Source organism: Streptomyces thermoalcalitolerans (assembly GCF_039525155.1).
GTDB classification, from domain to species: Bacteria; Actinomycetota; Actinomycetes; order Streptomycetales; family Streptomycetaceae; genus Streptomyces; species Streptomyces thermovulgaris.
Map to the genome: position 1 here is coordinate 114,673 of NZ_BAAAHG010000008.1, position 46,065 is coordinate 160,737.

Consider the following 46,065-nt stretch of genomic DNA (forward strand, 5'->3'; position numbering starts at 1 on the left):
TGTCGGGTGGTACGAGCGACTACCAGGAAGAGGTGGAGCGCCTGATGCGCCCCCACCTCGACTGGGCCGACACGGTCTTCCTGGAGTGGGCGGTGGGCCCTGCCGCCATGCTCACCACCATCGACCCGGGCGACACGCGGATCGTCGTACGGCTGCACAGCTACGAGGCGTTCACGCGCTGGCCGCACATGACGGATTTCTCCCGGGTCGACGACCTGGTCTTCATCGCCCCGCACGTACGGGACCTGACCAGGTCGCTCGTCCCGCAGTTGCGCGGCGAGCACGCCCCGCGTCTCCATGTCCTGCACAACGCCATGGCGCTGTCGGGCTTCAACCGTCCCAAGCCCGCCGAGGCCCGGTTCAATCTGGGGCTGATCGGCATCAGCCAGGTCGCCAAGGACCCCAAGTGGGCCGTTCGGGTGCTGGAACTGGTACGCAAGCACGACGAGCGCTACCGGCTGATCCTGGTGGGCGGTGACATGGATCCCAAAACGAGCCAGGCGACGCGCGAGTACCGCCGCGAGTTCGACAAGGAACTGGCCCCGCTCGAGGAATCCGGCGCGGTGGTGCGTCTGGGACCGACGGACGACGTCCCCTCGAAGCTCGTCGAGATCGGCACCATTCTCAGCTCCTCGGTGCGCGAGGGCTGCCACGTCGGTGTGATGGAGGGTGCCGCGAGCGGAGCCGTTCCGGTCGTACGGGACTGGCCGTTCTACGCGGGCAAGCCCAACAGCGCCCGCACCCTCTACCCCGAGGACTGGGTCGTCGGCTCTCCGGAGGAGGCGGCGGAGCGGATCCTGAAGACCACGGCCACCGAGCAGTCCTGGCGGAGCGCCGGCGAGCTCGCCGCCGAGCACGCGCTGGCCACGTGGGACTGGCCCGTGGTCCAAAAGCAGTTCGAGGAGCTGTTCCTCGGCAGGGGCAAGAGCTGACCAAGAGCTGACACGGACACGGCACAGGGCCCCCGGGAGTGTTCCCGGGGGCCCTGTCCGTACGGATACGTGCTGCCCGGCCGGCGGGACGGCGCAGGCGCTACGGGTGGCGCAGCCGCCAGCCCGCCCAGGCGGACTCGACCATCTGCCGCACACCGTATCGCGCGCTCCAGCCCAGCTCCTCGCGGATGAGGTCGGCGGAGGCCACGACCCGGGCCGGGTCGCCCGGCCGACGCTCGCCGGCCTGCGGCTCGATGTCGGTGCGACCGGTGACGTCCTGGATGATGCCGATCATCTCCGCCACCGACACCCCTTCGCCACGGCCGACGTTGAGGACCAGCCGGGCGTCCGGGTCGGCGGACAGCCGACGGGCGGCGGCGACGTGCGCGGAGGCGATGTCCTCGACGTGGATGAAGTCGCGGACGCAGGTACCGTCGGGGGTCGGGTAGTCGTCGCCGAAGATCCGGGGCGGCTCACCGGCGTCGAGGCGTTCGAAGACCATCGGGACGAGGTTGAAGACGCCGTCGTCGGCCAGTTCGGGCGTGGCCGCACCCGCCACGTTGAAGTAGCGCAGCGAGGCGGTCGCCATCCGGTGCACGTCACCGACCGCCGTGACCAGCCACTCGCCGATGAGCTTCGTCTCGCCGTACGGGTTGATGGGCGCACACGGCGTCTTCTCGGTGACGAGGTCGACGTCGGGCATGCCGTACACGGCGGCGGACGAGGAGAACAGGAAGCGGCCGACTCCCGCGGCGACGGCCGCGTCGAGGAGCACCCGCAGTCCCTCCACGTTCTCGCGGTAGTAATACAGCGGTCTCTCGACGGACTCGGCGACCTGTTTCTTGCCCGCGATGTGCACGATTCCCGTGACGGTGTGCTCACGCAGAACGCGGTCCACGGTGCCGCGGTCGAGGACCGTGCCCACTTCCAGCGGTACACCGTCCGGAAGCCGCTCGGCCCGTCCCGTGCTGAGATCGTCGAGGACGACGACACGCTCGCCGCCGTCCGTCATCGCCTTCACCACATGCGAGCCGATGAAGCCGGCGCCGCCCGTGATCAGCCACGTCATGAAAAGCCCTCCTGCACCAGGGCCCCGCCCGATGTGCCCGGGCGGGGCCACAAGGTCGTCGCGTACGAGCGCCCTCAGCCGCCGATGACGATGCGGCGGACGCCCTTCCAGGCCTCCGGGTCGGTCGTGCGGCGCCCGTCGACCAGGACGGTGACGTCCGGGAGGTCGGCGGGGGTCAGCTCGCGGTACTCGGCGTGGTCGGCCTGGAGGATCGCCGCGGTGACCTTCTCGCCGGTGTGCGGAGTGAGGCCCAGCGCGGACAGTTCCTCGGCGGTGTACATCGGGTCGGAGACGTACGGCACCGCGCCGCGCGCCTTGAGCGCCTCGACGGTCGGGAAGACGCCCGAGAAGGCCGTCTCCTTCACGCCGCCGCGGTACGCGGCGCCCAGCACGAGCACGTTCACGCCCGTCAGGTCGCCGTAGGCGGCGGCCAGCAGGTCGACGGCGTACTCCGGCATCGCGGCGTTCGCCTCGCGGGCGGAGCGCACGATGGTGGCGGCCGGGTCGTTCCACAGGTACATCCGCGGGTAGACCGGGATGCAGTGGCCGCCGACCGCGATGCCCGGCTGGTGGATGTGGCTGTACGGCTGCGAGTTGCAGGCCTCGATGACCTTCTTGATGTCGATGCCGTTCTGGTCGGCGAACCGCGCGAACTGGTTGGCCAGGCCGATGTTGACGTCGCGGTAGGTGGTCTCGGCGAGCTTGGCGAGCTCCGAGGCCTCGGCGGTGCCCAGGTCCCACACGCCGTTCGGCTGGGGCAGGTCGTCGCGCTCGTCGAAGTCGAGGACCTGCTTGTAGAACTCCACACCACGGGCCGTCGATGCCTCATTGATGCCGCCGACCAGCTTCGGGTAGCGGCGCAGGTCGGCGAAGACACGGCCGGTGAGGACCCGCTCGGGCGAGAACACCAGGTGGAAGTCCTCGCCCGCCGTCAGGCCGGAGCCCTCGGCCAGCATCGGCGCCCAGCGGGTGCGGGTGGTGCCGACCGGCAGCGTGGTCTCGTACGAGACGAGGGTGCCCGGCTTCAGTCCCTTGGCGATCGCCTTGGTGGCCGCGTCCATCCAGCCGAAGTCCGGTACGCCCTCGGCGTCGACGAACAGGGGAACCACCACGACGACGGCCTCGGACTGGGCGACCGCGGCCGCGGTGTCGGTGGTCGCGCTCAGCAGCCCGGCGTCGACGACCTGCTTGAGCTTGACGTCGAGGTCGTGCTCACCGGGAAACGGCTCGGTGCCGGCGTTGACCAGCTCGACGACCTTCTCGTTGACGTCCGCGCCGATGACACGGTGGCCCTTGGAGGCGAACTGCACGGCGAGCGGGAGCCCGATCTTGCCGAGCGCGACTACACAGATGTTCATGGGCGGTCGTTACTTCCTTTTGGAGCCTGGTCGGGACTTCAGACGCCGGGTGAGGGCCTTCCCCACACGGGAGGGCAATGACCTCTTCGGCGGGTGCAGCGGAGCCGTGTCGATCACCACACGCCCCTTGGAATTCACCAGGGCCGACGCCCGGTACGGGTCCTCGAAAGCGCCCCACCGGCGGGCCAGCGGCATGGGCTTGCCCCTGCCCCTGACGGGGATCTCGTACGTGGAGCCGGCGACATCCACGTACACGCGCAGGCCCCGCTTGGCGGTGCGCTGTTCCAGGGGGATGCGAGCGTGCAGCACGGTGGCGCCGTCCTCGGCGGGCTCCCGGGTGAGGGTGCCCTCCGGCTGCGGCAGGCTGCGGTCGGCGGGCAGCCTGCGGGCCCCCGCCTTGTCCGCCGACTTGGGCATGGCCCCCTGGACGAGCCGCAGGACGGCGCTGTCCACGTCACCGAGGACGGGTACCCGCACGGAGGCCGTGTAGGTGAGCTTCTCGCCCTGCTGTTCCCAGTCGGAGGCGAGCAGCTCGGTGCCCTTGGCCAGTTGTGCGGAGACCGCCTCTCCGAGGATCTCGTAGCAGCGGTCGGGCAGTCCGGTCAGCGGGTCACGGAAGCCCGGGTAGCGGGCGTAGGCGCGCTCGCCCTCGAGAAGGAACGGCGGGGCACCGTTCTCCTTCTCCGAGGTGATCGCCTCGCACAGGGCGTCGATGGCGCCGGCCCGGGCCAGACAGATGCGCACCCGGCGCTTGACGTCCATGGCGTCGCGGATGCCGTCGGTGAAGTAGGTGTCGGCGAGCCGCGCGATGCCCGCGCAGATCTCGCGCTGCAGGGAGCGGTCCAGGGCGGGGAAGTCGTCCTGGACCAGCTTGGCCAGCTCCCAGGTGAAGTGGCGGCGCAGGACGGCGTCGCGCTTGGGGCCCGGCTCGATGAGCCCGGCCGTGAAGTCCATGATCTCCGCCGTGCAGCGCAGCCGTGTCAGGTGATCGGCGCGGTAGGTGATGTTGCTGGCGTCGCCCCGCTTCACCGCGTAGTAGCAGGTGTAGTCGGCCACCACCGAGATCTTCCGTGCGCGTACGCAGGCCTCGATGGTGAACGGCTGGTCGCTGCCCACGGGCAGGTGCTCGGGGAAGCGCAGTTTGTGCCGCTCGACCAGTTCGCGGCGGAACAGCTTGGTATTGGCGAGAGTGAACGGCAGCGCGGAGTCGTAGAGATCGACATCCGGGTTGCTCTCCTTGAAGAGAGCCTGGTGGACGTACCGGCCGTTGGTGCCGACCATCTTGCCGACGACGACGTCCGAGCCGTGCTCGTCGGCACAGGCCACCATGCGCTCCAGCGCCTCCGGGGCGAGGTAGTCGTCGGAGCCGATGAAGTAGACGTACCGGCCCGTGGCCACCTCCAGCGCCCGGTTGCTGGGGGCGGCCGGGCCGCCGGAGTTGGCCTGGTGGATCACCTTGACGGTGTCCGGGTACCGCTCGGCGAAGCGGTCGAGTTCCTGCCCGCTGTCGTCGGTGGAACCGTCGTCGACAGCGACGATCTCCAGCTGGTCCAGGCCGATGCTCTGCCCGATCAGGGAGTCCAGGCACTCCGTCAGATAGGGCATAGTATTGTACACCGCGACGATGACACTGACAGCGGGGGCTCTCTGTGCCGAGCTCTCAGCTCCCATGGGACACCAGGTCCTCCGACTGAAGCGAAATACTGCGGTTGCCCATCGCCGACTCGAGCACCGCCACCGCGACCTCGACCGTCCGCATGCCCTGGCGCAGCGTGCAGATGTCGGCCGGCTTGCCGAGCACGGCGTCGCGGAACAGTTCGTGCTCGACCAGAAGCGGCTCGCGCTTGGGGATGGCGTAGCGGATCATGTCGCCTTCCGACACCCCGCGGAAGGTCTGCAGGGTCTCCCACTCCGTCGCCACGGCGGCGTTGGAGTGGAAGGTCAGGTCCGCGGTGAGGGTGTCGGCGATGAAGCAGCCGCGCTCACCGGTGACCGAGATGAACCGCTCCTTGAGCGGGCTCAGCCAGTTGACCAGGTGGTTGACCATCGTGCCGTCGTCGAGGCGGCCGACCGCGGAAACCATGTCCTCGTGCTCGCGGCCGCTCTTGGAGACGGTGTGCGCGGCGATGGACGCGTACCGGCGTCCCGTCACCCAGCCGGTGAGGTCGATGTCGTGCGTGGCCAGGTCCTTGACCACGCCGACGTCGGCTATGCGGTGCGGGAAGGGGCCCTGGCGGCGGGTGACGACCTGGTAGACGTCGCCGAGCTCGCCGGCCTCCAGCCGGGTCCGCAGCGAGCGCAGCGCGGGGTTGCACCGCTCGATGTGCCCGACGCCGGCGACCAGGCCGCGCGACTCGAAGGCCTCGACCAGGCGGCGTGCGCCCTCCACGGTGTCGGCGACCGGCTTCTCGATCAGCGCGCAGACACCGGCCTCGGCGAGCGCCAGGCCGACCTCCTCGTGCAGCCCCGTGGGACAGGCCACGACGGCGTAGTCGACCCCGAGGTCGATCAGTTCCTGGACGGTGCTCAGCACGGGCACGCCGTGAGCGGCGCCGTGCTTGTCGCCCATCGGGTCGACGGCGCCGACGAACTCGACGCCCTCCAGCCCGGCCAGGACCCGGGCGTGGTGACGCCCCATCGAGCCGAGACCGACGAGCCCTGCCCGCAGGGCACCGGTGGTGGTCACTGCTGCTCTCCCAGCGCGTTCACGGCGGACACGATGCGCTCCAGGTCGTTCGCCGACAGGGACGGGTGGACCGGCAGCGAGACGACCTCGGCGGCCGCGCGCTCGGTCTCCGGCAGGTCCCAGGTGCGGCCGGCCTTCTGGTCCGGCTCCCAGTAGGGCTTGAGCCGGTGGATCGGGGTCGGGTAGTACACGGCGTTGCCGACGCCGGCCTCGGTCAGGCGGGCCATGGCGGCGTCGCGGTCGCCGCGGACGCGCACGGTGTACTGGTGGTAGACGTGCCGGGCGCCCTCGGCGACGGACGGGGTCACCACGTTCGGTGCGGTGATGTGCTCCGTCAGGTACGCGGCGTTGGCGATGCGCTGCTCGGTCCAGCCGGCGAGCTTGGTGCGCTGGACCCGGCCGATCGCGGCGGCCACATCCGTCATGCGCATGTTGGCGCCGACGATCTCGTTGGCATAGCGCTGCTCCATGCCCTGGTTGCGCAGCAGGCGCAGGGTGCGGGCGAGATCCGCGTCGGCGGTGGTGATCATGCCGCCCTCGAGGCTGTGCATGTTCTTGGTCGGGTAGAAACTGAACGCCCCCGCGGTGCCGAAGGCGCCGACCGGCGTTCCGTGCAGCGAGGCCGCGTGCGCCTGGCAGGCGTCCTCCACCACGGCCAGCGAGTGCCGCTCGGCGATGGCCATGATCTTGTCCATGGCGGCCGGGTGACCATACAGGTGGACCGGCATGATCGCGGCGGTGCGCGGTGTGACGGCCGCCTCCACGGCCCGCGGGTCCAGGCAGAAGCTGTCGGCCTCGATGTCGGCGAAGACCACGTCGGCCCCGACGAGCCGGACGGCGTTGGCGGAGGCGGCGAACGAGAACGACGGCACGACGACCTCGTCACCCGGGCCGATGCCGAGCGCGAGCAGCGTCAGGTGGAGCGCGGAGGTGCCGGAGTTGACGGCCACGCAGTGACGACCGCCGACCAGCTCCGAGAACTCCTCCTCGAAGGCGGCCACCTCGGGACCCTGTACGACCCTGCCGCTGCGCAGCACGCGTATCGCGGCCTCGATCTCCTCGTCGTCGATGACCGGCTTGGCGGCCGGTATCGGTTCCTGGACGTCGCTCACCGACATCCCCCTCCTCTTCGGTGACCTCGAAGGCGCACCACGTCATGCATGGGTCGGGAAGGGAGCGTGCTGGGCGTCGAGCGCGCACGTCCGCATCCCGGAAGTCCGCGGTCTGCCGACTGCGGACGGCTCTCGCTCGAACCTCCAGAGTTTCCCGCGGGAAACCAGCCTCGACTGCGGGCCGAAGGACCGGGCGGGCAGTCCGGCTGAGACCCGGCGGGCGTGCTCGTCGGTGCCGGGGCCGGAAAGTACGTTACCAGCGCTCGAACAACAGTCTCCCCGAGGGGCTCAGCAGCGTGACCTTGGTTCGGCCACGTGGAGTCCTGGGCCGCGAGGGGGTCCGGGCGCGCGTGCGCGGGACACCGATGGACGGTGCATCGGTGTCCCGCGCGGTGCGAGCCGGTCGGTCCTTCCAGGTCAGTCCTCCGTCGAGGCCGAGACGGACAGCGCCGACTGTCCGGCCGCCGTCTTCGGCGCCGGCTTCTTCGCGGCCGTGGCCGTCTTGGCGGCCTTCGCCGCCTTCTTGGCCGTCGCCTTCTTGGCGGCGGTCTTCTTGGCGGCCGTCCTCTTCGTGGCGGCCTTCTTCGCCGTGGCCTTCTTGGCGGCCTTGCGGGTCGCCTTCTTGGCCGGGGCGGCCTCCTCCTCGGCGGCTTCGGCCTCCGCCGTCCCGGGGGCCTCGGCGGCGGCCCCGGTCACGGGCTCCGTCGGCTCAGGCGCTTCGGCGGCGGGCTCGGCTGTCGCCTCCGCCGGCTCCTCGGGAGCCTCGGCGGCGGCCTCGGTCACCGGCTCCGCGGGTTCGGCCGCTGTCGCCTCCGCCGTCGCCTCTGTCGGTGCCTCCGCCGTGCCCGACGGGACGACCACGACGGCCGTGTCCTCCGGAGCGGTCGGCGCGGTGGCCCTGCGCACGGCGCGGCGGCGGGGGCGGGCCGGGGCGGCGGTCTCGACGGGCTGTTCCTCCGCCTGAGCGGGCTCGGACGCGGCCTTTGGGGCCGGAGCGGTCTCCGGGATCGTCACCACGGCCGCCTCGGCACCCTCCGGGGAACCGGCCGGTGCGGACACCTTGCGGGTCGCACGGCGGCGCGTACGGGCCTTGGGGGCGGCCTCCTCCGCAGGCGGGGCCTCGGCCTCCTCGGCGGGCGGGGCCTCCTCCGCCGGGGACGCCGGGACGGCCGGGTCCTCGACGGCCACGGGGTCGGCCTGAACCTGTTCGGCCGGCTCCGGGTGCACCGGCCGCTCGGCGGTCTCCGTCACGGTGACCTCCTGAGCCGTGGGAGCGCCGTCGGTCGAAGCCGCCTTCGGCTCGCCCGCCGGAGCGGACACCCGCCGGCTCCCGCGGCGCCGGACACGGCCCCTGCTCGCCGCGGCCTCCGCCTCGGCGACGCTGCTGTACAGCTCCTCGTCCGGGGCCATCTCGAGCGCGGGCGGGGCACTCGGCGCGGCGACGGTCCCGGCAGGGGCCTCGGCGGCGGCCTCCGTCTCGGCCTCCGCCTCCTCCTCGGCGGTCCGGGCGGCGGTCTCCGTCGCCGCGGCCTCGTGCTCGTGCGGCTGCTCGGCACCGGCACGGGCGCGCTTGCGGCGCTTGCTTCCACCGCCACCGCCGCTGGTCACCTGGTCCAGGTGGACGATGACACCGCGGCCGTTGCAGTGGACGCAGGTCTCGGAGAACGACTCCAGCAGGCCCTGGCCGACCCGCTTGCGGGTCATCTGCACCAGGCCCAGCGAGGTGACCTCGGCCACCTGGTGCTTCGTACGGTCCCGGCCCAGGCACTCCAGCAGGCGGCGCAGCACCAGGTCACGGTTGGACTCCAGGACCATGTCGATGAAGTCGATCACGATGATGCCGCCGAGGTCGCGCAGCCGCAGCTGGCGCACGATCTCCTCGGCCGCCTCCAGGTTGTTCCTGGTGACCGTCTCCTCCAGGTTGCCGCCCTGGCCGGTGAACTTGCCGGTGTTGACGTCGATGACGACCATCGCCTCGGTCCGGTCGATCACCAGCGAACCGCCGCTGGGCAGCCAGACCTTGCGGTCCAGGGCCTTGGCGAGCTGCTCGTCGATCCGGTACGTCGCGAAGACGTCGACCTCGCTCGTCCAGCGCTGCAGACGCGGGGCGAGGTCCGGGGCGACGTGCGAGACATACCCGTGGATGGTCTCCCAGGCCTCGTCACCGCTGACGACGACCTTGGAGAAGTCCTCGTTGAAGATGTCGCGCACGACCCGGACGGTCATGTCCGGCTCTCCGTACAGCAGCGTCGGCGCGCCGCCGTTCTTGGCCTTCTTCTGGATGTCCTCCCACTGCGCCTGCAGCCGCTCGACGTCCCGGCGCAGCTCCTCCTCGCTCGCGCCCTCGGCGGCGGTGCGCACGATGACGCCCGCGTTCTCGGGGACGATCTTCTTGAGGATGCTCTTCAGCCGGGCCCGCTCGGTGTCGGGCAGCTTGCGGCTGATGCCGGTCATCGAGCCCTCGGGGACGTACACGAGGTAACGACCCGGGAGGGAGACCTGGCTGGTCAGACGGGCACCCTTGTGCCCGATGGGGTCCTTGGTGACCTGCACGAGCACGGACTGCCCGGACTTCAGGGCGGTCTCGATGCGGCGCGGGCCGTTGGCCAGTCCCAGCGCGTCGAAGTTGACCTCGCCGGCGTACAGCACGGCGTTGCGGCCCTTGCCGATGTCGATGAAGGCGGCCTCCATCGAGGGCAGGACGTTCTGCACCTTGCCGAGGTAGACGTTGCCGACGTACGAGGTCGACTGCTCCTTGTTGACGTAGTGCTCGACGAGCACGCCGTCCTCCAGGACGCCGATCTGCGTACGGTCGCCCTGCTGCCGTACGACCATCACACGCTCGACGGCCTCACGGCGGGCCAGGAACTCGGCCTCGGTGATGATCGGGACGCGCCGGCGTCCCTGCTCACGGCCTTCCCTGCGGCGCTGCTTCTTGGCCTCCAGCCGGGTCGAGCCCTTGATGGACTGCACCTCGTCGACCGGTTCCGCGGGCTTGCGCGGCTCGCGGATCTTGACGACGGTGCGCTCGGGGTCGTCGGCGGACGGCTCGGTGTCGACGGCGGCGTCACCGGCCCGGCGACGGCGGCGACGACGGCGACGGCTGCTGCTGGAACCCGTGCCGGGGACGGTCCCGATGCCGGCCGGCTGTGCCTCGCCGCCCTCGGCCTGCTCCGGGGCGTGGGTCTCCTCGGAGCCCTCCTCGGGCTGCTCCGCGGTGTCCTCGGCGGCCTGCACGTCCTGCGCGGCCCGCTCAGTCGGCTCAGGCTGCTCGGACTGTCCGGGCTGCTCGGACTGCTCGGACGGCTCGGCGGCGGACGCGGCGCTCTCCTCCGGCTCCTCGCCCCCACCGGTCTCGGCGGTCTCCGCGCTCTCGGCGGACTCCGCGGACTCTGCGGACTCGCCCCGGCGACGGCGGCGGCCACCGCGGCGGCGACGACGGCGGGAACCGGTCTCCTCGCTCTCCTCGCCCGTGGCGGTGTCCTCGGGCTCCTCCGTCTCCTCGGCGGACTCGTCGGCGTCCTCGGCCGCCCGGGCCCCGGGCTCCTCGCCGCGGCCGGAGCGCCGGCGACGGCGGCGGCGCCGCGAGGTGCCCTGCTCGGCCTGGTCCTCCGGATACTCCGGGTACTCCGAGTAGTCCTCGTCGTCCTCCATGGCCTCGGCCGCGGCAGCGGCGGCTGCCCGCTCCGGGGTCTGGAACATCGGCTCGGTGAAGACCGGCGGCTGGAACACGGCGATGGCGGGCCGAAGGGGCCGGCGCGGGATCTCTCCCTCGGGGGCCGGCGGCTCCGGGGCGGCGGGCTCGGCGAACCCGGTCGCGGCACGTCGCACGACCCGGCGGCGGACGCGTCGCGTCCCGGTCTCCTCGGCGGAGGCCTGCGGCGCGTCGGCGGCGGGCTCGGTGGGCGCCTCGGTGACAGCGGGAGGCTGGAAGGCGGGCTCACCGGCGGCAGGCGTCCGCGGCGCGGGTTCCTCGGCCGGGGTGCCGGCCTCGGGCTCCGTCTCGTCCGTGGACGAGACGGCGGGCGCGGACGTCCGGCGGGTGACACGCCGCCGCACGCGACGCGGAGCCGGCTTCTCCGTCTCCTTCGCCGCCTCGGCGGCAGCCCCGGACTCGGCGGCAGGCGCCTCGACAGCGGCCTGCTGCTCCGCGGACTTCGCAGCCTCCGCGGTCTCCGTGCTCTCCGTGGCCTTCGCAGTCTCCGTGGTCTCCGTGGTCCGCGCGGTCTCGGCAGACGCCGGTGCCCCCGCGGGGGCGGACGCCCGGCGGGTCACACGCCGCCGCAGACGTCGCGGAGCCGGCTTCTCCGCCTCCTCGGCCGCCGCGGCGGCAGGCGCCTCGACAGCGGCCTGCTGCTCCGCGGACTTCGCAGCCTCCGTGATCTTTGCGGTCTCTGTGGTCTGTGCGCTCTCCGGGCTCGCGGTCGTCACGGTCGCCGGCGCGGGAGCCGGGGCGGGCGTGGACACACTGCGTGTGACACGCCGACGGGGCCGCCGCGGAGCGGCGGCCTCGCCGACCTCGACGGATCCGGGGAGGACCTCGTCGGCGGTCTCGTCGGCCCCGGCCGACGCCCGGCTGGTGATCACCACCGGAACCACGGTCTCGGCAGCCTCGCCCTGGGCGGTCCTCGGAGCTCCGGCGGGCACGGAGACCCTGCGGCGTCCACGACGCGCGGGCGCGGGCGCCTCCGCAGCGGAGGTCCCGGCCTCTTCTTGAGTCTCCTGCGCCTCCTGCGTCTCCTGCGCCTCGGCACCGGCGGCAGCGACCGCGGCGGGCTCCTCCGCCTCCGGTGCGGTCTCTTCGGCCTCGGCAGGCTTCGCGGTCTCTTCGGGCTTCGCGGGCTCCGTGGTCTCCACGGCCTCCGCGGGCTCTGTAGGCTCTGTGGCCTCCGCGGTCTCGGTCACCGGCACGGCCGGTGTCGTGATCTCGGCCGGTGTCTCGGTGGACACGGCAGGCGGGCCCGCCGGGCGGGAAGCGACACGGCGGCGCCGACGACGCGGCGGCAGGGTGTCGCTGGGAGTGTTCAGTTCTTCGGAACCCTCGACGGGTTCGGTCGGTTCGAGCATGCGGGCGTATCTCCCGTCAGGCTCCCGGGCGCCGCGCCTGGTCCGGTGCCGATCACGTCGATCGAACGCCGTTGACGTCCGCGGCCGCGCGGTGCGCGATGGCCGCCGTCCGGGGCGCGGGCGCCGCACGGGAGCTCTCTGTGTCCTGTCTCGCCGGTTCCGTACGCCTTGTCGTGCACGGCCTGGCGAAAGTCTTCTGGTCGGTGCGCTGCCCGACCCAGGTGGCTCCCGAGTACAAGGGCGGCGCTTCGACATCCATCCCTGCGCGGAGCCGCCCCTACACCTGCGCCTTCGCGGCGGCAGGAGCGGCGGCCCCTGTTGCATCGGCCGGGGCGGCCCCGCCTGCCTCGCGGTCGGGCGCGAGCGGGTCGGTCACCGTGCCGGTCTCTTCATCGAACAGCCCCTGCGCCAGCCTGGTCACCGCTGCGGGGACCGGCGGCGCCAGGTCGGCCACGGCGCGGAGACCGGACAGGACGTCGTCGGGTCGTACGGCAGGCGTCACGTGCCGGACAACCAGCCGCAGTATCGCACAGGGCCGGTCGGTCGGCCCATCAGCCGCCGAACCCTGTGCGGGTACGCTCTCCAGTTTCACGACCGCGGACCGGGCGTCGAAGGTGCGCATGCCGTTCTTGGTCAGACGCTGCACTTCGACGGTTTCGGCGCCGTTGAACGCCGCGACCGCGCGTGCGGCCTCGGCCGGGTCGACGCCGTCCAGCCGCAGCTCCCACACGGAAGCGGTCAGCCGGTCGGCGAATCCCGGAGTGCGGGCCTCGACCGCCTCGACGACGTCCAGCCCGGTGGGCAGCGACTCGTCGAGCTGCACGCGCAGGCGCTCCGGGTCGCGGGGCGCGGTGAGCGCGATCTCCAGATATTCCGCCTCACTGCCCGTGCCGGTGGGTGCGGCATTGGCATAGGACACCTTCGGGTGCGGCGTGAACCCCGCCGAGTACGCCATCGGCACCTCGGCACGGCGCAGCGCACGCTCGAAGGCGCGCTGGAAGTCACGGTGGCTGGTGAACCGAAGGCGGCCACGCTTGGTGTAGCGCAGTCGGATGCGCTGCACCACAGGTGCGGGCGGCGGGCCTTCGGGCTGTCGCTTGCCCAGTGGAACTTCTCCTCGTGTACGGCGGACGGTCCGTGGCGCGTGGGGCTGACCTCCTGCGGTCATCCCCGGGTCGGCGGGGACGCTTCGCGCCCGGTTCCTCTGTCTAGAGTACGCGCCCCGGCCGCCTCGGGTTCCCGCCGGGCATGCGGCCGGGGTGCCCCGAAGAGCGCCTTGCGCAGGTCGGCGCGAGTCTGCCGGGCCATCTCACGAGCGGCGGCGAATGCCTCCCGGCCGATGCGGGCCGCATGACGTGCGGCCTGGGCGGCGGGGCGCAGCACGGCGTCCCGGACGGCGTGCCCGACGGGAGTGAGCACCGTGCGGTACACCCAGCGCAGGGGCTGCACGAAGATCCACCGGAAGAGGGTCCTCAGGAACCTCCCGACGACGAGCGAGATCCGTCCCGCGACCCGCCAGGCGTGCCCGAGGGCGTCCGCGATCTCCCGGCCGACGGCGGCCAGGACGCGCCCGAGGGGGACGAGCACCCACTGCCACAGCGCGAGCGCGGGCAGGACGAACAGGACCCGGCCGGTCCAGTACAGGGCCGTGCGGGCTCCGACGGCGATCCTTCCGAGCACCCACCGCAGTCCCCTGGCGCACCAGGCGATCCCCCGCCCCGCCGGCGCGAGGACCCAGGTGTACAGCCACACCGCGGGGGCGACGAGCAGCCACCGCCCGGCCCAGCACACTCCCGCGAGCATTCCGGCCCCCACGGCGGCGAGCACGAGCCCGGCTGTCCGCACCACCCATACGAGTGCGTGCCCGACCGGTGTCAGCACCCGCCGGTACACCCACACGAGCGGCACGACGACCAGGACACGCCCCAGCCACTCAAGCGCCCGCACCACCGCGTGCCCGACCGGTGTCAGCACCCGCGCACGGATCCACGCCAGCGCCTTCCCGGCCGCCCGCACCACCCGCACAAGCGCATGCCCAACTGGCGTCAGCACCCGCCGGTCCACCCACACGAGCGGCACGACGACCAGGACACGCCCGAGCCACTCAAGCGCCTGGCCGACGGGTACGGCGACGTGCTGCCACAGCGCCACCCATGGCCGGACGAACACCGCCCGTCCGAGCCAGGCCAGACCCCGCCCGACCGGCCGCAGCACGGTGTCCCGCAGGAACCGCCCGCCCGCGACGAGCGCGTCCCATCCCATGCGCACCGGAACGACCAGCACCAGGACGACGATCCGTACGGGCAGCCGGATCGCCGTTACCAGGCACCCCTCGGCCGGCCGTTCTCCTGCCCCCGCTTTTTCGAGTTCCACACCGGGAAGGACGCGGTGTCCCGTTCTCCGGATCCCGGTCGCGCCCGGCCGGTCAGGACTTCTTGACCGTCAGCGGCAGCAGCTTCCTGCCGGTCGGCCCGACCTGGATGTGCGTGTCCATCTGCGGGCACACCCCGCAGTCGAAGCAGGGCGACCAGCGGCAGTCCTCGACCTCCGTCTCGTCGAGGGCGTCCTGCCAGTCCTCCCAGAGCCAGTCCTTGTCGAGGCCGGAGTCGAGGTGGTCCCAGGGGAGGACCTCCTCGTAGGAGCGTTCGCGGGTGGTGTACCAGTCGACGTCGACCCCGTGGGGGGTCAGCGCCTTGTCCGCGCAGGCCATCCAGCGGTCGTAGGAGAAGTACTCGCGCCAGCCGTCGAAACGGCCGCCGTCCTCGTAGACCGCGCGGATGACCGCGCCCACGCGGCGGTCGCCGCGGGAGAGGAGGCCCTCGACGATGCCCGGCTTGCCGTCGTGGTAGCGGAAGCCGATCGAGCGGCCGTACCTCTTGTCGCTGCGGATCTTGTCGCGGAGCTTTTCGAGGCGGGCGTCCGTCTCCTCCGCCGAGAGCTGGGGCGCCCACTGGAACGGAGTGTGGGGCTTGGGGACGAAACCGCCGATGGAGACCGTGCAGCGGATGTCGTTGGAGCCGGAGACCTCACGGCCCTTCTGGATCACGCGGGACGCCATGTCGGCGATCTGCAGGACGTCCTCGTCCGTCTCCGTGGGCAGGCCGCACATGAAGTACAGCTTCACCTGGCGCCAGCCGTTGCCGTAGGCGGTGGCGACGGTGCGGATCAGGTCCTCCTCCGAGACCATCTTGTTGATGACCTTGCGGATGCGTTCCGATCCGCCCTCCGGGGCGAAGGTCAGGCCCGAGCGGCGGCCGTTCCTCGTCAGCTCGTTGGCCAGGTCGATGTTGAAGGCGTCGACCCGGGTGGAGGGCAGCGAGAGGCCGATCTTGTCGTCCTCGTAGCGGTCGGCCAGGCCCTTGGTGATGTCGCCGATCTCGCTGTGGTCCGCGGAGGACAGGGAGAGCAGGCCCACCTCCTCGAAGCCCGTCGCCTTCAGGCCCTTGTCGACCATCTCGCCGATGGCCGTGATGGAGCGCTCGCGCACCGGGCGGGTGATCATGCCGGCCTGGCAGAAGCGGCAGCCGCGCGTGCAGCCGCGGAAGATCTCGACCGACATGCGCTCGTGGACGGTCTCCGCCAGCGGCACCAGCGGCTGCTTCGGGTACGGCCACTCGTCCAGGTCCATCACCGTGTGCTTGGACACGCGCCACGGAACGCCCGACCGGTTGGGGACGACCCGGCCGATGCGGCCGTCGGGGAGGTATTCGACGTCGTAGAAGCCGGGGACGTAGACCCCGCCCGTCTTCGCCAGGCGGAAGAGGAGTTCCTCGCGGCCGCCGGGGCGGCCCTCCGCCTTCCAGGCGCGGATGAGCTCGGTGATCTCCAGCACCGCCTGCTCGCCGTCGCCGAGCACCGCGCAGTCGATGAAGTCGGCGATCGGCTCGGGGTTGAAGGCCGCGTGGCCGCCGGCCATCACGATCGGGTCGTCGTCCGTGCGGTCACGTGCCTCCAGCGGGATGCCCGCCAGGTCCAGGGCCGCCAGCATGTTGGTGTAGCCCAGCTCCGTGGCGAAGGACACGCCGAGCACGTCGAAGGCGCGTACCGGGCGGTGGCTGTCGACCGTGAACTGCGGGACGCCGTGCTGCCGCATCAGCGCCTCCATGTCGGGCCACACGCTGTAGGTGCGCTCGGCGAGGACGCCCTCGCGCTCGTTGAGGACCTCGTAGAGGATCTGCACACCCTGGTTGGGCAGACCCACCTCGTAGGCGTCCGGGTACATCAGCACCCAGCGGACGTCGCAGTCGTCCCAGTTCTTGACGATCGAGTTGAGCTCGCCGCCCACGTACTGGATCGGCTTCTGCACGTGGGGGAGCAGGGGCTCGAGCTGCGGGAAGACCGACTCGACAGACATCGTGGGTTTACCTTCGTGAGCTGACGGGGTGACCCTCAAGCGTAACGCGCTGCGGGGCATCCCCCGCACGACGCCGTCCGAGCCCCGCGGCCACAGGAGCGCGGAGCGCAAGGGGCCTCGCGGGACTCCCGGGCTCCCAGGAGTTCCGGGCTCCCCAGGTCCCCAGGTCCCCAACTCCCCGACAGCTCCCAACTCCCGATCCCCGAACTCCCGGGCTTCCAGGGGCGGAACACCGCCGCGTCGCCAGGGAAGCCGTGCGTCAGATCAAACGACTGGCCGTGTGTTCGGTCACGGCCGCTTTCCACAAGGCCGGCAGCTCCGCCTCGTACGCCGCCGCGCGCTGCTCCTCGCGGCCGTGGAGCACCCCGTAGGTGAACGCGTTCTCCCCTTCCGCGTGCGCCTGGTCGGCCAGGTCGCGCAGGGCCCGGCGGGCCATGACGCTGTCCTGGTGCCGGCCGAGCAGGTCCTGGAGCGCCTTGAGGGTTTTCACCAGGCCGGCGGCCGGGGCGCCGAGGGCGGGGACGGCCGCCTCGGCCGTGTACCGGACGGCCTTGGCCTGCTTGCGGGCCTCGTGCAGGGCGAGGTCGCGGTCGGGGCCGGGCGGCAGGGCGAGGGCCTGCTCCAGCAGGGCGGAGAGCTTCTTGTGCTCCTTCCGTACCGCCTTGGTCAATACCTTGGCCGGTCGTCCGGCGGCCGCCGGGCGCAGCGGCGGGGCGGCCAGCAGCGCGTCCAGGGCGTCGAGCAGCTCCAGATGGCGCCGGCTGTCCAGGACGGCGACGAGCCGGCCCCGCAGGCCGCTGCGGCGGGCCCGGGACCAGGTGTGCAGGCGGTCGTGGACAGGGCCGGTCACCAGGGTGCCGGGAAGGGCGTCCAGATCGGCGGCGAGGCGTTCGGCGAGGACCTCCTGGTCGCGTTCGAGGCCGAGTTCGCCGCCGAGCCGGCGCAGTTCCTCGCGCAGGGGGTCGGTGGCGGACCGGTCCAGGACCTTGCGGTAGGTGCGCAGGGTGCTGCGCAGGCGGCGGGTGGCGACGCGCATGCGGTGCACGGAGTCGGGCACGCCCCGGCGGACGGCGGGATCCAGCGCGACGAGGGCGTCGCGCTGGGCGCGCAGATAGGCGAGGACGTGGTCGCCGGCCGTCACGGGGGCCTGTTCCCCGGACGGCTCGGGACGACGGTCCGGCCCGGCGGTCGCGGCCAGGGCGCGGGCCAGTTTGGAGGAGGACGGGGAGGGGCGTACGCCCGCCTTGCGCAGCCGTTTCTCCACGGTGTCGAGGAAGGCCGGGTCGCCGCCGTCGGCCAGTTCCACCTCGATCTCGGTCCACCGGGCGGTGCGGCCGTCGCCGTTCAGCCGCTCGGCGCGCACCTCGTCGACGCCGGCCTCGGCGAGCAGCGTGCCGTCCGCGCCGACGAGATGGCTGAGGGTGCGCCGGGAGCGGATGCGGACCAGGGGCAGCAGGTCGTGACGCCGGACGCGGGAGCGGACGAGTGCGGCCAGGGCGGTCGGCACGGTGTCGGACAGGGGGGCGTGGATCTCGTCGCGTACGCCGGGCGCGACCGGGAACTTCAGGTGCCAGCCCGCGTCGCTGCCGCCGGTGCGGCGGCGCAGGGTGACTCCGGCGGCGGCGAGGCGTTCGTCGGCGGTGTCGTAGTAGACGGCGTCCAGGTCGGCGACGCCCCGGTCGAGGACGGCCGCGACCCCGCCGGCACCGGTCAGGTCGGGCAGGACTCCGGCGTCGGACTCGTATTTGCGCTCGATTTCGCGCTTGATGTCCGTCATGAACCGAATTTAGTACCGCCCGGCCGGGCGCGGCAGTGCGCCGAGGGCCCGGAAAGGGCCGTGCGAGCCCAGGGTCCGGGCTCCGGGCGCGGCCCGGATGCCCCGGGGCAAAAGCCCAGGGGCGCCCTTCGCCGATCTTCGCCACTCGCCACCGGGGAGCCTCTGCTCCCCGCTCCTCCCCTCCCCTCTCCCGCATCCGCACCCGTGAAGGGCGCGGCCCTCGGAGGCTACGCCGACATCGGCCGCTGCACCTTGATCGACTGCAGCAGCCCCACCGCCACCCACACCGCGAACATCGCCGAGCCGCCGTAGGAGACGAACGGCAGGGGCAGACCGGTGACCGGCATGATGCCGAGGGTCATGCCGATGTTCTCGAAGCACTGGAAGGCGAACCAGGCGACGATGCCGGCGGCGACGATCGTGCCGTACAGCTCGGGCGTCTCGCGGGCGATGGTGCAGGCGCGCCACATGATGATCCCGAGCAGAACGATGATCAGACCGGCACCGACGAAGCCGAGTTCCTCGCCCGCGACCGTGAAGATGAAGTCGGTCTGCTGCTCGGGCACGAACTGACCGGTGGTCTGCGAGCCCTTGAAGAGGCCCGCGCCGGTCAGCCCGCCGGAGCCGATGGCGATACGGGCCTGGTTGGTGTTGTAGCCGACGCCGGCCGGGTCGAGGTCGGGGTTGGCGAAGGCCGCGAACCGGTTGATCTGGTACTCGTCCAGGATGTTCAGCTGCCAGATGGCGATGCAGCCGGCGACACCGGCCGCGAGCAGACCGAAGATCCAGCGGTTGGAGGCGCCGGAGGCGAGCAGTACGCCCAGGACGATGGTCACCAGAACCAGAGCCGTGCCGAGGTCGGGCATGAGCAGCACGATGACGATCGGTACGGCGGCCAGGCCCAGCGCCTGCAGGACCGTCCGGTGGTCGGGGTACATGCTGTCGCCGGCGTCGACCCGGGCCGCGAGCAGCATCGCCATGCCCAGGGTGATCGTGACCTTCACGAACTCCGAGGGCTGCAGGGAGAAGCCGCCGCCGAGGGCGATCCAGTTGCGGCTGCCGTTGATGGTGGCGCCGAGCGGGGTGAGCACCAGCAGCACCCCGAGCACCGAGATCCCGTACAGGACCGGCACGACATTGCGCAGGGCGCGGTGGCCGAGCCAGACGGTGCCGACCATCAGGGCGAAGCCGATGCCGGTGTTCAGCAGGTGCCGGACCAGGAAGTAGTACGGGTCGCCCTGGTTGAGCTCGGTGCGGTTGCGGGTGGCCGAGTAGACCAGGGCGGAGCCGATCAGGGACAGCGCGAGCGCGGACAGCAGCATCGGCCAGTCGAGCCGGCGGGCCAGTGAGTCACGGGCGAAGAGCCGCGTCCAGCGGGCCCGCTCGGGTCCGTAGCCGGAGACGGAGAAGCTGTTCACGCCGGTCATACGATCATCCTCCGGCTTCCCCTGCGGCGCGCACGCCTGCGGGTGGCGCGGTTGCCCGTGGGAGGCGTGGTCGTGGTCGCGGGCGGCTGCTGCCCGTCCGGCGTGGCGCCCGGCTGGGTGGGCTGCTGGGTGGCCTGCTCGGCCGCCTTCTCCAGATCCTTGGCGGGGTCGGCGGAGATCTTCGGAGCGCTGATCGAGCCGTCCGGCTTGATCTTGGGCAGGCCCTTCTGCGGAGTGGGCAGCAGCGCCTTCTTCTTGTCGATGGTGCCGTCGGGCTGGACGCCGTACAGCGCGCTGTAGATGTTGCGCACCGCCTCACCGGAGGCACCGGAACCGGTACCGGCCTGGGAGATGGTCATGACGACCGTGTAGTCCTTGGTGTAGGTGGTCAGCCAGGACGTGGTCTGCTTGCCGTAGACCTCGGCGGTACCGGTCTTGGCGTGCATCGGGATCTTGTCCTGCGGCCAGCCGGTGAACTTCCAGGCGGCGGTACCGCGGGTGGCCACGCCCTCCAGGGCCTCGTCCATCATCTTGAGGGTCGCCTTGCTGATGGGCAGCTTGCCGTGGGACTTGGGCTTGATCTCGGTGACCCGCTTGCCGTCGGGGCTGATGATGGCCTTGCCGATGGTCGGGGTGTACATGGTGCCGCCGTTGGAGAGAGCCCCGTAGATGACGGCCATCTGGACGGGGGTGACAAGGGTGTCGCCCTGGCCGATGGAGTAGTTGATCTCGTCACCGGCGCGCATCTTGTTGCCCTCGAGGCAGTTCTCGTACGCGATCCTCTCGACGTAACTGCCGTCCTTCTTGCCGGTCTTGCACCAGGCGTCCTTGTTGGCCTCCCAGTACTCCTCCTTCCAGCGGCGGTCGGGGACGCGGCCGGTGACCTCGTCGGGCAGGTCGATGCCGGTCCTCTTGCCGAGGCCGAACCGGTGGGCGGTCCGGTAGAAGTGGTCCTTGGGGTTCTTCTTGGGGTTGATGCCGCCGTCCTTCTTCCACTCGGTGTGGGCCAGGTAGTAGAAGACGGTGTCGCAGGAGACCTCCAGGGCCCGGCCGAGGGTGATCGACCCGAAGCTCTCCCCCTCGAAGTTGTTGAAGACCTGCCCGCCGACCGAGTAGGAGCTGGTGCAGGGGTACTTGCCGTTGAAGTCGTAGCCGGCCGCGACCGCGGCGGCCGTGGAGACCACCTTGAAGGTGGATCCGGGCGCGGACTGGCCCTGGATGGCCCGGTTGAGCAGCGGGTAGTGGGAGTTCTTGCCGGTGAGCGCCCGGTAGTCCTTGGCGGAGATGCCGCCGACCCAGACGTTCGGGTCGTACGCCGGCGCGGACGCCATGGCGACGACCCGGCCGGTCCTGGCCTCCATCACGACGACGGCGCCGGAGTCCGCCTCGTACCTTCTGTTGGTGTTCCTGTCCCACTGGGTCCGGGCGGCCTTCATCGCCTTGTCCAGCTCGTGCTCGGCGATCCGCTGGACCCGGGCGTCGAGGCTGGTGACCAGGGTGGAGCCGGGTTCGGCGGGGTCGGACTTGGCCTTGCCGATGACCCGGCCGAGGTTGTCGACCTCGTAGCGGGTGACGCCGGCCTTGCCGCGCAGCTCCCGGTCGTACTGCCGCTCCAGGCCGGAGCGGCCGACCATGTCGGAGCGCAGATAGGGCGAGTCGGTGTCCTTGGCCCGCTGGATCTCCTCGTCGGTGACCGGCGAGAGGTAGCCGAGGACCTGGGCGGCGTTGGCCTTGCCGGGGCCGGGGTAGCGGCGCACGGCCACGGGCTCGGCGGTGATGCCGGGGAAGTCCTCGGCGCGCTCACGGATCTGCAGGGCCTGCTTGGGGGTGGCCTCGTCGGTGATGGGGATGGGCTGGTAGGGCGAACCGTTCCAGCAGGGCTGCGGGGTCTTGCTGTCGCACAGCCGGACCTTCTGCATGACCTCCGTGACGTCCATGCCGAGCACACCGGCGAGCTTGGTGAGGACCGCCTTGCCGTCGTCCTTCTGCTTGAGCAGCTCGGTGCGGGAGGCGGAGACCACCAGCCGGGTCTCGTTGTCGGCGAGCGGCACCCCGCGCGCGTCCAGGATGGCGCCGCGCACGGCGGGCTGGACGACCTGCTGGACGTGGTTGCCGGAGGCCTGCTTCTGGTAGTGGGCGCCCTCGCGGATCTGGAGGTACCACAGCCGGCCGCCGAGGGTGCAGAGCAGGGAGAGGACGAGGATCTGGATGATGACAAGCCGGGTCTGGACCCGTGGGGTCCGGCCGGTCTCGGGAATGTTGGTCATGGGCGACGCCCACTCCTCACAAGAGCGGCGGGGGGAGACGGGTGGACGGTCACGGGCGCTGCCTCCCTCTCTCGGTGGGTGGACGGGTCGGGTACGGCGAAGCGAGGGGACCGGCCTTCCGGCGGGCCGTCAGCGTCCTTTCCGTCACAGCCGTTTGACCCCCTTGATGCGGCCGATCCGGGTGGTGCGGGCGCGGGCCTTGGTCTTCAGGCTGCCGAACGCGCTGCGCTGGCCGCCGATGTGCAGTCCGGTGCCGGAGGAGATCCAGCCGGAGGAGATGTCGGCCGCCTTCTTCGAGGTGGAGGTGGTCTCGGCGAGCGGGTCGTTCTCCGTGCGCCGGGCCAGCGCCATGACGGCGGGGACGACGAAGGGGGCGAGCAGCAGGTCGTACACGGCGGCCGTGAGCAGCAGTCCGGGCAGGCCGACATGACGGGCCGTGGTGTCGCCGACGAGGGCGCCGACACCGGCGTACAGCAGCGTGGAGCCGATGGCGGCGCCGACCACCACGGCCATGGGGCCGGCGGCCGTCCTGACCTGGCCGGTCTCGGGTTTGATGAGCCCGGCGAGGTAGCCGATGACGCACAGCACCAGGGCGTAGCGGCCGGCGGCGTGGTCGGCGGGCGGGGCGATGTCGGCGAGCAGTCCGGCGCCGAAGCCGACGAGGGCGCCGCCGACATGGCCGTAGACCATGGCCAGGGCCAGGACGGTGAGCAGCAGCAGGTCGGGGACGGCACCGGGCAGATGCAGCCGGGCCAGGACGCTCACCTGGATCATCAGGGCGACGACGACCAGCGCGGTGGAGAGCAGGATCCGGTTGAGACGCATGGGAATTCAGGCTCCTACTGCTGCGGCCGGCCGGTGACGGGGGCATCGGCGGAGGCGTCGGCGGACGGGGTGACCGTCACGGTCACCGTGGGCGTCGGGGTCGGCCTGGGCTTGGGCGGCAGCACCTCGTCGCGCGGGTCCTTCTTCGGGGCGCGTACGACGACACCGACGATGTCGAGCTTGGTGAAGGAGACGTACGGCGTGACGTACACGGTGCGGGTCAGGTCGCCGCCGGAGGGGTCGACGCGGGAGACCACGCCGACCGGGACACCGGGCACGAACGGGCGGTCGGCCTGCGAGCCGAAGGTGACCAGGCGGTCGCCCTTCTTCACGTCCGCCTTGGCGTTGAGCAGCTGCACACGCAGCGGACGGTCGCCCTGACCGGAGGCGAAGCCGAGTTCGTCGCTGCCCTCCATGCGGGTCCCGACGGTGAAGTCGGGGTCGTTGGCGAGCAGGACGGTGGCGGTGTCGGGGCCGACGGTGGTGACGCGGCCGACCAGGCCGTCGGCGTTCAGAACGGTCATGTCGCGCCTGATGCCGTCGTTCGCGCCCACGTCGATGGTGACGGTCCAGGAGAAGCCCTGCGCGGCTCCTATCGCGATGACCTGGGCGCCCTTGATGCCGTACTGCCCCCGCCCGGCCAGCTTCAGCATCCTGTCCAGCTGGTTCAGCCGGCTGCGGTTGCGGTCGTCGCTGCCGAGCTCGGCCTTGAGGGCGGCGTTCTCCTTCTCCAGCGCGGCGAGCCGGTCATGGCGCTCCCCGGAGTCGCGGACCGCGGAAATCGCGTTGCCGACCGGGTTCACCACGGCCGACATGCCGCTTTGGACCGGGCCGAAGACGGTGGCGGCGGCCTGCCGGGCGCCGTCCACGGGAGAGTTCTCCCCACCGCGGATGTCCACTGTGATCAGCGCGAACGCGATGGCGACCAACAGCACCAGGAGTAGCCGGCTCTCTTTCGTGTCCCTCACGTGCGACGGCCGTGCCCTTCCTCATAGGAACCGGGTGGCCCCCGAGAAGCGCTGGCCTTGAGCGCGATCCCAAGGGGCCCTTTTGCGGGAGTTTATGCCTCTATATCAACGATCCGCCGTACGAAGGAGGATCGGCTCGTACGGCGGAATCGAAAAGTTGTGTTATCTGCGTGGCTGGGCGTCGAGGACCTGCTGGAGCGCCTCGAACTCCTCGACGCACTTGCCCGATCCGAGCGCCACGCTGTCCAGCGGGTCCTCGGCGATGTGGATCGGCATGCCGGTCTCCTGGCGCAGCCGCTCGTCCAGGCCGCGCAGCAGCGCCCCGCCGCCGGTCAGAACGATTCCCCGGTCCATGATGTCGCCGGACAGCTCCGGCGGACACTTGTCGAGTGTCGTCTTGACCGCGTCGACGATCGCGTTGACCGGCTCCTCGATCGCCTTGCGCACCTCGGAGGCCGAGATGACGACGGTCTTCGGCAGCCCGGAGACCAGGTCCCGGCCGCGGATCTCGGTGTGCTCGTCGGTGCCGAGGTCGTACGCCGAGCCGATCGTGATCTTGATCTGCTCCGCCGTCCGCTCGCCCAGCAGAAGGGAGTACTCCTTCTTGACGTGCTGGATGATCGCGTTGTCCAGCTCGTCGCCGGCGACACGGATGGACTGGGCGGTGACGATGCCGCCGAGCGAGATGACCGCGACCTCCGTGGTGCCGCCGCCGATGTCCACCACCATGTTGCCCGTGGCCTCGTGGACCGGCAGGCCGGAGCCGATGGCCGCGGCCATCGGTTCCTCGATGATGTGCACCTGGCGGGCGCCGGCCTGGGTGGAGGCCTCGATGACGGCACGGCGCTCGACGCCGGTGATGCCGGAAGGCACGCAGACCACGACCCGCGGACGAGCCAGATACCGCCGCTTGTGGATCTTCAGAATGAAGTAGCGGAGCATCCGCTCGGTGATCTCGAAGTCCGCGATGACGCCGTCCTTCAGGGGACGTACGGCAACGATGTTGCCCGGCGTGCGCCCGATCATCTTCTTCGCCTCGGCGCCGACCGCGAGGATGCCACCGGTGTTCGTGTTGATCGCGACGACGGACGGCTCGTTGAGTACGATCCCGCGACCCCTGACGTACACCAGCGTGTTGGCGGTCCCGAGGTCGACAGCCATGTCACGGCCGATGAACGACATTGAGTTCCCCATCAGGATTCGTCTGGCCTTCCCTGGGAGCTTTGAAGGCTTTTCAGGTACGGCGAGGGCGGGTGCTGTGGCGTGAAGGCTTACATCGTAGACGTGCCTGCACGAACACTGCGCGAGGGTCTCCGCCATTGTCAGCGGATGGCCTACCGCCTCGCTTGTGGAGACGGCCCATCGGAGGCACTGGTTCCCCCGATCGGCACCCTTTGCGTGGCGGAGCGGCCGGTCGTGCACGGCCGCCCAGGCCGGGCGGCCGGTGGAACTGATGGATCGTCAGGAAAAGCGGCCGGAGCCAGGGGTCAGCCGCGGTCCGGGAAGAAGATCTTGATCTCGCGCTCGGCGGACTCCGCGGAGTCGGAGGCGTGGATCAGGTTCTCCCGGACGATCACACCGTAGTCGCCGCGGATCGAGCCGGGAGGAGCGGCGATCGGGTCGGTGGGCCCGGCCAGGGTGCGCACGCCCTCGACGACCCGCTCACCCTCGACGATCATGGCGACCGCCGGACCGGACGACATGAACTCCACCAGCGGCTCGTAGAAGGGCTTGCCCTTGTGCTCGCTGTAGTGCTGTTCCAGGGTCTCGGTGTCCAGGGTGCGGAGCTCCAGCGCGGTGATCCGCCAGCCCGCCTTGCGCTCGATACGGCCGATGATCTCGCCGATCAGGCCACGACGGACGGCGTCGGGCTTGAGCAGGACAAGGGTGCGCTGGGTCACGATGGGGCTCCTTCTTGCCACATGAGGTGCGGTGGAACGAGGTTACAGGGCTGTGGTCACGCAGGGTCGGGGGAGGAGGGGTTCGCCTCCCCGGAGCCGTCGGCCCGGGCGGCGAACCTGGCCTTCGCCTCGTCGACCTTCCGTCCGTAGTGCACCGACGCCCACCACAGGGCCGCGAACACCGCGCCGAGGAAGAACATCATCGGCACCACGAAGCCGGAGGCGATCAGCGCGACCTGCAGCACCCAGCCGAGGGCCACACCGCCGGGCCTGGTCACCAGGCCGCACAGCAGCAGGCACAGCAGCATGACGGTGCCGCTGACCGACCATACGGCCGTCATGGACAGATCAGGGTCCTTCATGGCGACCAGACCGGCGAACCCCACGATGAGGAACTCGCCGATCAAGGTCGAGGAACACAGCGTACGCACGAGACGTCAGCCCCTCCCGAGAAGCAGTCGGGCCTCACCGACGGTGATGACGGAACCGGTGACCAGAACACCGCCACCGGCGAACTCGCCCTCTTCCTCGGCGAGTGTGATCGCGGCCTCCAGCGCGTCGGGCAGGCGCGGTTCGACCTGGACCCGCTCCTCGCCGAAGACCTCGACGGCGATCGCGGCCAGCTCGTCGGCGTTCATCGCGCGGTGGCTGGAGTTCTGCGTGATCACGACCTCCGCGAGGATCGGCTCGAAGGCCTCGAGCAGACCGCGCGCGTTCTTGTCGCCACTGGCTCCGACCACGCCGATCAGCCGGCTGAAGCCGAACGCCTCCTGGATCGCCTCGGCGGCGGCCTGCGCGCCCGCCGGGTTGTGCGCGGCGTCCAGCACCACGGTCGGCGAGCGCCGGACGACCTCCAGCCGGCCCGGCGAGGCGACGGACGCGAACGCCTTGCGGACGGTCTCCTCGTCCAGCGGCTCGGCGCGCTGGGTCCCGACGCCGAAGAACGCCTCCACGGCGGCGAGCGCCACGGCGGCGTTGTGCGCCTGGTGGGCGCCGTGCAGCGGCAGGTACACCTCGGAGTACTCGCCGCCCAGGCCGCGCAGGGTGAGCAGCTGCCCGCCGACGGCCACCTGCCGCGCCAGGACACCGAACTCCAGCCCCTCGCGGGCGACCGTCGCATCGGCCTCCACGGCCTTCTTCAGCAGCGCCTGGGCGGCATCCACCGGCTGCTGCGCCATGATCACGGAGGCGCCCGGCTTGATGACGCCGGCCTTCTCGACCGCGATCTCACCCGGTGTGGCGCCGAGCCGGTCGGTGTGGTCGAGGGAGATGGGGGTGACGACGGCGACGTCCGCGTCGATGACATTGGTGGCGTCCCAGCTGCCGCCCATGCCCACCTCGACGACGGCCACGTCCACCGGTGCGTCGGCGAAGGCGGCGTACGCCATGCCGGTCAGCACCTCGAAGAAGGACAGCCGGTACTCCTGCGAGGCGTCGACCATCTCCACGTACGGCTTGATGTCCTGGTACGTCTCGATGAACCGCTCGGCGGAGACCGGCGCGCCGTCCAGGCTGATCCGCTCGGTGATCGACTGCACATGCGGGGAGGTGTACCGGCCGGTGCGCAGCTCGAAGGCGCCGAGCAGGGCCTCGATCATGCGGGCGGTGGAGGTCTTGCCGTTGGTGCCGGTGATGTGGAGGGAGGGGTACGAGCGCTGCGGCTCGCCCAGGACGTCCATCAGCGCGGAGATCCTGGTGACCGAGGGCTCCAGCTTGGTCTCGCCCCACCGGGTCGCCAGCTCCCCCTCGACCTCCCGCAGCGCCTTGTCCAGCTCGGGGTCCTTCGGCCGCGCCGGTACCTCCGCCCGCGGCGGTCCGCCCTGGGTCCGCAGGGTACGGCTGCCGGCCTCGATCACCGCGAGATCGGGGTCGCGGTCGGTCTCGGCCGCGATGATCTCGTCGAAGGAGTCGAGGGGACCGGGCTGCTCGTCGTTGTCGTACGGGGGGAGGTCACTCACGGTGCCCAGTGTACGGAGCGTCGCCGGCAGACGTGGGCGAAGGCCCCCGGGCCCGGTGCCCGGGGGCCTTCCGCCTCCGTCCTGCGGATGCGCTCCCCGCTCCCGCGGGTGCTATCCCTGCTGGGGCAGCCGCTCCAGCTGCGCGGTGATCCGTGCGATGTCCTCCTCGGCCTTGGCCAGCCGTCCCCGGATCTTCTCGACCACATGGCCGGGCGCCTTCGACAGGAAGGCCTCGTTGCCCAGCTTGGCCTCGGCCTGCTGCCGCTCCTTCTGCGCCGCCGCCAGGTCCTTCGCCAGCCGCTTGCGCTCCGCCGCGACATCGATCGCCCCGGACAGGTCCAGCGCGACCTCCACACCCGCCACCGGCAGCGTCGCCGTGGCGGTGAAGGAGTCGCCCTCCGGCTGCAGCCGCAGCATCTGCCGGATCGCCGCCTCGTGCGCGGCCAGCGTCGTGCCGTCCAGCTTCAGCCGCGCCGGCACCCGCTGTCCCGGCTGCAGGCCCTGGTCGGCCCGGAAGCGCCGCACCTCGGTGATGACGGACTGCAGCGTCTCGATCTCCCGCTCGGCCTCCTTGTCCCTGAAGCCGCTGTCGGCCGGCCACTCGGCGATGACGACCGACTCACCGCCCGTCAGGGCGGTCCACAGCCTCTCCGTGACGAACGGCATGACCGGGTGCAGCAGCCTCAGGGTGACGTCCAGGACCTCGCCCAGCACCCGCCGGGAGACCTCGGCCGCCTCGCCGCCCGCCTGGAAGGTGGTCTTGGACAGCTCGACGTACCAGTCGAAGACCTCGTCCCACGCGAAGTGGAACAGCGCGTCGGACAGCTTGGCGAACTGGAAGTCGTCGTAGTACGCGTCGACTTCGGCGACGACCGAGTTCAGCCGGGACAGGATCCAGCGGTCGGTCGCCGACATCTTCGAGGCGTCGGGCAGCGGACCGTCCACCGTCGCGCCGTTCATCAGCGCGAAGCGCGTCGCGTTCCAGATCTTGTTGGCGAAGTTGCGCGAGCCCTGGACCCACTCCTCGCCGATCGGGACGTCCACGCCCGGGTTGGCACCGCGCGCGAGCGTGAACCGGAGTGCGTCGGAGCCGTACCTGTCCATCCAGTCCAGCGGGTTGACCGCGTTGCCGAAGGACTTCGACATCTTCTTGCCGAACTGGTCGCGGACCATGCCGTGCAGGGCGATGGTGTGGAACGGCGGGGTGCCGTCCATCGCGTACAGGCCGAACATCATCATCCGGGCGACCCAGAAGAAGAGGATGTCGTAGCCGGTGACCAGGACGGAGTTCGGGTAGAACTTCGCGAGGCTCTCGGTCCGTTCGGGCCAGCCGAGCGTGGAGAAGGGCCACAGGGCGGAGGAGAACCAGGTGTCGAGGACATCGGTCTCCTGGTGCCAGCCCTCGCCGCTCGGCGGTTCCTCGTCGGGGCCGACGCAGACGACCTCGCCGTCCGGGCCGTACCAGACGGGAATCCGGTGCCCCCACCACAGCTGCCGCGAGATGCACCAGTCGTGGAGGTTGTCGACCCAGTCGAAGTACCGCTTCTCCATCTCCTGCGGATGGATCGTGACGCGGCCGTCGCGGACGGCGTCACCGGCGGCCTTGGCCAGCGGGCCGACCTTGACCCACCACTGCATGGACAGACGCGGCTCGACGGTGGTCTTGCAGCGTGAGCAGTGGCCGACGGAGTGGACGTAGGGCCGCTTCTCGGCGACGATCCGGCCCTCGGCGCGCAGCGCGCCGACGATGGCGGAGCGGGCCTCGAACCGGTCCAGGCCCTGGAAGGGGCCGTGCGCGGTGATGACGGCGTGCTCGTCCATCACGGTGATGGCCGGCAGGTTGTGGCGGCGGCCGATCTCGAAGTCGTTCGGGTCGTGCGCCGGGGTGACCTTGACGGCTCCGGTGCCGAACTCGGGGTCGACGTGCTCGTCGGCGACGACGGGGATGGACCGGTCCGTCAGCGGCAGCTTGACGTGCTTGCCGACGAGGTGCCGGTAGCGCTCGTCGTCGGGGTGAACGGCGACCGCGGTGTCACCGAGCATGGTCTCGGCACGGGTGGTGGCGACCACGATGGTGTCGTCGCCCTCGCCGTACTTCATCGAGACGAGCTCGCCGTCGTCCTCCTGGTACTCCACCTCGATGTCGGAGATGGCGGTGAGGCAGCGCGGGCACCAGTTGATGATGCGCTCGGCGCGGTAGATCAGCCCGTCGTCGTAGAGCCGCTTGAAGATGGTCTGGACGGCCCGGGAGAGCCCCTCGTCCATGGTGAAGCGCTCACGCGACCAGGCGACGCCGTCGCCGAGGCGGCGCATCTGACCGGAGATCTGCCCGCCGGACTCGTTCTTCCACCGCCAGACGCGCTCGACGAAGGCCTCACGGCCCAGGTCGTGCCGGGACTTGCCCTCCTTGGCGAGCTCGCGCTCGACGACGTTCTGGGTGGCGATGCCCGCGTGGTCCATGCCGGGCTGCCACAGCGTCTCGTACCCCTGCATGCGCTTGCGGCGGGTGAGGGCGTCGATGAGCGTGTGCTCGAAGGCGTGCCCCAGGTGGAGCGAGCCGGTGACGTTCGGCGGCGGGATGACGATGGTGTACGGCGGCTTGTCGCTCTTCGCGTCCGCCTCGAAGTACCCCCGCTCTACCCAGCGCTCGTACAGCGGCCCTTCTACGTCGGCCGGCGCGTACTGGGTCGGCAGTTCGGTGGCGGGCGCTGATGGCTGGTGCTGAGCGTTCTCGGTCACGGGGTCAGTTTAGAGGTGTCACAGCACGGTCCCGAAACGCGTTTGTTCTGTAACGGTGCGGGCCCCCGCCGCCCCGGCTGTCGGTGGTCTGGGTCAGGATGTCAAGGACACATAAGCGCACTGGAGGGGAACCCAGTCATGAGCAGCAATCAGCCGGGCCCGTACGGGCAGCCCCAGCAGCCCGGACCGTACGGGCAGCCGGGGCCCTACGGCCAGCCGCCGCAGGCGCCGCCCGCGCAACCCGGTTACGGCTACCCTCAGCAGACCCCTCCGCCTCAGCCCGGTTACGGCTATCCGCAGCAGCCCGCCGCCCCGGGCGTCCCGCCCCAGCCGGGGCCCTACGGTCAGCAGCCGCCGTACGGCCAGCCCCCGTACGGCACCACTCCCCCGTCCCCGGCCCCGAGCGGCGGCAAGGGCGGCCGGACGGCGGCCCTGGTCGTCGGCGCGGTGGCGGTCGTGGCGGCGATCGCGGTGGGCGCGTACTTCGTGTTCGGCGGGAGCGGTTCGGACATCGCGGACGACGGCCCGCACAAGCTGACGACACCGCCGACGGTGCTGACGGAGTACAAGAAGGGCGAGAGCGAGAGCGGGTCCCTGACCAAGAAGGACCTGGAGGACGCCGAGAAGTGGGGCGTGCACGACCCCAAGGACGTCAGCGCCCAGTACCAGGCCGGGGACAAGGACAACCCCCTGAGCCAGAAGCTGATCCAGTTCGGCGGCGTCTACGGCTCCATCGACGATCCCGAGAAGACCGTCGACGCGATGTTCGCGCACATGAAGGACAAGACCAAGGAGGACGAGGACAAGGACGTCACGCTGGTCGGCGACCCGAAGGCCTACACGCCGTCCTCGCTCGAGGGCGCGGTCCTCAAGTGCCAGCAGGCCAAGGTCGACAACTCCTCCAACGCCGGCGCCGCGGGCGGGCCGAAGGAGATGACCATGGCCATCTGCATCTGGGGCGACCACAGCACGCTCGGCATCGTCATGCCGATGGAACTCGCCAGCCTCGCGTCGGGCAAGAGCGCGGACCTGGAGGAGGCCGCCGACCTGACCGCCAAGTTCCGCAAGGAGGTGCGCGTCAAGGCCTGACGCGCCCCGTACGGCACCTCGTACGGCAAAGGGCCCCGGTCGGTCGACCGGGGCCCTTTTCTGTGGGCCTTCTGCGGGTTCTGCGGGCTTTCCGCCGGTGGCCGGTTCCCGGCCGGTCTTCTGCCGGCGGTCGTCCGGCTCGTCCGTGCCGCGGCGGTCAGGCCGTCTTCTGCTCGCCCGGTCCCCGGCCGCGCGCGTCCCTCGGGATCAGGGTCGGGTTGACGTTGGAGCGGACGACGTCGGCGGTGATGACGACCCTCGCCACGTCCTTGCGCGACGGCACCTCGTACATCACCGACATCAGGACCTCCTCCATGATGGCGCGCAGACCGCGGGCGCCGGTCTGGCGGAGGATGGCCTGGTCGGCGATGGCCTCCAGGGCCTCGCGCTCGAACTCGAGTTCCACACCGTCGAGCTCGAACAGGCGCTTGTACTGCTTGACCAGGGCGTTGCGCGGTTCGACCAGGATCTTGAGCAGGGCCTCCCGGTCCAGGTTGTGCACGCTCGTGATCACCGGCAGACGGCCGATGAACTCCGGGATCATCCCGAACTTGACCAGGTCCTCGGGCATGACGTCCCGGAACAGGTCCTTGTCCGCCAGCTCCCGCTTGGAACGGATCGTCGCGCCGAAGCCGATGCCCTTGGCACCCGCCCGCCCCTCGATGATCTTCTCCAGGCCCGCGAAGGCACCGCCCACGATGAACAGGACGTTCGTGGTGTCGATCTGGATGAACTCCTGGTGCGGGTGCTTGCGGCCGCCCTGGGGCGGAACGGAGGCCGTGGTGCCCTCGAGGATCTTCAGCAGGGCCTGCTGGACGCCCTCGCCGGACACGTCGCGGGTGATGGAGGGGTTCTCGCTCTTCCGCGCGACCTTGTCGATCTCGTCGATGTAGATGATCCCGGTCTCGGCCTTCTTGACGTCGTAGTCGGCCGCCTGGATCAGCTTCAGCAGGATGTTCTCGACGTCCTCGCCCACATAGCCCGCCTCGGTGAGCGCCGTGGCGTCGGCAATGGCGAACGGGACGTTCAGCATGCGGGCCAGCGTCTGGGCCAGCAAGGTCTTGCCGGAGCCCGTGGGGCCCAGCAGAAGGATGTTGGACTTGGCCAGTTCAATGGCGTCGTCACGGCCTTGACCGCCGCCGTTCTCACCGGCCTGGACACGCTTGTAGTGGTTGTACACCGCGACGGACAGGGCCTTCTTCGCGGCTTCCTGGCCGACGACGTACCCGTCCAGGAACTCGTAGATCTCGCGGGGTTTGGGGAGTTCCTCCCAGCCCACCTCGCTGGTCTCCGCGAGCTCCTCCTCGATGATCTCGTTGCAGAGATCGATGCACTCGTCGCAGATGTACACACCGGGCCCTGCGATGAGCTTCTTGACCTGCTTCTGGCTCTTGCCGCAGAACGAGCACTTGAGCAGATCGCCGCCGTCACCGATGCGTGCCACGGTGTGCTTCCCCTTCGCCTGGGAGGCGACTGGACGTGTGGAGTCCAGCCATTTCTGGTGCTGCCTTATGTCGACGGTACCTTGCCGGGCCCCCCGTTCGGGCCCCCCTTGGCACGGTTCACATCGGTGTGCGCCGCGCCAAGGAGCGGCAGACGTCGCTCCCCGGGCTCTCGGCCGTGCTGGAGCACGGGGTGTCCCTCCGCGTCAGCGGAGGGCGGCGTTGTTCATCTTCCGGGTGGAGATGATCTGGTCGATCAGCCCGTACGACAGTGCTTCCTCGGAGGTGAGGATCTTGTCGCGCTCGATGTCCTCGCGGATCTTCTCGATCGGCTGGTTGGAGTGCTTGGCCAGCATCTCCTCCAGCTGCGAGCGCATCCGCAGGATCTCGTTGGCGGCGATCTCCAGGTCGGAGACCTGACCGCGGCCGGTCTCGCTGTACGGCTGGTGGATCAGCACACGGGCGTTCGGCAGCGCCATCCGCTTGCCCGGCGTGCCGGCGGCCAGCAGGACGGCGGCGGCGGAGGCCGCCTGGCCCATGCAGACCGTCTGGATGTCGGGCTTCACGAACTGCATCGTGTCGTAGATGGCCGTCAGCGCCGTGAAGGAGCCGCCGGGGCTGTTGATGTAGACCGAGATGTCCCGGTCGGGGTCCATCGACTCCAGGCACAGCAGCTGCGCCATGACGTCGTTGGCGGAGGCGTCGTCGATCTGGACGCCGAGGAAAATCACGCGCTCCTCGAAGAGCTTCGCGTACGGGTCGTACTCGCGGACGCCCTGGGAGGTGCGCTCCACGAAGCGCGGGATGACGTAGCGGGACTCGGGCACGGGGCCGGTGTACTCGGCGCGTGTACGGTCGTAGAGGCCGCTGCCGGGGAAGTCGTTCACGGTGTCTCTCCTGGAAAGGGGCTGGGCGGTCGGCTGGAGGCTGGTCGGGCTTCACGGAGGCCCCGGGCGTCCTGTGGGGGCCGGGAAGGGCCGGGACTCCGCGGGAGCGGCTCAAGGGGCCGTGGGGACCCCGTGGACGGCTCAGGCCCCGGTGCCGCCGCCGCCCGGCATACCGGCGGCCGAGGTGATGACGTCGTCGATGAGGCCGTACTCCTTGGCCTCATGGGCATCGAACCAGCGGTCGCGGTCGGAGTCGCGGATGATCTGCTCGACCGTCTGGCCGGTGTGGTAGGCGGTGAGTTCCGCCATGCGCCTCTTGGTGTGCAGCAGCCGCTCGGCGTGGATCTTGATGTCCGAGGCCGAGCCTGCCAGGCCGGCGGAGGGCTGGTGGATCAGGATCTCGGCGTTCGGCAGCGCGAAGCGCTTGCCGCGGGTACCGGCGCTGAGCAGGAACTGGCCCATCGAAGCCGCGAGCCCCATGGCGATGGTCACCACGTCGTTCTTGATGTACTGCATGGTGTCGTAGATCGCCATGCCGGCCGTGATCGAACCGCCCGGGCTGTTGATGTAGAGGTAAATGTCCTTGTCCGGGTCGGCGGCGAGCAGCAGCAGCTGCGCGGTGATCCGGTTCGCGATGTCGTCGTCGACCGGCTGGCCGAGAAAAATGATCCGCTCGTTGAGCAGCCGGTTGTAGACCTGGTCGCCGAGGCCACCACCGATGGAAGGCTCGCCGGCGGCGGAGGGCATCAGATTCGTCACGTATCCACCTGCTCGTCTTGCGACGGCACGGGGCCGTCTTACGTGTTCTGCCGGGGGCGTGGGGCCGTCCGGCGCTGTTCGGGGACTCCCCTGCCCTCGTATTCAAGGACCCTAACGCGCAGGCCCGGCGGTGCCATCCCGGTTCCTGGGGTGTTCGCCGGGGGCGTACGCCGTGGTCTCCCTCGGGCCCGTATGTCCCGGGCAGGGGAACGGGCCCCAGGTCACAACGTACCCGGGGCCCGTCCTACGTGCAGGGGGAGGTGCCGTACGACTCGGCTCAGGCCTCGCTCTTCTCCTCGCCCTCGCCCTTGTTCTCGGCGGAGGCCTCGGCCGGCTCGGCGCCCTCGGCGCTCTCGGCGCCCTCGTCCTCGTCGTCCTCCAGGTCGACGACCTGGCCGTTGGTGTCCTTCACGGTCGCGGCCTCGACCACGAGGGCCAGGGCCTTGCCGCGGGCGACCTCGCCGACCAGCAGCGGAACCTGGTTCTGCTGGACGACGGCCTGGGCGAACTGGTCGGGGGACATGCCGGAGGAGGCCGCGCGCCGCATGAGGTGCTCGGTGAGCTCCTCCTGGTTGACGCCCAGCTTCTCCTTGCTGACCAGCTCGTCGAGCACGAACTGGGTCTTGATGCCCTTGATCGCCGCCTCGCGGGTCTCGGTGTCGAACTCCTCGGCGGTCTTGCCCTGGAACTCCAGGTACTTGTCGAGGGTGAGACCCATCTGCGCGAGCTGGTGGTGCTCGAGGTTGTGCTTACGGGTCCTGATCTCGTCCTCGAGGAGCTTCTCGGGGATGGGGACCTCGACCAGCTCGAGCAGCTTCTCCAGGACCCGCTCCTGGGCCTGCGTGGCCTGCTCGAACCGCTTCCTCTCCTCCAGGCGCTTGCGGCTGTCGGCCTTCAGCTCCTCGAGGGTGTCGAACTCGGAGGCGAGCTGGGCGAAGTCGTCGTCCAGCTCGGGCAGCTCCCGGGCGGCGACCTGGGTGACCTTGACGGTGATCTCGGCGTCCTTGCCGGCCGCCGGGCCGCCCTTCAGCTGGGAGGTGAAGGTGGCCTCGCCACCCGCCTCCAGGCCCTTCACGGCGTCGTCGATGCCGTCCAGCAGCTCGCCGGAGCCGATGGTGTAGGAGACACCCTTCGCGACGCCGTCCTCGAGGACCTTGCCGTCGACCTTGGCCTCCAGGTCGATGGTGACGACGTCGCCGTCCTCGGCCGCGCGCTCGACCGGGGTCGTGGAGGCGAAGCGCTCACGCAGCTGCTGAACCGCCTTCTCGACGTCCTCGTCGGTCACCTCGACGGCGTCGACCTCGACCTCGATGCCGGAGTAGTCCGGGATCTCGAGGGTCGGACGGACCTCGACCTCGGCGGTGAAGTTCAGCGTCTCGCCGTCCTTCAGCTCGGTGATGTCGACCTCGGGCTGGCCCAGCGGGCTCAGCTCCGCCTCCCTGACCGCATCGGTGTAGAACCGCGGAAGGGCGTCGTTGACGGCCTCCTCCAGCACCACACCGCGGCCGAACCGCTGGTCGATGATCCGGGGCGGGACCTTGCCCTTGCGGAAGCCCTTCACCGTGACCTGCTGGTTGATCTTCTTGTACGCCGCGTCGAGGCTGTCCTTGAGCTCCTCGAAGGGCACCTCGACAGTGAGCCGAACCCGGGTCGGGTTCAGGGTCTCCACGGCGCTCTTCACGGTTCGGTCTCCTTGTGGCTGAAACTTCTGGGAATGTGCCGGGGGCGAGTGGTTCCGGCGGATGTTTCGCCGCCCGGAGGCGTTCGCAGCCCCAGCAGGACCGGACACACGGGCGCGCAGTCTGCATAGTAACCGCAGCCACTGGGCGCCCCAAAAGGCGATCACCGAGGCGATCACTCGCGATGACACCGACCGGAAGCCGGCGGTTGGTCGGGGTGGCGGGATTTGAACCCACGGCCTTCCGCTCCCAAAGCGGACGCGCTACCAAGCTGCGCCACACCCCGTCTGGTGTGCGACACGTAGGGTACATGGCCGCAGGCAGTGCGGCCGTCGCGTTCTCCGGGTACCAAGGCGCACCAGGAAGCACACGGGTTGCAGAAGGTCGCAGAGGTGGGCACCGGCGTGCACCCGACGGCTCACGGGTGCGTACGAATGGCGTACGGAACCGGCGTACGCCTCCGGGGCGTGCGGCAACGCCCCTCGACCCGCTACCATGCCTGCGTGTGCCGCGGTCGGCAGACCTGCGGCGCGTACTGTGTGCGGGCGTAGCTCAATGGTAGAGCCCCAGTCTTCCAAACTGGCTACGCGGGTTCGATTCCCGTCGCCCGCTCTGCACGGCTCAGGGCCAGGTCGGAGGGCGTTTCCCCGGCCTGGCCCCGGTCGTTTCCGGGGGACGTGATCGGCAGGGGACGCGCTCGGTCCGCCGCGTCCCCACGCGGTCTTCACGTGCCGCCCCCGGTCGAGGCCGCGAGGGTACTGCCGGTGTGCTGAAGATCATGAAAGCGCCGCCCCCCATGATCCCCGCGTGATCCCCGCGCCGCTCCGCACCTCGAGTCACAGCCGGCTGACGCGGTTCCGGCGGGGGATGAAGGGGGATGAAGACGAAGCCCGGCGCTGCCACCGCTCCCGCCGCTCCCACCCTTCCCCCGATCAGCCCCCCCCGATCAGCCGACCGCCCCACGGCCGGGGACCACAGCAACCACCGCGACCGTCCGCCGCCGGGCCGGGCGACGGCCGGACGGCGCACCCAGGCGGTCGCACAGGCCGTGCGCCCCCCTGCGCGCCTGATCGGCCGGCGCCCGGTGGAGAGCAGCGGGGCAGGCCGGCGAGCGCCCCGCGGACGAGCAGGCCACCGCCCCACCAGGCCGGCAGCCGTCCGCACGCGCGCTTCAGATGCCTCGGACGTTTCAGAAACTGATCGAATTGATCGTCTGCGCTATCGCGTCCAGGAAGCGGTTGATCGACGGGGCCATGCCGGTGGAGGCGAGGAAGAAGCCGAAGAGCACGGCGACAAGAGCCGGCCCCGGCTTGATGGATCCCCCACGGAGCAGCACCACCAGGATGATCGCCAACAGCAGCACCACGGACAGTGAAATGGCCACAACTGATCACACCCTCGGTCGGTCCGCTCTCCCGGCCCGGGGGCACCGGCCCCACGCGCCCCGTTGGAACCATCGTGCCACCAACACGGCTTTCCTATGCGGGAGCTGACGATCCATCGAACAAGGCGGGAACACCGGTATCGGACCCACAATGCCGGCGTCGCTCATCGGCCGCTTCTCTCGGGGCAATTCGGCGCTTCCCGCCACCATGCCTCAGCAGCGAATCGAGCAGCTTCGTTTCAGGGTCCATACACCATATTCACAAGGCATGTGAATTCCCGTCGCACTGCATGCACCATGGGTCAACTTATCGCCATGAATCCTGACATCAGGGGCGAAGATGGTGTGCCCGAACGGGGTGGACGATGTGTCGATCATCACCCTTCGGTCACGCACCTTTCGCCAATTCCCGGGTAGCCGCCGCGAATAGCAAGGACTGCCGTCACGGCATTCCGCACCATCCGACGGACAACGTTAGGGTGCCTCAGATGTTGCACGCTGCCTCGTTCCCAGACCCGAACAGGAAACCGCTTCTCCCGGCACGGTCGTCCGCACCGGAGGGAGCCGGTCCGCAGCGGCCCGGCGAGCAGGGCGGAAGATCCGGCGAGCAGCGCGATCCGTTCTTCGACAACGCGAAGTATCTGGCGATCGTGCTGGTGGGCATGGGGCACACCTGGTCGGCGATCAAGAACGACATCCGGGCCCTGGAAGCCGCGTACAACGTCGTCTACCTCTTCCACATGCCGGCGTTCATCATCATCTCCGGCTTCTTCTCCCGTGGTTTCGATCTTCGTCCGCACCGGTTGAAGCGGCTGATCACCGGCGTTCTCGTGCCGTATGCCGTCTTCCAGTTCGCCTATTCGCTCTTCCGGATCCTCGCCGGCCGGTCCGACGACCGGCTGGTCAACCTCTTCTCCCCCTGGTACCTGACCTGGTTCCTGTGCGCCTTGTTCCTCTGGCGTCTGACCGCGCCCGTCTGGAAACTGGTGCGCCGGCCCGTGCCCGTCGCTCTCGGTGTCGCCATGCTGGCCTCGGTGACCCCGGGCATGGGCGGCGCACTGGAACTCCAGCGCGTCTTCCAGTTCCTGCCCTGCTTCGTGCTGGGCCTGTGCCTGAAGCCCGAGCACTTCCGTCTGGTGCGCCGCCGTTCGGCGCGGATCCTGTCGGTGCCGGTGCTCGTACTGGCGTCGCTCCTCGGCTGGTGGAGCGTGCCGTACCTGGACGTCATGTGGGTGTACCGGAACAGTGCCGCGCAGGACCTGGGTGCTCCGTGGTGGGCCGGGCCGGTCATGGTGCTGGCGCTGTTCGGCTGTGCGGTGGTGCTGACCGCCTGTTTCCTCGCCTGGGTGCCGGGCCGGCGGATGTGGTGCACGGTGCTCGGCGCGGGCACGCTGTACGGCTATCTGCTGCACGGCTTCGTGGTCAAGGGCGTGCTGTACGCGGGCGGGTTCGACGCGGAGTGGCTGCGCAGCCCGCTCGGCGCCCTCGTCGCCACCCTTCTCGCGGCGGGCGGCATGACCCTTCTGTGCACCCCGCCCGTGCGACGTGTCTTCCGGTGCGTCATGGAGCCGAGGATGGACTGGGCCTTCCGGCAGGACACGGTCCGGCCGGCCCGGGAGCGCGAGCGGTCGGCGGGCCGCGGCAGCGGGTGCGAGGCGGCGGTGGCGCGCTGAGAGCGGCACGCCCCCAGCGGCGCATGGACGATCGGGCCGGGGCCGCCCGCGGGTGACCGCGGACGGCCCCGGCCCGTTGTGCGGTGTCTCAGGCGGCCTGGCCGCCCTTGAGATGGCGCATCAGCTGTTCGAAGTGCTGCCAGCCCGACAGGTCGGACGGGTCGCCGGGGAAGGGGTAGTACAGCGCGGGGCGGGTCCGCGGGCCCAGTTCGCGCGGCGGCTGGGCGAGCGGGGTGCGCCGGGCGCGGTCGGAGGGCAGGGAGCGGACCTCCTCGGCGCCGAGCACGAAGGCGTACGGCACACCCGGCCCCTCGAAGTGCGGCGGCACCGACAGGTCGCGGCGGGCCTTGCGGATCTGCACCAGCATGGACTGCAGGTCGTGCCGGGTGGCGAGGACCTCCGCGGCCCGGGGGACCGCGTCCTGTGGGATCTCCTCCCCGGGGCCGTAGCCGAACGCCAGCGTGACGTCCTCCTCCACCCCGCCCTTCGTACGGGAGATGCGCACCGTGGCCAGCCCCGGGCGCTCCGGGCTGCCGACGACCACCAGCCAGGTCGGCTCGGGGGCCCGTTCGTGGGCCATGTCCGTGAGCTGCCGCAGCGACCAGGGCAGGTTGACGGGCTCCTCCGTGCCCCAGCCGGCCGGCGGCTCGCCGGTGATCTCGCGCCACACGGCCTCCAGGGAGCCGCCGAGGACCAGGCGGTCGTCGGCCGGGTGGACGGTGCGGTAGGAGACGGCGAGCTGGCGTTCGCCCGTGTCCGCGACGTCCCGGGTGAAGGACTCGGCGACCGGGGTGCGCGGGTCGTCGGGGGTGGCCCCGGGCGACCGGACGGGCATGAACAGGCCGTCCCTCCACTCCAGTACGGCCCCGGACAGACCGTCGTAGTAGCCGGCCTTCTCGTCCTGCACGACCCATCGCGAGGGCCAGCCCGGCAGACTGGCGCGCACCGCCGGGGACAGGCGGGTGCCGGGCGGTGTGACGATCTGGAGTCCCAGCTCGGCGTCCGCCGCCGCCCGGAAGGCGTCCGCGAGCCAGGCGGTCATCGCGACCACCGGGCGGTCCTGGATGACGACGGCGACCTTGTCGGTGAGTACGTCCACGGCGGGCTGGGCGGCGGCCGGCGCGGGCACCGCGCTCACCCCGTCCGTCTTCACCACGGCCAGCGACCGCGCGGCCTGCGGGGGCCAGGCGGTGCCGCCGACGAGCGTGGCCAGCCGGGCCGCGAAGGTGCCGGCGAGTTTCTCGCCCTCCGTCACGCCGGTGGTGGCCCGGGCCTCGGTCCACCAGTACGGCACCGGGGGCTCGCTCGCCCCGAGCAGCCGCTGGGCCTCGCCCCTGACCTGGACGAGCAGCGGGGCCTCGATGGAGACGAGGGGGCGCCCCTGTTCGTCGCAGAGCCGCACCACCGCGCCGTCGCCCTCGGTGCCCACCAGCTTGTCGGGGCCGCCGGAGAGCAGGCCCGCGAGCACGCTCAGCGGGTCGGGCATCTTCTGGGTCAGGGCGATGACGTCCTTGGTCATGAGTGGTTCACCTGCTCCCGGCGTGGACGGTCTGGATCAGCCGGCTGGGCTCTCCCCTGCGGACCAGCACCCCGCGGCCGGGCGGCTGCTGGCTCGGGTACACCCCGGGGAAGAGCTGGCCCTCGCTGCGGTCTCCGGACATCACCAGTACCGAGGCGCCGGACTCGCGCAGGCCCTGCACCAGCGGTTCGTACAGGCCGCGGGAGGCGCCCGCGACCCGGCGGGTGAGGACGAAGTGCAGGCCGATGTCGACGGCGGAGGGGATGTACGGCACGAAGGGCGCGAGCGGCTGCTGGCCCGCGGTGGTCAGGACGTCGTAGTCGTCGACGAGGATCACGATGCGCGGGCCCGAGCCCCAGCTGCCGGGTTCCAGGTCGGCGGGGTCGGCGCTCTCGTCCGGCAGCCGCTTCTCCAGCTCGTTCGCGATACCGGCGGCCAGCGCCCCGCACAGCTTGGTGTTGTAGGCGTAGCCGCCGCGGTACTCCTCCGGGATGGCACCGCGCAGGCCGCGGCGGGGGTCCATGATGCCGAAGACCAGTTCCTCGTCGCTGTAGCGCTCGATCAGGCCCTGGGCGATCACCTTGAGCAGGTTGGTCTTGCCGCACTCGCTGTCGCCCATGATCAGCAGATGCTGGTCGTGCTCGAACAGGTCGAGCAGGACGGGGGCCAGCCTCGTCTGGTCCAGGCCGATGGGCACCCGGCGCGGCTCGGCCGCCGGGCCGGGCAGCTGGTCCGGCTGGAGGAGGTGCGGCAGCACCCGCACCGGCTGGGCGACCTCGCCGGTCCAGGTGGCGCGGATGGTGCGGGCCGTGCGCTCCAGGACCGCGCCGAGGTCGGCGGTGTCGGCGAGGCCGTCGGTCCGGGGCAGGGCGACCTGGGCGAACAGCTTGCCGTCGGTGAGGGCGCGGCCCTTCTCCTCGGGCGAGAGCGTCTCGGCGAGCTTGCGGTCGATGCTCGACTCGGTCGGGTCGTTCAGCCGCAGTTCGATACGGGTGCCGAACTGGGACTGGGTGGCGATGCGCACGTCGTTCCAGCGCAGCATGCCGGCGACGACGTGGATGCCGTAGCCGCTGCCGCGCTTGAGGATGTCGACGACCGCGTCGTCCAGTTCCTCGAAGTCGTCGCGCAGCGCGCCGAAGCCGTCGATGAGCAGCACGATCTCCGTGGAGGCCAGCTCGGGCAGCTTTCCCGCGGCGCGCAGGGTGCGCAGCTGTTCCAGGGAGTCGATGTTGTGGACGCGGAACAGCTCCTCGCGCTGGTCGAGCATGTCGCGCACGGAGTCGATGGTGCGGGCGGCGCGCTCGCGGTCGGCGCGGCCGGCGACCCCGCCGACGTGCGGCAGCCCGGAGAGGGCCTGCAGACCGCCGCCGACCAGGTCCAGGCCGTAGATGCCGACCTCCTGCGGGGTGTGCGTCAGGGCCAGGGACAGGGCGAGGGTGCGCAGCAGGGTGGTCTTGCCCGACTGGGGGCCGCCGATGACGGCCGCGTGGCCGCCCGCGACCGTGAGGTCCAGGTACCACTTGCCCTGCCACTGCCGGGTCGGGTCGTCGAGGATGCCCAGCGGCACCTGGAGCGGGCCGCGGCGCTCCGCCAGCTGGGTGCCGCGTGCGCCCACCTCGACGGGGCCCGCGACCTTGTCGAGCGAAATGGCCTCGGGCAGCGGGGGCAGCCAGATCCGGCGTACGGGCCGGGCGCCGGCGTTCTCGATCCGCTCGACGAGGACGCCCATCTCGGTCGGCCCGGTCTCCCGGCGCCGCATCTGCGGCTCCTCGGGGCCCGTGGCCTCCTCCCGGCCGAGGGTGTTGTACGCCTCGTACTCCAGGGCGAGCGGCCCGGGGTCCTCGGTCTCCTGCCGCACCGGGCCGCGGTAGGCGCCGGAGACGTAGCCGGCCTTGAACCGCTCGTAGTGGCTGGTGTCGACCTTGAGGTAGCCGAAGCCGGGCAGCGGGGGCAGGTGGAAGGCGTCCGTGGTGTCCAGCACCGTGCGGGACTCGTCGGCGGAGAAGGTGCGCAGGCCGAGCCGGTACGACAGATAGGTGTCCAGGCCCTTCAGCTTGCCGCCCTCGATGCGCTGGCTGGACAGCAGCAGATGCACGCCGATGGAGCGGCCGATGCGGCCGATGGACAGGAACAGGTCGATGAAGTCCGGTTTGGCGGTGAGGAGTTCGCCGAACTCGTCGATGACCACGAACAGGTGCGGCAGCGGTTCGAGGTCGGGGCGCTTCTCCGCGCGCAGCGCGGCGTAGTGGCCGATGTCGGCGACGTTGCCCGCGTCCTTGAGCACCTGCTGGCGGCGCTTGACCTCGCCGGCGAGCGAGGCGTGGACGCGTTCGACGAGGCCGGCCTGGTTCTCCAGGTTGGTGATCACACCGGCGACGTGCGGCAGGCCCGCGAACGGGGCGAAGGTGGCACCGCCCTTGTAGTCGACGAGGACCAGGGCGAGGTCCTCCGGCGGGTGGGTGGCGACCAGGGCGAGGACCAGGGTGCGCAGCAGTTCGGACTTGCCGGAGCCGGTGGCACCGACGCACAGGCCGTGCGGGCCCATGCCGAGTTCGGAGGACTCCTTGAGGTCGAGCAGGACCGGTTCGCGGGCGTCGTTGACGCCGATGGGCACGCGCAGGAAGGCGCGTTCGCCGCGCGGCGCCCAGAGCCGGTCCAGGTCGGGGTCGGCCACGTCGTCGATGCCGAGCAGGTCGGCGAAGTCGACCGGGCCGGCCAGCGGGGCGTCGGCGGCGCCCGTGGAGTCGGCGGACAGCCGCAGCGGGGCGAGCATCCGGGCCAGGCCCTCGGCGAAGGGGACGCTTGCCTCGTCGACCGTGCCGTGGGCGCTGACCGGCTCCGCCTCGCGCAGGTCCTCGATGACGACCCGCTCGCCCTCGACGGTGATGCGCACCCCCACGCTGCCGGGTTCCTGGACGCGTTCGTCGAGCAGGTGGAGCACGGTGACGCCCATGTCGCGCAGGCTCAGCGCGTCGTCGGGGACGGGCAGTTCGACGGCGTCCTCGCCGTGTCCGTCGGCGACGACCAGCAGCCGGGAGGTCAGGGCGAGGGCGTCCTGGCCGGACAGACCGCGGCGCACCTCGGCGGCGTAGGAGGCGCGGCGGCGCAGTTCGGGGCCGATCTGCCGGGCCAGCTGGGGCAGGGAGGGGGCGATGCGGCGGGCGGCGACGGGGCCGTCGAACTGCTCGCTGTCGAGCAGGTGCGGCAGCCACTTGGCCCACTCCCATTCGGCGATCCGGTCGCCGGGGACCGCGAGCGCCATGCCCACGTCGTCGGGGGCGTGGGTGGCGGCGGTCTGCACCATCAGCGCGCGGGCGACCCGGAGGGTGTCCTCGCGGCGGCCGATGACGCTGACGTTGCCGACACGGTCGAGCGGGACGGTGAGCGGCAGTTCGGTGCCGGTGCTGAAGCGGGCCACCAGCGCGGAGGCCTCGTTCAGCATGAACTCGTCGGGCGGGGTGAGCACCGAGGAACCCTGCTGGGCCACCTTCAGATCCCGTACCGGCATCTCCCCGGTGCCGATCCGCACCCGCAGGAAGTCCGCGTCGAGCCTGCGCCGCTCCCACAGCCGGGCGGGGTCGCGCACGATGTCGTACAGGGCGTCCGGGGGCGGGTTGAGCACCTGGGCCCGTTCGCGCCGCTCCCGCTCCTCCCGGGACAGCTCCTCCCGCAGGTCCTCGAGGTAGGCGAGGTAGGCCTCGCGCTGGGTGCGGCGGGTGCGCTGGGCCTTGCCGCGCTGGGAGAACAGCAGGACGAGGGAGCCGGCCAGGGTCACCACGAGGATGATCGCGCCCAGTCCCGCGAACTGGCTGTTGCGGATGACCGTCATCATCACGACGGACGACATCACACCGGCCACGGGCAGCAGCGAGGTGGCGATGGAACCCGTCTTGCCCTCGGGCAGGTTGGGCGGCGCCTCGATGGTGCGCGGCTCGGGGGCCGCCTGGGGCCGGGTGGTCCGAGCCGGTCGGTGGATCAGTCGGGTGGTCATCGTGCCTGCCTCGTCCTCGTGTTTCCCTTTTTCCTCCGCTTTCCCTCCGCTTTCCCTCCGCTTTCCCTCCGCCTTCCCTCCGCCTTCTCTTCCGTCTTTCCCCTCCGTCCAGGGGGTCAACGGCGCTTCTGGGAGAGCTGGAAGACCTCGGCGGCGAGCCCGGTCACGGCCTGCCGGGTGGGCCGGGCGAGCAGCTCGGTGCGGATGGGGCCGCCGGCCGCCAGATGCCGGTCGTACGGCAGGACCCGCACGCTCGCCCCGGTGCTCTTCAGCAGCTCGGCGGCCTTGTCGAGGTCGAGTCCGATGTGCGGCACGGTCTCGGTGAGCACGACGACGGTGGAGGAGATGATGCCCCGGGGCAGGGCGCGCATCCACTCCAGGACGGCATGGGTGCTGGCGATGCCCTCCAGGGTCGCGGGCACGGTGAGCACCCGGGCCTGGGCGGCGGACAGCGCGGTGCGGGCGACCTCGGCGGGCAGGGTCTCGCAGTCGACGACGGTCACCCCGAAGTAGCGGCGCAGCGACACCATGACCCGTTCGTAGCCCTTGGTGTCGAGCATCGCCCCGACCTGGCCCTGACTGCCGGGCAGCAGCCAGGCGTTGTCGGGCAGTTGGACGAGGTAGCCGGTGACGTCGAGCAGGGACATCTGCGGCTCGACGACCTCGGCGAGGTCACCGGTGGTCCAGCGCAGGGTCTCCGCGCCGAGCCGGATGGGCAGCGAGCCGAGCGCCGGGTCCGCCTCGACGACGAGCACCGGGTCGTGGCGGTAGTGCGCGTAGGTGGTGCCGAGCAGCGCGGTGACCGTGGTCTTGCCGGAGCCGCCGCGGATGGAGGTCACGGCGATCTGCCGCCCGGTGGTCACCGCCTGTTGCAGCACCTCGGCGGTGGCGGTGGTCTCGGCGACCTCGCGTGCGGCGGAGGAGGACACGGTACGGCGCAGGGCGCGCAGCGCCCGGGCGGCGAAGGACTCGCCGTGGCGGGGCTCGGTGCCGATCGCGGCGAGCCGCTTGTCGACCACCGGACGGGACTCGGGGGTGCGACGGGTCCGGGCGGGGCGTGCGGCGGCGGGCCGCGGCGCCTGGTGCGGCCGGGCGGCGCGGTCCGCCGGGTACGGCTGCCCGGCCGCGGAGGGCTGTGGAACCGCGGCGGGCTGCCCGGCTGCTGAAGGCTGCGGGACGGCGGCCGGCTGCCCGGCCGCGGG

Annotated in this window: 30 protein-coding genes and 2 tRNA genes (1 of these 32 only partly in view); 4 read left to right on the forward strand and 28 right to left on the reverse strand. The window is 71.1% G+C overall.

Annotated elements, in window-relative coordinates; all coding sequences use genetic code 11:
* Window positions 1-932: the end of a glycosyltransferase family protein gene (locus ABD224_RS07655; RefSeq protein WP_344048242.1), read on the forward strand. Its footprint begins 1,213 nt before the window's first position; only the last 932 of its 2,145 coding nucleotides appear in the window; its start codon lies beyond the left edge, outside the window; it ends in the stop codon at window positions 930-932.
* Window positions 933-1,032: 100 nt separating this feature from the next.
* On the opposite strand, the gene galE is transcribed toward ABD224_RS07655, so the two are convergent.
* The 19 genes from galE to ABD224_RS07750 form a co-directional block, all read right to left on the reverse strand.
* A complete protein-coding gene (gene galE / locus ABD224_RS07660) occupies window positions 1,033-2,001 on the reverse strand; it encodes a UDP-glucose 4-epimerase GalE (RefSeq protein WP_344048244.1) in 969 nt (322 codons plus the stop codon).
* 74 nt (window positions 2,002-2,075) lie between these two features.
* Window positions 2,076-3,359 carry a nucleotide sugar dehydrogenase gene (locus ABD224_RS07665; RefSeq protein ID WP_344048246.1) on the reverse strand — a complete coding sequence of 428 codons (1,284 nt, stop codon included), beginning with the start codon at window positions 3,357-3,359 and terminating at the stop codon, window positions 2,076-2,078.
* 9 nt (window positions 3,360-3,368) lie between these two features.
* Complete coding sequence (locus ABD224_RS07670) at window positions 3,369-5,030, reverse strand: glycosyltransferase family 2 protein (RefSeq protein WP_344048248.1); 1,662 nt, start codon at window positions 5,028-5,030, stop codon at window positions 3,369-3,371.
* On the reverse strand, window positions 5,020-5,997 hold the full coding sequence (locus ABD224_RS07675; protein ID WP_425580936.1) for a Gfo/Idh/MocA family protein: 978 nt from the start codon (window positions 5,995-5,997) through the stop codon (window positions 5,020-5,022). Before ABD224_RS07675 ends, ABD224_RS07670 begins: the two co-directional genes overlap by 11 nt.
* A gap of 44 nt (window positions 5,998-6,041) precedes the next feature.
* The gene (locus tag ABD224_RS07680; protein ID WP_425580934.1) at window positions 6,042-7,157 is read right to left on the reverse strand and encodes a DegT/DnrJ/EryC1/StrS family aminotransferase; all 1,116 of its coding nucleotides are present in this window, start codon (window positions 7,155-7,157) and stop codon (window positions 6,042-6,044) included.
* Window positions 7,158-7,574: 417 nt separating this feature from the next.
* Window positions 7,575-12,224, reverse strand: a complete 4,650-nt coding sequence (locus ABD224_RS07685; RefSeq protein WP_344048254.1) for an Rne/Rng family ribonuclease — start codon at window positions 12,222-12,224, stop codon at window positions 7,575-7,577.
* Window positions 12,225-12,501: 277 nt separating this feature from the next.
* On the reverse strand, window positions 12,502-13,287 hold the full coding sequence (locus ABD224_RS07690; protein ID WP_344048310.1) for a TIGR03936 family radical SAM-associated protein: 786 nt from the start codon (window positions 13,285-13,287) through the stop codon (window positions 12,502-12,504).
* A 101-nt stretch (window positions 13,288-13,388) separates the two neighbouring features.
* Entirely contained in the window at window positions 13,389-14,597 is a 1,209-nt protein-coding gene (locus tag ABD224_RS07695; RefSeq protein ID WP_344048256.1) for a hypothetical protein, read from the reverse strand.
* Window positions 14,598-14,649: 52 nt separating this feature from the next.
* Complete coding sequence (locus ABD224_RS07700) at window positions 14,650-16,578, reverse strand: TIGR03960 family B12-binding radical SAM protein (RefSeq protein ID WP_344048258.1); 1,929 nt, start codon at window positions 16,576-16,578, stop codon at window positions 14,650-14,652.
* 259 nt (window positions 16,579-16,837) lie between these two features.
* Window positions 16,838-18,355, reverse strand: coding sequence for a CYTH and CHAD domain-containing protein (locus ABD224_RS07705; RefSeq protein ID WP_344048260.1), 1,518 nt, complete (start codon window positions 18,353-18,355; stop codon window positions 16,838-16,840).
* A 227-nt stretch (window positions 18,356-18,582) separates the two neighbouring features.
* Complete coding sequence (gene rodA / locus ABD224_RS07710; protein WP_344048262.1) at window positions 18,583-19,782, reverse strand: rod shape-determining protein RodA; 1,200 nt, start codon at window positions 19,780-19,782, stop codon at window positions 18,583-18,585.
* Entirely contained in the window at window positions 19,779-22,049 is a 2,271-nt protein-coding gene (gene mrdA, locus ABD224_RS07715; protein WP_344048264.1) for a penicillin-binding protein 2, read from the reverse strand. Before mrdA ends, rodA begins: the two co-directional genes overlap by 4 nt.
* A 144-nt stretch (window positions 22,050-22,193) precedes the next feature.
* Window positions 22,194-22,874 (reverse strand): rod shape-determining protein MreD, encoded by a 681-nt coding sequence (gene mreD, locus ABD224_RS07720; RefSeq protein ID WP_344048266.1) that lies wholly within the window; start codon window positions 22,872-22,874, stop codon window positions 22,194-22,196.
* A gap of 14 nt (window positions 22,875-22,888) precedes the next feature.
* Window positions 22,889-23,842, reverse strand: coding sequence for a rod shape-determining protein MreC (gene mreC / locus ABD224_RS07725; protein ID WP_344048268.1), 954 nt, complete (start codon window positions 23,840-23,842; stop codon window positions 22,889-22,891).
* A gap of 162 nt (window positions 23,843-24,004) precedes the next feature.
* Window positions 24,005-25,024 (reverse strand): rod shape-determining protein, encoded by a 1,020-nt coding sequence (locus tag ABD224_RS07730; RefSeq protein ID WP_067389847.1) that lies wholly within the window; start codon window positions 25,022-25,024, stop codon window positions 24,005-24,007.
* Between the two features lie 305 nt (window positions 25,025-25,329).
* A complete protein-coding gene (ndk, locus tag ABD224_RS07735; protein WP_344048270.1) occupies window positions 25,330-25,743 on the reverse strand; it encodes a nucleoside-diphosphate kinase in 414 nt (137 codons plus the stop codon).
* Between the two features lie 56 nt (window positions 25,744-25,799).
* Entirely contained in the window at window positions 25,800-26,174 is a 375-nt protein-coding gene (locus tag ABD224_RS07740; protein ID WP_344048272.1) for a DUF4233 domain-containing protein, read from the reverse strand.
* A 6-nt stretch (window positions 26,175-26,180) separates the two neighbouring features.
* On the reverse strand, window positions 26,181-27,701 hold the full coding sequence (folC, locus tag ABD224_RS07745) for a bifunctional tetrahydrofolate synthase/dihydrofolate synthase (RefSeq protein WP_344048274.1): 1,521 nt from the start codon (window positions 27,699-27,701) through the stop codon (window positions 26,181-26,183).
* A 111-nt stretch (window positions 27,702-27,812) separates the two neighbouring features.
* The gene (locus ABD224_RS07750) at window positions 27,813-30,440 is read right to left on the reverse strand and encodes a valine--tRNA ligase (RefSeq protein ID WP_344048276.1); all 2,628 of its coding nucleotides are present in this window, start codon (window positions 30,438-30,440) and stop codon (window positions 27,813-27,815) included.
* A gap of 138 nt (window positions 30,441-30,578) precedes the next feature.
* On the opposite strand from ABD224_RS07750, the gene ABD224_RS07755 reads away from it, so the two are divergent.
* Complete coding sequence (locus ABD224_RS07755; RefSeq protein ID WP_344048278.1) at window positions 30,579-31,529, forward strand: hypothetical protein; 951 nt, start codon at window positions 30,579-30,581, stop codon at window positions 31,527-31,529.
* 157 nt (window positions 31,530-31,686) lie between these two features.
* Here the strand turns inward: ABD224_RS07755 and clpX are convergent, their stop codons facing one another.
* From clpX to ABD224_RS07780, 5 genes are all read right to left on the reverse strand, one after another.
* Window positions 31,687-32,973, reverse strand: a complete 1,287-nt coding sequence (clpX, locus tag ABD224_RS07760; protein ID WP_067389829.1) for an ATP-dependent Clp protease ATP-binding subunit ClpX — start codon at window positions 32,971-32,973, stop codon at window positions 31,687-31,689.
* Window positions 32,974-33,177: 204 nt separating this feature from the next.
* Window positions 33,178-33,858: an ATP-dependent Clp protease proteolytic subunit gene (locus ABD224_RS07765; RefSeq protein WP_067389826.1), complete on the reverse strand. Its 681-nt coding sequence runs from the start codon at window positions 33,856-33,858 to the stop codon at window positions 33,178-33,180.
* A gap of 141 nt (window positions 33,859-33,999) precedes the next feature.
* Window positions 34,000-34,605 carry an ATP-dependent Clp protease proteolytic subunit gene (locus tag ABD224_RS07770; protein WP_067390228.1) on the reverse strand — a complete coding sequence of 202 codons (606 nt, stop codon included), beginning with the start codon at window positions 34,603-34,605 and terminating at the stop codon, window positions 34,000-34,002.
* A 289-nt stretch (window positions 34,606-34,894) separates the two neighbouring features.
* Window positions 34,895-36,298: a trigger factor gene (tig, locus tag ABD224_RS07775; protein ID WP_344048282.1), complete on the reverse strand. Its 1,404-nt coding sequence runs from the start codon at window positions 36,296-36,298 to the stop codon at window positions 34,895-34,897.
* Window positions 36,299-36,505: 207 nt separating this feature from the next.
* A tRNA-Pro gene (locus ABD224_RS07780) sits at window positions 36,506-36,582 on the reverse strand.
* Between the two features lie 255 nt (window positions 36,583-36,837).
* Here ABD224_RS07780 and ABD224_RS07785 point away from each other — a divergent pair.
* A tRNA-Gly gene (locus ABD224_RS07785) sits at window positions 36,838-36,908 on the forward strand.
* Window positions 36,909-37,485: 577 nt separating this feature from the next.
* On the opposite strand, the gene ABD224_RS07790 is transcribed toward ABD224_RS07785, so the two are convergent.
* Entirely contained in the window at window positions 37,486-37,680 is a 195-nt protein-coding gene (locus ABD224_RS07790; protein WP_344048284.1) for a hypothetical protein, read from the reverse strand.
* 488 nt (window positions 37,681-38,168) lie between these two features.
* Here ABD224_RS07790 and ABD224_RS07795 point away from each other — a divergent pair, with 488 nt between their 5' ends.
* Window positions 38,169-39,353: an acyltransferase family protein gene (locus tag ABD224_RS07795; RefSeq protein WP_344048286.1), complete on the forward strand. Its 1,185-nt coding sequence runs from the start codon at window positions 38,169-38,171 to the stop codon at window positions 39,351-39,353.
* Window positions 39,354-39,441: 88 nt separating this feature from the next.
* Here ABD224_RS07795 and ABD224_RS07800 read toward each other — a convergent pair whose 3' ends face one another.
* The 3 genes from ABD224_RS07800 to ABD224_RS07810 all read right to left on the reverse strand — a co-directional run.
* Window positions 39,442-40,872, reverse strand: a complete 1,431-nt coding sequence (locus ABD224_RS07800) for a DUF6177 family protein (protein WP_344048288.1) — start codon at window positions 40,870-40,872, stop codon at window positions 39,442-39,444.
* Window positions 40,873-40,879: 7 nt separating this feature from the next.
* The gene (gene eccCa, locus ABD224_RS07805) at window positions 40,880-44,863 is read right to left on the reverse strand and encodes a type VII secretion protein EccCa (RefSeq protein WP_344048291.1); all 3,984 of its coding nucleotides are present in this window, start codon (window positions 44,861-44,863) and stop codon (window positions 40,880-40,882) included.
* A gap of 116 nt (window positions 44,864-44,979) precedes the next feature.
* A partial coding sequence (locus ABD224_RS07810) for a MinD/ParA family ATP-binding protein (protein WP_344048293.1) occupies window positions 44,980-46,065 on the reverse strand: 1,086 nt, incomplete at its 5' end.

Coding starts and splice junctions, on each gene's coding strand:
- galE (WP_344048244.1), bottom strand. CDS start 2,001: ATGACGTGGCTGATCACGGGCGGCGCCGGCTTCATCGGCTCGCATGTG.
- ABD224_RS07665 (WP_344048246.1), bottom strand. CDS start 3,359: ATGAACATCTGTGTAGTCGCGCTCGGCAAGATCGGGCTCCCGCTCGCC.
- ABD224_RS07670 (WP_344048248.1), bottom strand. CDS start 5,030: ATGGGAGCTGAGAGCTCGGCACAGAGAGCCCCCGCTGTCAGTGTCATC.
- ABD224_RS07675 (WP_425580936.1), bottom strand. CDS start 5,997: ATGGGGCGTCACCACGCCCGGGTCCTGGCCGGGCTGGAGGGCGTCGAG.
- ABD224_RS07685 (WP_344048254.1), bottom strand. CDS start 12,224: ATGCTCGAACCGACCGAACCCGTCGAGGGTTCCGAAGAACTGAACACT.
- ABD224_RS07700 (WP_344048258.1), bottom strand. CDS start 16,578: ATGTCTGTCGAGTCGGTCTTCCCGCAGCTCGAGCCCCTGCTCCCCCAC.
- ABD224_RS07705 (WP_344048260.1), bottom strand. CDS start 18,355: ATGACGGACATCAAGCGCGAAATCGAGCGCAAATACGAGTCCGACGCC.
- rodA (WP_344048262.1), bottom strand. CDS start 19,782: ATGACCGGCGTGAACAGCTTCTCCGTCTCCGGCTACGGACCCGAGCGG.
- mrdA (WP_344048264.1), bottom strand. CDS start 22,049: ATGACCAACATTCCCGAGACCGGCCGGACCCCACGGGTCCAGACCCGG.
- mreD (WP_344048266.1), bottom strand. CDS start 22,874: ATGCGTCTCAACCGGATCCTGCTCTCCACCGCGCTGGTCGTCGTCGCC.
- ABD224_RS07730 (WP_067389847.1), bottom strand. CDS start 25,024: ATGTCGTTCATCGGCCGTGACATGGCTGTCGACCTCGGGACCGCCAAC.
- ABD224_RS07755 (WP_344048278.1), top strand. CDS start 30,579: ATGAGCAGCAATCAGCCGGGCCCGTACGGGCAGCCCCAGCAGCCCGGA.
- ABD224_RS07770 (WP_067390228.1), bottom strand. CDS start 34,605: ATGCCCTCCGCCGCCGGCGAGCCTTCCATCGGTGGTGGCCTCGGCGAC.
- ABD224_RS07795 (WP_344048286.1), top strand. CDS start 38,169: ATGTTGCACGCTGCCTCGTTCCCAGACCCGAACAGGAAACCGCTTCTC.
- ABD224_RS07800 (WP_344048288.1), bottom strand. CDS start 40,872: ATGACCAAGGACGTCATCGCCCTGACCCAGAAGATGCCCGACCCGCTG.
- eccCa (WP_344048291.1), bottom strand. CDS start 44,863: ATGACCACCCGACTGATCCACCGACCGGCTCGGACCACCCGGCCCCAG.